Source organism: Legionella bozemanae (assembly GCF_900450575.1).
Classification (GTDB): domain Bacteria; phylum Pseudomonadota; class Gammaproteobacteria; order Legionellales; family Legionellaceae; genus Legionella; species Legionella bozemanae.
Map to the genome: position 1 here is coordinate 2,250,822 of NZ_UGGY01000001.1, position 57,671 is coordinate 2,308,492.

The following is a 57,671-nucleotide window of genomic DNA, read 5'->3' on the forward strand; positions in this document are numbered from 1 at the left end:
TTAGGGAATATCCATGGATGGCCGCGTAATACAGTATTTTGTTTTGCTGCAAGCAAAATAACTTTTGCATTCATTTTCTATTTCCCAAAGAACAAAAATGGGCTAATCTACACAAAGAACGCTAGACCTGCAATAGTTCATAATTTTATAAACCTAAAAGAGCAGTTTCCACCCCAACTGGTGGAAAAGAACAAAAGTTAGGGACAGTATAACAAATATGAAAAAACCCTTTATCCCCCATTTTGCTATTATATTTAGCAATGCATTCTGGTAATAGATATGGAAAATACACACAAGTTTTCTTATGGTCTCACTCTTGGGGCATTAGGCGTTGTATTTGGGGACATTGGTACCAGTCCATTATATGCTTTAAAAGTAACATTAAATAATATCACTATTACTCAAGCACATATTTTGGGGGTACTGTCACTTATTTTTTGGTGCTTGATTCTTGTTATTTCATTCAAATATCTGATTTTAATTTTGCGGGCGGATAATGATGGTGAGGGAGGGATTCTCGCCCTTTTAGCTCTAATGAAGCATAAAAGTACTAAATATACGCCTTTATTTTACATTATCGCAATTTTTGGAGCCGGCTTACTCTTAGGGGATGGAATGCTGACGCCAGCTATCTCTGTAATTAGTGCTGTAGAGGGCCTTGGCACTCTTTCAAATGAGTTTATTCCCTTTATTCTACCCATAGCTATAGTTATTTTGATTCTTCTTTTTACATTACAAGCAAGAGGAACTGGAAGTATAGGGAATTTATTTGGGCCACTTATACTAGTTTGGTTCATCACGATTGCTACTCTTGGTATCAGACAAATTGTTGATGCTCCTATTGTACTTACTGCGATCAATCCTTATTACGCCTTCGATTTAATTCGCGATACGGGACTGAAAGGATATTTGTTATTGGGCGGCATTTTTCTTGTTGTAACGGGTGGTGAAGCACTTTATGCAGATATAGGCCATTTTGGAAAAAAACCTATTCGTGCTGCTTGGTTTGCAGTTGTTCTTCCTTGCTTGTTATTAAATTATTTTGGTCAAGGAGCTAACTTACTCATAAACCCCAATGCAATCAGCAATCCTTTTTATATGATTGCACCTGAATGGTTTTATATTCCCTTGATTATTCTTGCTACTATTGCCACGATAATCGCCTCACAAGCTGTAATTTCAGCTACGTTTTCTTTGACAAAACAGGCGGTATTACTCAGCTTATGTCCCCGTATACCTATAGTCCAGACATCCAAGGAGTTTTCCGGGCAGATTTACGTACCACAAATTAATTTTATTTTGTTTATTGGAACCTTAACTTTCTGTGTTGCCTTCCAAACTTCAGATAGACTCGCACATGCTTATGGAATCGCTGTGAATGCAGACATGCTTCTAATTGATGCGATGGTTGCCTATGCTGCAATATCAATTTGGAAATGGTCAAAATATAAGGTCATGATTATATTTGGCTTTTTTCTTATCGTAGACTTTGCATTCCTTGGTTCAAATTTACATAAATTTTTGACTGGCGGTTGGGTTCCAGTTATTTTTGCTTTACTCATCGCGACCATTATGTACACCTGGAAATTTGGCTTGGAGTATTTACGCGAAAATTATTATATGAATAAAGACGACATTTCCAAGATTCTCAAGCAATTAGAATATAAAAGTTTAAATCAACTCACTGATCTGACAGCGGTTTTTATCACCGATGTTTATGATAAAAGCGGAGGCAGCTTCCTTCATTTTCTTAAATTAAGCCGTGCTGTTCCTGAGCGAGTACTTATTGTTAATTACGTTGTAGATAACATTCCACATATACATTACAGTCAACGTTATGAAATTACATGCTTGCATGAAAAGGTGTTCAATCTCACCTTGCATTATGGTTTTATGGAAACTATTTCGATACCCCGAGCTTTGGAACGCGCTTCCAACAAAAATCTTTTTCCCTTTAAGTTAAATGTGGAACGCGCTACATATATGGTAGAAATTCCTAACATTACCGCGTCAAAATCAAAAAAATCATTAACCTTTTATTGGCAAGAGAAGTTGTTTGCCTTCCTAATACGCAATTATTCAGCCAATTTAAATATCGAATTTTATAAGCTACCGTACAATAGAACGATGGCAATCGGCACCTATTATATTATGTAATAATCTCAGGAGTTTTTTATGTGGTTTAACAATGCACTGATCTATCAATATGAGCTGGATGAAGCGAGTGATTTAGCAGCATCTCTAGCTGAAAATATTCTAAAACCCTGCCCTCCCCATGCTCGCTTTGTTTATGGCTGGCTTCCGGCTTTTGCAGATGAAATGGTTCAGGAGGTTGCTGGAAGTTCTCTGGTTTGTATGGGTAAAGAAGAGCGTTTACTGCCAAGAGGCGTGATCAACAAAATGCTTGCCGAAAAAGTGCAAATGCTCGAGACCCAACACGGTCGCTCAATTAAGCGAGCAGAAAAGGCGCAAATGGCCGAAGATATTGAGTTTGAATTATTACCTAAATCATTTTGCATCCAAAAAAAGATGCTTGCTATTCTTGATAGTGCCAGCAAAAGAATTATAGTTAATGCCTCCAGTAATAATCAGGCATCACAACTCACCTCTCTTTTGCGCAAGTCTGTAGCAGGCATTTCGATTGAACCACTAACACATACAGAAAATCTGGCTTTACGATTCGCGGAATGGATTCATTCGCCCAATACACTCCCCAATCATTTTCAATTAGCATCTGATTGTCTGCTCTTTTCTCTTGATGATGAAAAAAAACGGGTGCATTGTAAAGGTTATGAGCTACCAGCAGAGGAGGTTTTAACTTTATTATCACAAGGTATGGCAACCGCAGAAATTTCTTTAATCTGGAAAGAAAGAATTCAGCTTACTCTAACTCATGACTTTGCATTCAAAAAACTCAAAAGTCTTGATTATCTTCTTGATGATTTCAACGAAATTAAACAACTTGATGAAGAATATCAACAACGCGATGCGGCACTCACTTTATTATCCGGAGAATTACGTGAGTTAACTCATGATCTTTTAGCGGTACTTGCAGTAAAAGAAAAAGAATCTGAGTTAGTAGAGGTTGTATAAAGGGCCATACATAATAAAACCTGGGTATTATAAGATTTACTCAGGTGCGATAAATGAAACAGTCAAGCTTGATTGTAATTGTTTAGAGAGTGTATTTGAGTTTGAATCTTGGTGGACAGCCATATTTGAACTCAGCTCCAAATACGGCTTTCCAGTCACTTCTTACAGTCAATTAATTAGATACTATGTGCTCCATTTTAGACGTATTGTAAGTCGCCTTATAAACCGCTAAAGCTTCCTCAGCAGCCTTGTTGAAACCTAAAGCCATATTCGCATCATACATAACAACTAGAGCTTGTTTTACGCTCGGTGCTTGCGGGTAGTTTTTCACTACATAACTCGCTCTATTAATTGCTGCTACATACATCTTGCGTTTAAAATAGAAGGTGGCAACATTCAATTCATGTTGGGCAAACATATTGCGTAAATAAATCATACGCTGTAGCGCGTTTGCTTTATATTTACTTTCAGGGAATTTTTGAATCAACACACCGAAATCAGAATAAGCCTGGTTTTGTGTACCAGGATCTCTCCAGGATTCGTCTAAAGGTAAAAATTTTGCAAAAACCCCACGACTTTGTTGGAAATTGGCCATACCCCTCATGTAATAGGCATAATCCACATTCTTAGCTCTTGGGTAAAGATGAATAAATCGCTCTGCAGTAGCGGCGGCTGAAGGATAGTCTTCATTTTTATAATAAGCATAAATTAATTGCATCTGTGAATGCTCAGTATAATCACTGAATGGATACATCGTTTCTATCGCTTCAAGATGTTTTATTGCCGTTGCATATTCTTTTTTACGTAAATCTTTCTGAGCCTCCGTATAAAGTTGCTCAGCAGTCATTCCTTTGTAAGGGTTATTATCATCATCTTCTTTACCCCACCACGTCTTGCATGCAGATAAAGATACAATAAGAACGACTAGGAACAACATTTGAATTCGTTTCATAAACTACACCTATCTAATATATATACCTGTTGTATCCGCGACAACAGCCACAAAAATTTGGAACATTATACCTAGGACTATTCATTTTGCGAACATTCTTCTATTTTTTTTGAAAAATGAAAAAAATAGAAACAACATCAAAAAATATTGCTCGTATTTGCGCAGAATATTAAAAAAATATTTGCAAAACCAAGGCCGTTAAGATAGTATTCACGCCTGGAGAGATGGCAGAGCGGTCGAATGCGGCGGTCTTGAAAACCGTTGAAGGGCAACCTTCCCAGGGTTCGAATCCCTGTCTCTCCGCCAAGCTTCATATCCCACCCATTGGCAACTTTAATTCACTATCAAAGTAATCCGCAGCAAATGAGTCAGTGTTGAAATTATTTAAGTCGTTGATATAGTAGCATTATCTAGGAATTAATGGAGAAACCTCTATGATAAGGAATACACTGAAGCGTTTTGGCAGTGTAACGAAATTACTGCACTGGTTAATCTTTATTTTAATTATTGCTCAATTTTATTTTGTCTGGTCGATTAGCCACGATTCACCACTCGCACCGCGATATATAATGCTGCACAAATCAGTAGGATTGACTATTTTATTACTCGGAATTTTATTTTTTATTTGGCATATTATAAATATCAAACCACTACCACCAATAACTCAACCGAGATGGCAATACATTACTTCCAAAGCAGTCCACCACACTCTTTTTATTCTTATCATACTCATGCCGATCGTCGGCTATTTATTAACTTGTGCGGATGGAAAACCCATTGATTTTTTTGGTTGGTTTACAATCCCTTGCCTTATCTCAAAGAACGATTACCTTGGCGGTATTATGTTTTCAACGCATCAAACGATTGCCTATTTAATCCTCATTTTGGTAGGGATTCATTTCCTTGCAGCTTTGTATCATCATTTTATTTGCAAAGATAATGTATTAAAACGCATGCTTCCTTTTATTTCTAGTGAATAATCTTACTATCTAAGACAGTGAAAATGAGTCATTAAACCAATGATTTTGACCGAGTAAAGAATTGCTCTTTACTCGGTTTATAAAGACATCTACGCGTAATATTGGGGAGCTGAAGGCGTATACATTCCAGGATATGGAGGTGGAGTGTCAGAGTAGGTGGGTTGAGTTTGAGTATAGTAAGTTGGAATATATATCCTTTGAGGAAGTCTGCAGTCAAAACTCAACTCCCCTACTTCAACCATATTTATATCCCCTTTACGTAAGTGTCGCAGTTTTTCTAATAGCTCCTGAACCTTTCCATTCTCTTTATTAAAATAACGAGAGAAAAAGGAAGGTATCGGTTTCTCATTCCCTAATAATTTTGCCATTTCCGCACGCAAGGCAACCATTGCACATCTTACAGCTATAGGATCCATACCTTTCTCATCGCGCAAATAAGCTTCTTCTGAGGCAGTTAATCTAAACCGCTCTGGGTCTGATGGGTCCATAGACTCTTTATTAGCTGACTTATTGAGGGAATCATACAGTATATTCATTGCAAAACACCCAATACCTGCACCAATGATAGTAAGGAGTACAGCTCCAGCAATTACTACACCAACAGGATTAACCCCTGCAGCTACAGCAAGAGCAATTAATGGTGCAGCGCCAAAATTAAGTGTTAAAAGTGTCGAACCCGCTCCAAATCCAATAGAAGTAGCGAACATTAATGCGCCCTTCATCCATCCTTCGCCATAGTAAAAACGCTCAACACTGTTTGCAAATTCATTAAGCATGTAATACAAAGCAATAAAAGCTAAAACGACGGCGATCAAAGCTAAAAGGATGAGGAATAAGGCTGCCAACAATTTAGCCAAATCGTCATTTGAAGATGAATCATGGCCATGGTGGTTTGAAGGCCAGCAGCAATCACCACCACCATGATTGTGATGATATGAATGATGATGAGAGTTGATTATAGAGCTCAAAATTAACCAATCAAGAAGCGTTGGATTTTGATAACTATAATAATTATACTGATTAATTACATACTTAGCCTTTGGATTAAACTGAGGCGTAGGCGGATTAAATGCGCTTCGTTGAGAAGACTGCATCCGTTGATACAAAGGTGTTGCGTTAAAAAGTGTATTAAAAGCGGCATATGCTTTTAATTTCTCTGCTGGATCCAGTTGAGCTAGTGGGCTTTGGCTCCATGGCGATTCTATAGAATATTGCACCGCCAGAAACATTTCGTTGTACGCAGCATTCACATCTAAGCCGCGGTCAACACAATTTTGATAATGACTTAATATATGACCATATAATTGCTTTAATTTAAGATCAGTAAACTTCTTGCTTAAATCAGGCATAGCGATACTCCTATATATTGGGTTATATAGGCAAACTCTGCTACCTCAGCGTCTAGTATATTGATTTTTAAAAATATAAATAAAGCAGCCCAAGTTAGCGCATTTGTCTATAAAACCTAGTGCCTCACAATTTGTGCGCGGTTAATTAAACTTTTTACATACAAGTCATAATCCATCATGCCATAGCTTGCTTCTATTTGTTGAATTAAGCTATCTTGCTGCTCCCTGTCTAATGTATTTAATTTCCCATCATGAATTTGCTTCAATCTCACTACGACATAATCACCATTCGGCATAACAAGGCCATCACGGCTTTCTGGTCGTAATAAATTGAATGCCATATCATTAATATCCGTATCTACCTTATCATTGTCACGAGTGGACTTAGCTACTGATTTCCATGATAAATTATTTGAGCGAATCAATTCTTGTTGCTGCTTATCCTCAACTGGACTCAATAAATTCTTTCCAATTTCTTTTGCTTTGGCTTGAGCAATTGTTTTAACCAAAATTTTGTTAATTTGATCACGAACAGCTTCTAAAGGTTGCTCCATTTCATCCCAATGTTGATTCACTCTTACAACTACCAGCGAATCATTATCAATTTGTATTGGCTCACTGTTATTGTTTAAATCAAGAACATCATGACTGAATGCAGCATTTATTACTTGTTTATTTTTTGTAATATTATCTGTACCACCCGATCTTGAAAAAGGTTGAGTTTTTTCAATTTTTAAATTTAAGGCTTCTGCTACTGGTTGGAGAGAGTCTGGAGATTGATAGCTTAAATCAGATAATTGCTCCATGGCTTGGGTATATTTTGTTTGAGCTGCCTCAGCAATCAATTGCTCTTTAATTGATGAAGCTACTTCGGAAAAAGGTTTTGTTGAAACAGGCTTATATGCCATTAATTTAAAAATTTCATATCCATGTTTTGTTCTTTCAGGAGGAGAAATCTGTCCTGGTTTAGTTAAATTAGATAAAATTTGATTATAATTATTTTGTCCTGCAGTAATCCAAGGGAGCACTCCTTTATCTGCTATTGAAAGTTTGTCATCTGACATCACTGAAACAAGATGTTCAAATTGTTCTGGGTTTTTCTGTAATACTTGGTATGCATCGTTTGCTTTTTTCTGAATCTTTTCCAAATCAGATTGACTCGCATTCTCTGGAACAGCAAATAAAATATGTGCTACTTGCCAACTTGCGGGGATTAAATAGCTATTTTGGTTGTCTTCATAATAGCGTTTCACATCATCATCAGAAATTTTTATCTTACTTCTAATGTCACGCATCGATAAAGTAACATAATCTAAACTGACTTTTTCTGGTGCCATGAATTCTTTTTTATGCATTTTATAATAATTAGCAATTTCTTCTGGAGAAACATGAATATCTTTTTCGAAATTCGCTACTGGAATAGTTAAATAATCGTAATCCCTACTTTGCATATACAAGCTCACAAAGCGATCAATTTCATCTGGTAAAGCAAAAGAACTCCCCATAAAAGCAAAACGTTGTTGGTTTAGAAGCATTCCTTGTTTTACTTCATTTTGAAAACTTGATTGAGTGAATAAAGCAGCATTTAGTGCTTGCTGATATTTTTGAGCTGAGAAGTGACCGTCTTCCTGAAATTGAGGGATACTCAAAATTGCTGCATCTGCTTGGTTGGAGCTCACATCAAATCCATTATTAAGAGCAGCTTGCACTAGAACCTCATTAGTAATCATTTGATCTAAGACTTGGTTTTGTAATTTTTTTTCATCAGCAGCAGTCATTTGCTCAATATCTTGCATGGAACGAGCACGTCTGTAATTATTTTCAAATGATTGTATTGTAAGTGGAGTGCCATTGACGACTACCTTGGAGTTTGTCGTTTGATGTGATTGCAGATAATAATCTACACCAAAAAGTGTAAACGTAATACCGATTAAAATAACCACCAACCAAGCTACAACACCCTGTATACGTTCATTTAACTTTTGTAACATGTCCCGAGATCCATATTATTAATAAATAAAGCATTTTTAATTTAGCGAGGGCTGATTATAACCCAGACTGAAAAAAATCAAAACAAAAAACATTCACCTATCCAGCAAAATTTTTCTTTTCTGAATTAGCTAAAAATCAGAGTGAAGTGAGTACGTTACTTCTTTTCATAACTTCATCTAAATCTTTCTCTTAAAGACAAGCAGAAATGAGAAGGAAATAAAATGTTGAAGCAAACATTCATTCCAGATAAAAAAAACGCGCCTTACGGCGCGTTAATCTGGCGGAGTGGACGGGGCTCGAACCCGCGACCCCCGGCGTGACAGGCCGGTATTCTGACCAACTGAACTACCACTCCATTTCTTGGTGGGTGCTGTAGGGATCGAACCTACGACCCTCGCCTTGTAAGGGCGATGCTCTCCCAGCTGAGCTAAGCACCCTGAAAACTTATGCTTCTTGCACCGCTTCTTTCAGGTTTTTACCCGCTTTAAACTTGGCTACTCGTGACGCTTTAATTTGAATAATTTTACCAGTTTGTGGGTTTCTACCTGTTCTTGCTGAACGATTGCCTGTTGAAAAAGAACCGAAACCAGGTATCACTACTTGATCACCACTTCTTAAAGCATCAGTAATAGTACTAGTAAAAGTTTCGAGAACTCTGCTTGCGTCAGCTTTTGTTAAACCCGAACCACTTGCTATAGCATCAACTAATTCGCTCTTATTCATTGCTTCCCCTATACTGTTAATCTTCCATACTTCTAAGTTAATTTAACCAAACTCATCAAATTAACCGGTCGAGTAGTTACTTCCTTGCAATGCCCGCTAGTGGCGGGCTACGAAACGAAATATACCTCTAATTAATGGGTATGTAAATCATTATTTTTAATTTTTTTTGATCTTTTACCCACTAAAGCCTCAGATTGTACATTTGTTGGCTTATCTACCCAAGGACTGCGTTGCAAAGCCAGTTCTAGAACCTGTTCTATGCTCTTAACAGGATGAATTGTTAGCTTACGTAAAACGTTATCTGGAATTTCTTCCAAATCTTTTACATTTTCCTCAGGTATAATGACATGCTTAATTCCACCTCGATGAGCCGCCAATAATTTTTCTTTGAGACCACCTATCGGCAACACCTGCCCTCTTAGCGTTATTTCGCCTGTCATCGCTACATCCGCTTTAACAGGAATCTGGGTCACGACAGAAACCAATACGGTACACATACCTATTCCTGCGCTTGGACCATCTTTTGGTGTAGCACCTTCGGGCACGTGAACGTGAAAATCGTTCTTATCATAAAAATCATCAGGTAAACCAAGTTTTTTAGCACGACTTCGTACAACCGTCATCGCCGCATGAATGGACTCCTGCATGACTTCACCCAATTGACCTGTATGCGTCACTTTACCTTTACCAGGCATCATTGATGCTTCAATCGTTAGCAATTCGCCACCAACGCTTGTCCAAGCCAAACCGGTAACCTGTCCCACTTGGTCAAACTCTTCAGCCAAACCATATCGGAATTTTTTCACACCCAAATATTTTTCAACATTGCTTGTGGTTACAGTCATTTTTTTAACTTTTTTATTCGACAAAATTTCTTTTACGACTTTTCGGCAAATACTAGCAATATCGCGCTCTAAATTACGCACGCCTGCTTCCCGAGTATAGTGACGGATAACATCTCGAATCGCACCCTCACTAATATGTATTTCATCGTTACTCAGACCGTTCAAGACGACTTGTTTAGGAACAAGATATTTCTCAGCAATACTTACCTTTTCATCTTCTGTATACCCTGCAAGTCGAATCACTTCCATTCTATCTAGTAATGGAGCAGGAATTTCCAGAGAATTTGCCGTTGCAATAAACATAACGTCACTCAAATCATAATCCACTTCAAGATAATGATCGTTAAACGTATGGTTCTGCTCAGGATCCAATACCTCGAGTAACGCTGCAGCCGGGTCTCCTCGGAAATCCATAGCCATTTTATCCACCTCATCCAACATAATTAGCGGATTTTTTACACCAGCCTTGCATAGTTTCTGAATAATCTTTCCTGGCATTGACCCGATATATGTTCTTCTATGACCGCGGATTTCCGCTTCATCGCGAACACCACCCAAAGCAATACGGATAAATGTACGGCCTGTAGCATTTGCAATAGATTGTCCTAATGAAGTTTTACCTACTCCTGGAGGTCCAACAAGACAAAGAATAGGTCCTTTTAAGCGTTTTACACGTTGCTGAACAGCCAGATATTCAATAATGCGTTCTTTAACCCGCTCTAGACCATAATGTTCTTTATCCAATAATTTTTCTGCTTTAAGCAAATCAAATTGAATTTTAGTTCTCTTTTTCCAGGGTACTGAAAGCATCCAATCAAGATAATTGCGGATAACGGTCGCTTCAGCAGACATGGGTGACATCATTTTCAACTTATGAAGCTCTGCAAGCGATTTTTCTTTGGCTTCTTTGGGCATACCGGCTTTATTAATCGAGTTTTCCAGTTGCTCAATTTCATTGCCTTCTTCGCCTAACTCGCCCAATTCTTTTTGAATCGCTTTCATTTGTTCATTGAGATAATACTCTCTCTGACTTTTTTCCATTTGCCGCTTAACACGCCCTCTCACACGTTTTTCAACATGTAATAAGTCAATTTCATTCTCGATAGCAGACATTAAACGTTCAAGACGAGTTCCTACATCTTTTGTTTCCAATAACTCTTGCTTATCGTCTACCTTCAGCGTTAAGTGGGCAGCAATGGTATCTGCTAAACGGCCGGGTTCTTCTATACCAGCAAGAGGCGATAAAACCTCAGGTGGAATCTTTTTATTCAGCTTAATGTATTGCTCAAACTGCGACATTAAGGAGCGCATCAAAATGCCAATATCCGGTTCTTGTACCGCAGTATTTTCATCTTCAATTAACTCGAGATCAGCTTCTAGATATCCTTTAGTTTGATTGTATTCTTTTGCTCTAGCACGCTTTTCACCCTCGACTAAAACTTTTACAGTTCCATCAGGTAGTTTCAGTAACTGAAGGACGCTAGATAACGTACCTACTTGGAAAATATCAGCAGCAGTCGGATCATCATTCGATGATTTTTTCTGTGCTACCAAAAAAATTTGTTTACTATCAACCATTGCCGCTTCTAGGGCTTTAATTGATTTTCCTCGTCCAACAAACAAAGGAATAACCATATGAGGGTAGACCACTACGTCTCTTAATGGTAATACAGGTATATTAGACAGATTTTCTGTCTCATTCGAAGTCTCTTTAATTTCAGTGGACATAATGAACCCTTATTTAAACGGAAAACTTATTATTATTCTCGTGACTACTAATTTATAATTTAAAAGGAAGGGAGAGTTATTGCAAGAAATTGAAGCGTTATAATTAAGAAAGTTCCTTAAAGATCTCTCCCGCAATGCAGGAGAGATAAAGAGTAGAAACTCTACTCTTGACCACCTGCTGCACTCTTCATCCCATCCTGTTCATAAATAAGAATGGGTTTAGATGAGCTATTCACGGCATTCTCATCAACCACAACCTTAATTACTCCTTCAAGAGAAGGTAATTCATACATGGTGTCTAAAAGAATATTTTCAAGTATTGCACGTAACCCTCGTGCACCCATTTTTCTTTCTAGAGCTTTTTTGGCAATGGCTGTCAATGCTTCTTCTCTAAATTCAAGTTCCACTTCTTCCATTTTGAATAAAGACTGGAATTGTTTGGTCAAAGCATTTTTAGGATTAGTTAAAATATCAATTAGAGCTGATTCATCCAACTCCTGTAATGTGGCAACTACAGGTAATCGTCCAACAAACTCTGGTATTAATCCGTATTTAATTAGATCGTCAGATTCCAATTGATTCAATACCTTGGATATTTCATCATTGGTTTCTTTTTTATTTTTTAATTGAGCAGAAAAGCCAATACCTGACTTATCACTTCGTTCTCTTATCACTTTTTCTAATCCAGCAAAGGCTCCACCACAAATAAATAAAATATTTGAAGTATCTACTTGCAAAAATTCTTGTTGTGGATGTTTGCGACCACCTTGCGGGGGAACTGATGCGATTGTACCTTCTATCAGTTTTAAAAGTGCTTGTTGAACTCCTTCACCAGAAACATCTCGGGTAATAGAAGGATTATCAGATTTACGTGATATCTTATCAATTTCATCAATGTAAACGATACCATGCTGAGCTTTATCTACATCGTAATCACACTTCTGTAGAAGCTTCTGAATAATATTTTCTACATCTTCACCTACATAACCTGCTTCAGTAAGTGTGGTTGCATCAGCCATAGCAAATGGAACATTGAGGATACGAGCCAACGTCTGAGCTAAAAGTGTTTTGCCGCTTCCAGTTGGACCAATAAGTAAAATATTACTTTTACCAAGCTCAACTCCATCTTCACTTTTATGTTGTAATCGCTTGTAATGATTATATACAGCTACGGACAAGACTTTTTTTGCATGTGATTGTCCAATGACGTACTCATCCAAAAAAGTTGAAATTTCTTTAGGTGATGGTAAGCGTACGTCTGTCTCTTCATGCGATTCATGGGTTTCTTCACGGATAATATCATTACACAGTTCAACACACTCATCACATACAAACACAGAAGGGCCAGCAATCAATTTTTTTACTTCATGTTGGCTCTTGCCGCAAAAAGAACAATACAAAACTTTATCGCCACTTCCGTTACCGGATTTACTCATAACCAAACCCCTTCTTACAACGATTATCGGAAAAATAGATAATATATGTAAAATATTAGTCAATCAGAAAAAGATATGCCACTGTTATTCAGGGCAATTATTTTTTTAAATAAAGCAAAAATACGAAGAAGTAATAATGAATCAATATAAAAGGGACCCCTATCGCATTCCTAGCCTGGGTGCAGTGAAGCGGAACCCGGTAAGCCTGAACCTCAAACCCAGGTTCCGCTTCACTGCACCTAAGCTACGATACATTATAGTTCAGTTCTTTAAATTTAATGAAAAATAATTACTCTGATTTACTTACTGACTCTCGATCATAAAGCACTTTATCAACCAAGCCGTACTCAACAGCTTGTGTGGCGCTCATAAAATTATCACGCTCAGTATCGCGCATAATTTGATCTGGTGTCTTTTTAGTATGCTTTGCCATAATAGTATTTAACCGCTCTCTTACAGCTAATGTCTCGCGAGCATGAATTTCGATGTCAGTTGCTTGACCTCGATACCCTCCTAATGGCTGGTGAATCATCACTCGTGAGTTTGGTAAACAGAATCTCTTACCATCAGCTCCAGCACAAAGTAACAAGGCAGCAGCACTTGCTGCTTGTCCTATACATAAAGTACTTACATCAGGTTTAATAAACTGGATGGTATCGTAAATTGCCAAGCCAGCAGTTACGACCCCTCCTGGTGAATTAATATAGAGAGAAATATCCTTTTCAGGGTTTTCAGACTCAAGAAACAACAATTGAGCAACCACCAAATTAGCCATATGATCTTCAACTTCACCCAAAAGAAAGATAATACGTTCTTTCAATAATCTTGAGTAAATATCATACGAACGCTCACCTCGTGAGGTTTGTTCAATAACCATTGGGACTAATCCACTGGCATTGCGAATTATGTTCTCTGAATAGCCCGACATATAATTACTCTCCTTTTTTCTCTGTCGCTTCAGTTGCTGGTTTAGGATTCATGACTGAATCATAATCTTTATTTTTATATTTAACTTTTGCATCCTCAGCGATTTTATCTGCAACCATTTCTTCCATAACAAGTGCTTCAATTTCAGCCATGTGCTCTTTGCTGTTTTGATACCAAGCACGAAGCTCATCAGGATTTTCATAAGCACTGGCAAACCGTTCAATTAATGCATTCACTTTATCTTTATCAGCGACAATTTGGTGTTTTTTAACATACTCTGAAAAGAGTAAACCAAGATGAACACGTCGTTTTGCTTGATCTTCGAAAAGCTCTCGTGGGAAATCAGGAATCTTTTCATTCTCATGATGTTCATGTCCAAAAAGACGATGATACATATCGTGCTTCAGATGTTCGATTTCTTTGTCAATTAAAGCGATTGGCAATTCAATGGTATTTACTTCCATTAATTTATCAAACAACTTTTCCCTGTTCATCATGCTCACACGACGCTCTAACTCACGAGTCATATTTTCTTTAATGTCTTTTTTCAGCGCGTCGATACCACCTTCCTTGATATTAAACTTCGCAGCAAACTCATCATTAAGTTCAGGAAGCTTTCCTTCCATGACATTATGAATCGTAATTTTGAAAACAGCTTCTTTGCCTGCTAATTCTTTATGACCATAATCTTCAGGAAAAGTTACTTTAATATCAAAAGGCTTCTCTTTTTTATTGCCAATAATTCCATCTTCAAATCCAGGAATCATTGCTCCAGAACCAATAATTAATTCATGCCCTTTAGCGCTGCCACCATCAAAAAGTTTATCATCGAGGTAGCCTTCAAAATCGATAACGACTTTGTCGCCTTTTTTGACAGGTCGAGATACATCATGCCATTCTTTATTTTGTTCACGAAGTTTATCCAACATGCTTTCAACATCTTTATCAGTCACTTCTGAACGAGCTAGTTCAACTGCTGCTTGATTTAATTCAGCAATCTCAAATACAGGCATCACTTCAAATGTTGCGGTATATTTAAAATCCTTACCTTTCTCTATTTGCTCAGGCTCTACAGAGGGATAGCCAGCAGGAATTAATTCATTTTTTTGCAATGCTTCGTATAATGTGGATTGAACCATCTCGCGCGCAACCTCTTCACGAACACTTTGAGAGTAGCGGCTGACGACAACATGCATGGGTACTTTACCGGGACGAAAACCATCAATTTTAACTTTGCGAGCAAGACTCTTGAGACGTAAGCTCACTTCTTCCTCAACTTTCTCTGAAGGTACAGAAACTGTTACCTTACGTTCCAAACCTTTTAAGGTCTCAACAGAAACTTGCATCAATTTCACCTCTTGGAATTATAATATAATGGTGCGAAAGGAGAGACTCGAACTCTCACGGGTCGCCCCGCTGGAACCTAAATCCAGTGCGTCTACCAATTCCGCCACTTTCGCAAATCAGGTTGGATTATCAATCAGTAATTCGGTCTTGTAAAGACTCAGATAAAATCTTTAGCGATAAACCATTTTTTCTCAAATGGGGTGAACGATGGGACTCGAACCCACGACAACCGGGATCACAACCCGGGGCTCTACCAACTGAGCTACGCTCACCATAAAAACTTTTTACCAGAAATTCTTATGAACAAGATCTGGGCTGGCACGCCCGGCAGGATTCGAACCTGCTACCCTCGGCTTAGAAGGCCGATGCTCTATCCAGATGAGCTACGGGCGCATCTTGGTCGGGGTGGAGGGATTCGAACCCCCGACATCCTGCTCCCAAAGCAGGCGCGCTACCAGACTGCGCTACACCCCGTAAAACCCGTCCCAAGGACAGAGCGCAGATAATACTAGGTGCTTTCATCAAGGTCAATATCTTAATTCATTTAATTTTCATTAATTTTACTTTATGTGTGAAGATGCTTATTTAGCTTGAACAAATCGACATTTTTTGAAACATATAGCTGAGTGTACATCCAAATACTTAAGCTCATGCTCCTACTCGTATCTTCATCACTTTTCAGCTAGCATTAGTGATTATAATAAACTCCCAATAAATATTATGAAATTAAAACTGCTTCCTATCTTCGACAATATGAATTACTTACATAAAAATCATGAGCATGTCGTATTGCCCGATCTGCGCTTTCAAAATGATTTTAATTACGCTTTAAGTTTTCTGAAAAGTTATACCGGTAGTCAAGGCACATTTAACAGTTACCGCAGAGAAACTGAGCGTTTATTACAGTGGTCCTGGTTAATTAAAAAAGCAACAATAAACGAATTGAAACGTGATGATATAGAGCAATACATCCATTTTTGTCAAAATCCACCAAAATCCTGGATCGGTTTAAAAAAAGTACCCCGTTTTATTGAAAAAGAAGGAAAGCGCACCCCTAATGAAGAATGGAAGCCTTTTGTAGTTACATTAAGTAAATCTGCAATAAAAAATGGACATAAGCCTGAAATTGAGCAATTCAATTTATCTCAAGGCGCTATTCAAGAGATATTTGCTATTTTAAGCACCTTATTTAATTTTTTAATTGCTGAAGAGTATTTGGTCTCTAATCCGATTGCGCTAATTCGTCAAAAAAGTAAATTTATTCGCAAGAAACAACATAATGCTCCTATACGCAGACTTAGCCTGGTTCAATGGGGCGCGGTATTGGAAGCTGCCGAATCCCTTGCAGCAGAATCCCCTTTGAAGCATGAACGCACCCGGTTCATGCTGAGCATGTTATTTGGTATGTATTTACGTATATCTGAACTGGCAGCAAGCGATCGCTGGATCCCGAGCATGAATGATTTTTCCAAGGACAGTAACGGCCACTGGTGGTTTACCACCGTCGGTAAAGGAAATAAAGAGCGACAGATCGCAGTGAGCGATGCCATGTTAGAGAGTTTAATGCGATGGCGTTGTTTCCTGGGTTTATCTCCTCTTCCCTCTCCGGCGGATAATAGTCCGCTTATTCCCAAGATTCGTGGTAACGGTCCTATAAGTGATACAGCACCAATACGAAGAATCATTCAGCGTTGTTTTGACTTGGCTGGTGAGCAACTGAGAATAAAAGGGCATATTGAGGAAGCCGATAATTTGGCTGCAGCTACTGTCCACTGGCTAAGGCATACTGGAATCTCTGAAGATGTTAAAATTCGCCCTCGTGAACATGTCCGAGATGATGCGGGTCATAGTTCCAGTGCAACAACGGATCGCTACATTGATATTGAGAAACAGGCTCGTTACAAATCAGCCAGGAAAAAAACTATAGAGCCCGAACCAAGCTAGATATTTTTGTGTTAAAATTAATTCATTTGTAGCTAAAGATTTATCATGCTTACTCTTCGTCAAATTACGCTTAGTCGTGGTACTAAAATTTTATTGGATAAAGTTAATGCCACTCTATATGAAAAGCAAAAAATAGGTCTTATCGGTCATAATGGTTGTGGTAAATCAACGTTATTTGATTTTCTATTAGGAAAGTTAATTCCTGATGCAGGTGAATTTTTAATTAATCCTCAACTCACCATCAGTCATTTATCTCAGCAATTACCTGACAGCGATGAAAAAGCATTGGATTTTGTCTTAGGCGGCGATGACGATTATATGAAGTTGCTCCATCGCTTGCACGAAGCAGAAACTATGGGTAATGATGCGGAAGTACTCGCATGTCATGAAGAATTAAGTCATACCGGAGGCTACAGTAAACCAGCTCAAGCAGCTACGATTATGTCCGGACTTGGTTTTAGAGGCGAACAACAACACGCCTCAGTAAATAGTTTTTCGGGAGGCTGGCGCATGCGTTTAAGCCTTGCTCGTTGTTTAATGAAACCGGCTGATTTGCTTTTACTGGATGAGCCTACCAACCATTTGGACATGGAAGCAATTTTTTGGCTGGAACGTTTTTTAAAGCAAAGTCCCAGCACGATTATTCTTATTTCTCATGATCGAGAATTTCTTGATGCTTTTGTGACCCACATTTTACATATCGAGAAACAAAATCTAACTCTTTACAGTGGCAATTACAGTTGTTTTGAAAAAACACATGCACAACAATTGGCATTACAACAAGCCATGTATGAAAAACAACAAACAAAAATCAATCATATGATGTCCTTTGTAAATCGTTTTAGAGCAAAAGCAACTAAGGCAAAGCAAGCGCAAGGACGTCTTAAAGCCATAGAGAGAATGGAAATTATTGCTGCAGCGCAAGTTGATTCACCTTTTTCTTTTGATTTCTTCCCCTGTCCGCGGGCAGGAAATCCATTAATTCAATGCAATATGGTTGATGCAGGCTATCAAACGGAACAACCGATATTAAAAAGAATTAATCTTTCACTCAATCCTGGCGACCGAGTAGCCCTACTCGGGCCCAATGGTGAAGGAAAGTCAACTTTAATTAAAACATTAACCGGGTCTTTGAGTCCTTTAAATGGCACAATTCACCGTTCCGCACATTTAAAAATTGGCTATTATGCGCAACACCAATTAGAACAATTGAACTGTAATTTAAGTCCCGTAGAAACAATTCAAATTTTGTCGCCAGAAGTGCGTGAACAAACGATTCGTGATTTTTTGGGCGGCTTTAATTTTACTGGTGATATGGCAGTACAACCTATAAATCACTTTTCTGGTGGTGAAAAAGCACGCTTGGCTTTAGCAAAACTTGTTTGGCTTAAACCCAATCTACTCCTGCTTGATGAACCAACAAACCATTTGGATCTTGGGATGCGATCTGCCATTGAACTTGCATTACAAAGTTATGAAGGTGCATTAATTCTGATTTCTCATGACCGCCATATGCTCAAAACCAGCGTGGATAATTTCTATCTGGTATACCAACAAAAAGTTCAGGCTTTTGATGGTGACTTGGATGATTATTATTCCTGGTTACAAACTAAAGATGCAATTAAGGAAAATACAATTACTGCACCTGTAAATGATTATAAAGAAAAGAAAACATTACAAAATCGCCTGAAAAAATTGGAACAATTAATTGAACACTATCAAAGTGAAATTTCCAAACTGGATGCCCAACTGGGCGATTCCACTCTTTATGAAGACAATGCGCAACAAAATAAACTCAATCAATTGGTACAAAAGCGCAGCTCCACCCACTCCTCTTTAAATCAGGCCGAAGAAGAATGGCTAGAAATTAGCAGTAGCCTGGAAGATTTAGCGTAATGCTCGAAATAACAAAGTAGAATCGGGAAATTAGTGTAGCAATTCATTCTGAGTTCTATTTCGCTGATATCCAGGCTAACGTAATTTTCAATCAAGAAAAACGCAAATAATAGGTCTGTTGGCAATTCTACTATCTTGGCCAACAGAACCTAATCAAGAGTGATTATAAATTTCAATGGCAACCCTGCTCACGTCTTGTTGGATTTGAAAGGCATCATCAAGCGTTTCTAAAGGCGTATTAGATACTGCAATGATAAATGCAAACAAATGCCCATTTTTCGCGTCAATATATCCTGACAATACTTCCGAAAAGGAATAATAACGTTGGTTAGCGAAGTCATAAGACAGTGATGTGCCTGTTTTTCCATGAACTTTTCCTACTGCAGGAATATTCTGAGCTGCTTTAGCAATACTGCCATCTACACCCAGTATTGGTAATGCATTATAGAAAAGTTTAAATTGATCTTCAGGAAGTTTGTGCATATAGGTTAATAACTGAATAGCAGCGTTGGGAAGAAGCCTGTTTGTATCTCCACCAGCACCATCACCGAATACAAACTCGTTTTTAGTTAATCCTACTGTACCAAGCAAAAATGCCGCAATATGGGACATGCCTTCAGCAAATGATGTTTCCTTATAGTGTTGAGCCAATAAAAGTGGTATTAAATCGGCACCTATATTATGACTTAACTTTAAAATGACTTTAATATATTCAGAAAATGGTGGGGAAATATATTGGGCTATAGGCGTAAGTTGTTTATAGACATCGGCATCAGGTAGCTGACTATTTTTATTGTCAAAGTTTATTACAATACCTTGTTGTTTTAAAGCAGCAATAAAAGCTTGTCTGGCAAAAGGGGCGGGTTTAAGGATAGGAGATACTCTTAATATTTCCCCAGCATTGGCAGCAATTTTTCCTTTTAGAGTCAATGCGGTGTTGTCATTATTTGCTGAGATTTCAATATTGGTTTTTTCACCATTGCCAACGGTCATAACCTGATTCTCAATTGAATAACCAGGAGCTTGCGGGCGCCATTTTATTGAGGCTTTCTGTCCCACAGCAGTAGGTTTAATTTGAAAATCAAACAGGTTTTCATTAATCATGACGGGAGAAATAGTGTAATTACGCAAATATTCCGTTGCAAACAAACGATTATCTACTAACACATCACCGTTAATTTGTTTAATACCTTTTGCTTTGATTTGCTGAGCAAGACTGATAAGTCCATTGAGTGGATTTTCGGGAGTAATGGATGCGCCCGGCAAATCATTAGCATAAATATGATCAATATATCCATAAGTGAGTTTGTCATTATGAACACGGCCGCCTAACTCTAAATCGCCTTTCCCGACGAGAATTAAGTTACCATCTAATGTGCCATTTTCTTGTTGTCCAATAAAATAAACCGGTGTTTTAAAACGATAGTCATTACCTAAAATGTGCAACGCAGTTGCAGAAGAAAATAATTTAGTTACAGAAGCAGGCATTAATAAGTAGTTGTTATTTAATTGATAAATGGTTTCTTGGGTATTCAAATCCTTAACTTCAATCCACCATTGTGCATTTTTATAACGTGGTTGGTGCATCACATTGAGCATATCCTGAGGCAACGATTTAGCTGCGTTGGATGAAGAAGAAAATAAGAAAATAAAAATTGCGGCGAGCTTAAAAACTATTTTTGTTGTTTTTTGTTTCATTTGCACGGTAAGTTCCTATCATCTAATGATTACCTTGAGAATAATAAGTTGTCAGATATAGATAATTATATCAAGTTCACTGAAATTTCTTTTTCATTAGGATAAAACGCTTCAGCCTTCCTGCAACATCAACGGGATAAGCTGCCCATTTGTCCAATCAATTACGTGCCCTTCCACAATTGTTTCGCGTAATTCCCCGCGGCATCCATGAATGACCATCGAACTGGAACCCGCGGACAAGCCGCGGGATGTAGGCAGGAAATCGCAATATCCTACATTCCGCACTTTATATCGGAGAGAGCCTCACAAAATTTAAACAGGAAATACGTATTCTACAGCCTAAATGATTTCTAAAAGACTATTATCCCTGCGAAGGCACTGAGGGAGGCCGCAGCTTATTTGAAATCTCACCATAAGGAGCGGTGAGTTCAGCGCTTTTTTACTGCTTTGGAGAACGTAATAGTTCCAACATCAACTTCGCAGCTAATTGTTCTGCTTTTCTACGGTTAGAGCCTTGGCCAAAAGTTTTTTGTTTTGCTCCTGTCACCGTGCAGGTTATATAAAATATTTGATTATGCTCATCACCTTCAACCTTAGTCAAGGTATACTCTGGAAGAGCCATTTTTTCAGCTTGCAAATATTCCTGCAGCTGAGTTTTTGCGTCTTTTAAACAATCATTTAAATTAGAGTCTTCGAGTCTGGAACGATATAGTCCCAGAATGACTTTTTTTGCAGGCTCTATTCCACCATCAAGAAAAATTGCTGCAAAAACAGCCTCCATAGCATCTGCAAGGATTGAGGCGCGACGAAAACCACCACTTTTTAGTTCTCCTTGCCCTAAAAAAAGAAAATCACCTAAATCAATTTCTTTAGCCAATTCAACCAACATCTCACCTCGAACCAAAAAAGAACGCAAGCGACTTAATTGGCCTTCACTTTGCATAGGAAATCGATGAAACAGTTCATTGGCAATTACAAAACTTAAAATTGAATCTCCAAGAAACTCGAAACGCTCATAGTTTTCACTACCTACACTACAATGCGTTAAAGCTTGCTTGAGATAAGCAATGTGATTAAATTGATAATTTAACCGTCTGCATAACCTTTCTAAATCAACTTTCACTGCCTGTTACAACCTCTTCAGTATGATCAAATAATCCTTTTATCGACTTGATAACAGAGTAATACTGCAAGTAAACTGAAATAAGACGCATTACTATCGTTACCGCCATAGACAACCACAACTACTGTAAATAACATTCCCTATAAAAGTCATTCCCTTTTGCTTGTGCATTCGTCATTCCTTTTTTCTGGGGCCTATTACCATTTTGAGGCATCAAATTGCGAGGAGCCCCTAATCGAAGTATTTTGCTTGAAAATCAATACTCCAAATTTATGGGATTAATTTTCCTATTCTTGACCAACGCACGTTATCAGTCTTGCCATTCCAACTCATCCAAACTAAAAATGCTTTACCTCGTAAATAAGATTCAGGTACATAACCCCAGAATCTACTGTCTGCACTATCATCTCGATTATCACCCATCATGAAATAATTCCCCTCGGGTACTACAATATCAAAGTCCACAGCAGGAACATCCGTTCGAACGAAAATATTATGCACTGTACCATTTAAATCTTCTTTATATTTAGCTACAGCCTTTCCAGAACTTTCATCAATAGTGTACCCAAGAAAAGTCTGCTTTGCTTCCTTTCCATTAATTGTCAATACCTTATTGTGATAACTAATTTTATCTCCAGGGACTCCTATTACCCTTTTAATATAATCGAAGGAAGGGTCAGGCGGCCATCGAAATACAGCAACCTCTCCTGTTTTAGGATCAGAAATTGAAACAACTTTTTTTTCCCAAACAGGAAGTCTTAACCCATAAATAAATTTGTTTACCGCTACGAAATCACCAACAAGCAATGTAGGCTCCAATGAGCCAGAAGGAATGCGGAAGGGTTCGATAAGGAATGAACGTAAAATTAAGACAATGAAAAACACAGGAAAAAAAGATCGTGAATATTCGATAATACGATTGGGCTTTTGATTCTCAGTGCGTTTTTTTGACCAGAATATGATGTCTAAAAGATAAATAAACCCACTGACAAAAGATAGGACAACCAATATTAAAGCAAAATTCATAAATTTATATCCTAATCAAACTTAATTTTATAATGAGACATCACTGGCATGGGTATGCCGCCCTTATATTAGACCTCTTTTTTCAAACTCTATTGAGGGATGAATTGCTTCGTCGGTGCAGTGCTCGAATCCTGCGCACCTCACTCCCTCAACGAGCTTCAAAGAGTCTATTTCTTTTTATCTGTTTGAAAAACAGCCATAAAAGCCTCTTGAGGTATCTCCACATGCCCCACTTGTTTCATGCGTTTCTTCCCTGCCTTCTGCTTTTCTAATAATTTTCGTTTTCGGGTCACATCACCACCATAACATTTTGCAGTAACGTTTTTACGTAAAGCCTTTACTGTTTGTCTGGCAATGATATGACTGCCCAATGCCGCTTGAATTGCTACATCAAACATCTGCCGTGGAATCAAATCTCGCATTTTTTCAGCAATTAGTTTTCCACGACTTTGTGCCGAAGAGCGATGAACAATAACTGAAAGCGCATCCACTCGTTCGCTATTAATCAAAATATCCATTTTCACCAAATCGGCTTCTTGAAAGCGTAAAAAATTATAATCCAAGGAAGCATAACCACGACTTACAGATTTTAAGCGGTCAAAAAAGTCAGAAACCACTTCACTCATTGGAATATCATAGGTCACAGAAACCTGGCGACCACTGTAAGTCATATTAACCTGAACACCACGACGTTCAATACACAAACTAATAATTGAGCCAAGGAAATCTTGAGGCACCAGTATATTTGCCCTCACAATCGGTTCGTACATTTCTTTAATTTGTGGGAGCGGTGGCAGAAGTGATGGATTATCAATCAACAGCGTCTCGCCTTTTTGAGTCAAAATTTGATAAACTACAGTAGGAGCAGTAGATATTAAATCAAGATTGTATTCCCTCTCCAGACGCTCCTGTACAATTTCCATATGCAGCATACCTAAAAAGCCGCATCGGAAACCAAAACCTAACGCCTCAGAAGATTCAGGTTCATAAAATAATGAAGCATCATTGAGACTTAATTTAGCTAAAGCTTCGCGAAATGCCTCAAAATCATCCGAACTTATAGGAAATAAACCAGCATACACTTGTGGTTTTACACGCTGAAACCCAGGAAGTGGTTTATCTGCAGAATTTTTTTCCAGAGTGAGTGTATCACCTACTGGAGCCCCCTGAATTTCTTTAATTCCTGCTACCAAATAACCTACTTCGCCAGCATTTAACACATCCAGCTTGGTACGTTTGGGAGTAAATATGCCTACTTGATCGACTTCATAAGATCGGCCGGTAGACATCACCCTCATTTTGTCACCTTTACGTATTGAGCCATTTACAATACGCACTAATGAAACCACACCGAGGTAACTATCAAACCATGAATCAATAATCAATGCTTGCAAAGGTCCATTGATATCACCTTCTGGCGGTGGAATATGAGTCACTAAAGCTTCAAGTACATCTTCTACACCCAAGCCGCTTTTGGCACTAACTCTTATTGCATCATGGGCATCAAGACCAATAATGTCTTCAATTTCTGAAATGACACGCTCTGGCTCAGCTTGTGGTAAATCAATCTTGTTGAGTACCGGCAAAACAGATAATGATTGATCTATGGCAGTATAACAAACCGCTACCGTTTGTGCTTCCACACCTTGAGCTGCATCAACAACAAGAATCGCCCCTTCACAAGCCGCAAGTGAGCGGGATACCTCATAGCTGAAATCTACATGTCCTGGCGTATCAATAAAATTCAAGAGATAGGTTTTACCATCTTTTGCTGTGTAATTTAATGAAACACACTGGGCCTTAATCGTGATGCCTCGCTCTCGTTCTATATCCATAGAATCAAGTACTTGAGCACTCATTTCACGCTCAGTTAAACCACCACAAATTTGGATAAATCGATCTGCCAAGGTTGATTTACCATGATCGATGTGGGCAATAATTGAAAAATTGCGAATTCGCTTTAAATCACTCAACTGAAATAACCTTTTTGCAAATAGCGCATTCTAGCTTAAATATGCGTAGCCTTAAAGTATTTGCTAATACACTGCATTTTTTATAAAATTTATCGTTTCGATTTATATTATTAGGAGGGGCTATGCGACGAATACCATGTTTTGGGTTTATTGCAATAATACTGCTGCTTCTTTCATTCTCAACTTATTCAGATACCGCATTTACTCAAAGAAAAGAGGTACAACTTTTTATCAAAAATATGGTCAAAGAGCATCATTTTAATGCTAAAGAGCTTACAGCAATAATGAATCAAGTTGTTATTCAACCCGATATCATCGAATCAATGGAAAAGCCTTATGAAAAGAAAAATTGGGATGTTTACAGAGATTTGTTTCTGACTCCTTCGCGCGTAAAAGGCGGATTGGATTATTGGGTTGCTAACAGAAAAGCATTAGAAAAAGCACAAAAAAAATATGGTGTTCCTCCAGAAATTATTATTGCGATTCTTGGTGTAGAAACATTATATGGAGAACGACAAGGAGAGCATCGAGTTCTTGATGCCTTGGCGACATTGGCTTTCAACTATCCCAAGCGTGCACCTTATTTCACTAAAGAATTAAAAGAATACTTGCTTCTTTGCCGTGAACATGGAGTACCAGCAACCCAATACAAGGGCTCTTACGCTGGCGCCATTGGCCAACCACAATTTATGCCAAGCAGTTACCGTAATTTTGCGGTGGACTTTAATAATACAGGCAAACGCGATCTCGTATCTAACAACGCTGACTCCATAGGAAGTATTGCTAATTATTTCTACCATCATGGTTGGAAGCCCAATGATGGAGTTGCCCAACATGCTAAACTCATAGGGAAACACTACAAACGCATTCAAGTCAATCCTAAAAGAGCAAATTATTACTATTCACAATTAATTGCACATGGAGTTAAACCTGTAACTGCAGCACATAATCATCCTTCACGTGCCGCATTGATTGAGTTGGTAACCGCTAAAGGAAATGAATATTGGATAGCTTATCCTAATTTTTTTGTAATAACCCGTTACAATTCCAGCCCCCAATATGCGCTTGTAGTTTATCTGCTGGCACAACAATTAAAACAACAATGGACGGCAATGAATATAAAAAAACATAGAGCCTATGCTTAGGAATGGATACCCTTTTTCTTTTTGCAAAACATCTTGATGAAGCAGGATGTTTCTGCCTCAAAATGAATGCGGATGGAGTATTAATTGCTCCACCTGCACAACGTAGTTTTGACGAAATCAAATCATTACAAACTGAGTGTAAAACCTTAGTTATTGAAACATGTGAACATGTTAGTCTTCTTAATCTGGAGCTTTCATGGCTTCCAGAAAGAAAAGCAAGAGCTGCAATTCCTTATGCTTTAGAAGAGAAAGTAGCACAACCTGTAGATGAACTTCATTTCGCTTTTGATAAAGTACACTATCAAAACAATCAATACCTGGTAACTGTTGTAAGCAAACAGCGAATTCGATATCTGATGCAACTACTCAATGAACAAAATATCGAATTTTCAGCAGTTACTGTAGATTGGTTTGCTTTAGAACCACAAGAGTTATGTATTAGTGAAAAAACATTAATCATCAATTCAGATGATTTCAAAGGAGCGCTTTCTGGAGAATTAGCAGACATCTATCTAAAAAACCATCCACAATATCAGCCCCTACTTTTTGCAGACAGCGCAATCCCAATTGATCCATCATTACCTAAAAGCCAGGAAACATCACATACCTGGATTGCTCAAAGAATACTTAAATCTAAGTTAATGAACCTCTGCCAAGGAGAAATGCAACATGGAAATAAAGGAGATTTAATTAAAAAAGGATATCAGCTCGTCGGGGTCCTTTTTTGCTTTTGGCTCATTTCTCTACTCGTAGTGAATGGTATCAAATTGCATTTATTAAATAAGCAAACTCAAAAAATTGATGAACAAATTGCAGTGATTTATCATGAGTTTTTTCCTGGTGCAAAACAAATTATTAGTCCTAAATTTCGCATTACACAACTTTTAAAAAGTAATAATACAGAAGAGCAAAATCGCTTTTGGTTTTTACTAAATCAATTTGCTAAAGTAATGAAAAATGATCACAATGCTCTTGAGCAATTACGCTACCAAAACAAAACGTTATCTGTGACAATAATCAGCACAGATTTTGCCAGCTTAGAAGAGTTAGAAAATGAATTAAAAAAACTGCAACTCAAGGTAAAACAAACTCAAGCATCGACTCGTGAACAACAAGTTGTGGCAACTTTGGAGTTAATGTGAAAGCCTATTTAAGCACACTAAATGAAAGAGAAAAGTGGATGTTGATTGGCACTGCACTGTGTCTTTTCCTTTATGTTTATTATTTATTTTTGTATAGCCCATTGAGCCAACGAGTCACCCAAAAATCAACTCAGTTAGCAGAGAAAACGGCTACGCTGAATTGGATGCAAAAAATAAGACAACAAAATCATGTGAAGCAAACAAAAAAGAAAGCTGTTGATAATAGCCAACTTTTAACAACGCTGGCAACGCAGCTAAAAGATGATCCAACTCTAAAATTTCCCTATCAGTTACAACAAACTGGCTCAGGGGATATTCAGCTTACTTTTGATGCTGTTGCTTTTAACCTATTTATTGCTTGGCTGGAAAGGATAAATCAACACTATGCGATTACGGTAAAACAATTTGAGGCGGATCGCTCGAAAACTCCAGGTATAACTCGATTAATGATTCTAATTAGCTCAGCCTCTAAAACAACGTAGTCTCGCAATTAAGGATTTCATAAAAAATAAGGAAGTTTCATGTCACATTCATCGGTTAAAATCGTTCGTTTTCATTAAACTGGAAGTCCAGAAGTATTAAGGAGTCAATGAAATAACCAAGGGAGTAAATATTGTTTTCGATCCAATTGCCAGTAAGGGCATTGAGGCTCTTGCAGAAACGCTTACTCCAGGCGGGATACTTTTTGTTTACGGGAATTTATCTATGGAACCAATCACACCGCTCCCTCTTTTTACTGCTTTAAAAAAAGGAATTTCAGTACGTGGCTATACGCTTTTTGAAATTTCTACTCAGCCTGATGTTCGCGCAAAAGCTGAAAAATATATTGTTGAGCATTTGCAGAATGATTTATTTGAACCTCAAATTGCTAGAACTTTCTCCTTGGGGCAAATAGTAGAGGCCTATAAATATATGGAATCAAATGAGCAAATCGGCAAGATTGTAGTAACACCTTAATGCCATAAGTTCCCGGGGTTCGGTTTTGTCTAAACGCGGGAACTCATTGCGCTCTATTGTTGCACACTGCTCCAGTTAATCACTGAAGCACTGCTTTTAATTTCGGGCGGTAATGCGTTTAATGCCTTTTGTGCTTCTTCTGCTGTGCTGTAGGTTCCATATACCCCCTTATAACGCGTTTTACCATCCCGATCATATTTTACCTGCGCTATTCGATCATTTTTTGGCGCTTTATAAAGAACTTGCGCTACTCGAGATGCCTTATCCCCTTCTACCAATTCAATAGTATAACCTTGTGGATTTTGACTATTTACCCAATTCTGATCTCTATCCTTAAAAGTAGTTGGAGAATGCAATTCGCCAACATAGTATGAATTAGGAACCTTAACTTCCTGTTTTTGTTGGTATCTATAGTCGTAATTAACCATATTGTAACTATTAATAGCATAAGGTTCTGTGATATCAGTATATGAATACGCTGGATACGTCATATAGTTACTTTCTTTAGTACAAGAAGACATTGTGAAAGCACAAATTGCTATGAGTGCCAAATTTATGTTCTTATTCATTGTCATTCCTCTATTTATAATTCTTCTTGTTTATTCCTATATCTACAAATTTAAGAAAAACTTTAGGAAATTGTGTTGTTAACGAACAAATTATGCCTTACAGTAATTGTTTTTTATTTTATATTGCAAAACTTATGTGGACACATCGACGCTCTGGACAAACAAATCAAAGAGGAAATCAGGATCATCGAGACCCTTATGAACGAGACCGAACACGAGTAATTCACTGTCCAGCATTCAGGCGACTACAAAGAAAAACACAAATTTTAGGGACTGATGAAGGAGATTTTCATCGCACTCGCCTCACACACTCCCTGGAAGTTGACTCAATAGGCCGCAGCATCGTACACAATCTTCTAATGAGCCAAGAAAAACATATTGGACTTGCTGGTCTATTACCTAATGATGATCTAATTTCTGTTATTTGTTTACTGCACGATATTGGCCATCCCCCTTTTGGCCACGGTGGCGAGGTCGCTCTAAATTATATGATGCGCGATTATGGAGGGTTTGAAGCCAATGGACAAACTCTGCGATTGCTGACCAAAGTAGAAAGCAGTTATGGAACCTACGGTCTTGATTTAACTCGGCGTGCGTTACTCGGTATTTTAAAATATCCGGTGAAACGTTCTGCTGTTGTGGCACCCCAAAAACCTCCAGTTCATGAGTCCATTCATAAAACCATCAAAATTAATGACTGGTTACCACCTAAAGCTTATTTTGATTGCGAACAGCCCGAGATTGATTGGTTGCTATCGCCCTTTTCCAATAGTGACAAAGAATTATTTCAATCGCTGTCACAAATGCCGCATAATACTAAATCAGGAAAATCAGCCTATCATAGTTTTGATTGCTCCATTATGGATATTGCGGATGATATTGCTTATGGTGTTCATGATCTTGAAGACGCTATTCATTTACGTCTTATCAATCCCTCTCATCTAGATACATCTAAGTTTAGAGAATTATTAAACAACACCTTATTGGCTGATCGACAAAATCAGTTAATAGATTCGTTATTTTCTCCAGATCTTTATTCAAGAAAACAAACTATAGGGGAAATGGTTAATTATTTTATTACTTCGACACAAATCATAATAACCAACGAAAAATTTGAAAATAATTTGCTTAAATACAATCTGGCACTCACTCCTGAGGCAGATGCCCTTCTGAACTATTTAAAGCAATGCATCTATGATAACGTTATTGATTCCCAGGAAGCACGTACTTTTGAATATGGAGGTCAAACGGTTGTACTAAGACTCTTCGATGCTATTAGTTCAAATCCAGGTAGTTTATTAGATAACAAAAATAGAGTTTTGTTTAAACAAGCTGATGATGAAACCTCAGCCTATCGAATTGTATGTGATTATTTGGCCAATATGACGGATGAATATGCCTATAGAATGCATGAGCGACTGTTTGGATTTAATACAAGAACAATTTTTGAAAGACTTTAAGGATTCATCAGACAATCAAAAAAGAGGATACAAGGTAACTTATATAGTGTAAGTTACTTTTTTTACAAATGGATAATGAGAAATCGAATAACCCGAAATATGCAGAATGCATTCGAATTCAAATCATTTGAGCTATAACAGAAATTTAGTGATTATGCTGAACGTCTTAGGTATTGGTTTAAATGTTGCTATCGATAAAAACAATCAAATCTGAAGTGGCGTCCCCAAGGGGGTTCGAACCCCTGTTACCGCCGTGAAAGGGCAGTGTCCTAGGCCGCTAGACGATGGGGACCTGGATCTTTAACAACTTACAACATTATACTACAAACTACAAACACCAACAATGGCGTCCCCAAGGGGGTTCGAACCCCTGTTACCGCCGTGAAAGGGCAGTGTCCTAGGCCGCTAGACGATGGGGACCTTGAACGTTTTCCCATCAACATCAAAGATGTTGATGGTGGAGCTAGGCGGGATCGAACCGCCGACCTCTTGCATGCCATGCAAGCGCTCTCCCAGCTGAGCTATAACCCCAAAATTAGGTTCGCAGTTTAATGAGCCACCCAGGATCTGTCAAGTAAATTTTACACTTTTCCTAAAGAAGTTTATCTCATAATGAAAAAATACTGAGAAATAAGTTTTTAAACCATCTCTTTTATAAAAAATCAATGCCGGTGCTATTTCAAAGAAAAAATAAAAAAGAAATTACTGAGGCAATAAAGTCTTTAAAAAATGCTCATTATATGAATAATTTATTTACATATCGCATTGTATATATTCTTTTTTTTTCATTATAATACGGTTCACCATTAGCGAAATTAAGAATACATTCATTGCATTTTTGACGCTTAATCTCCTGTTAAGAATTACGATGTATTATCTTGATTTCTTTTGATTCTAGGAGTTTTGCTGTGCCCCAATACTCACAAAATAAATACCTTCAATCCTTACTAGAAAATCTAATTACTACATACGAAACTGAAATAAACTACACGCCCTTAGAAATTGAACTTGATCCACAACAGTTCTCTGAAAAAGATATTGATAGCCTATTACACTTTATTAACGACAATCGTAAACGTCTCTTTATTTTTAAAATTCCAGAAAGCCAGCAGACATCAAATCGACTCGCGTTACTTGCACGTCGGACCGTATTAGATAAGACAGCAGAAACCCTACTTAAAAGTACTTCCAACACACCGAAAATTAACCCATTAAAGTATGTGCTGAATTCTAAGTCACCTGCTGTTCGTGCACGCATTCAAATTCAAAGAAGTATTCTTTTACCTAAACCACCAAGCGTTCAAAAAAGCATTCATCTTGAACAGAGTGAACTTATAGGAAGCCCTGATCTCAATCTGGTTCCTATTGAATTACCTGATCTTCCTGAATTGCTCAAACAACTCAGGGCATTAGGCATTGAAAATCTACAAAAATCAGCCATCCCCATCATAAAAGAACATGGTTATGCCTTTAATGATGGTATTATCCCCAGTAATCTTCCTAAAGGATTCTATATTAACAAAGATAAAAAAGCGCTTTGTTATACTGATGCACCTAAAAGGCTCCCTTCTGCGTTGGCCCCAATACTCAAAAAATTAGAATCCTTAACATTACCTTCGCTTGAAGAAGCAACAACGATACTTCCTAATCTCTCTCGACAAACGCTTTCCCTCCTATTGGAAACTAAGTACTCATCCGATCAAAAAAATATATTGTTCAGCTTGTTACGCGCACATGAAAACGATGTTAAAACGTTCTTACTTCAATTGTACCGAGCAACAGAACCGGCTTTCTCGACACAACAGCATGACGAATTCATTATTCCATTGCTTTGCAAACAATATCTACTTGGAGGTGAATCACATACTGTTTTATTAGTGAGGCTGTTTCATGCCTGTTTGAATAAAAAAATTAATCTTGAGTTTCTCAAAAACCCTGAAGTACAAAATTCATTATTGAGCACTCGCGGAATTAAAAATCTTCAAAAATTAATCCAACTTCCAGCAGAACAAAGAGAATGGTGGAACAAACTGGTTGCTAACCATCTTAAATATGACAAAAACAGCTTTGATTTTAATACTTTTTTTGATGCCTATACGCAAGTTTTTCTTCCTCGAATTGCAGAAAAAAATCTGACTTTACCCAATCCGTGTCCGATTAACCATCAAGGACATTTGCTTATTACCTTAAATCGGGTGGTGGATGTTATAGAGCATGCTAAAAACCCACAAGAACAGTGCCTTTCTTTGACGGAACTCAATTGGGGGGCAACCGGCGTTCATTATGCCATGGTGCAAAAACCTGCTTCAGAGCAATTTAAGCAAGTTGCTTCATGTATGAAAATTGAAAATCCTGAAGACACCATTACCGATCCGGAGCTCATTTATCCACAAATCAACGACGAACACCTTGAGCTTAAGCCCTGGTTATTTCGATACATGGGACGGCATTGGAAGGCTGAGATCAGATTGCCCGACATCCAGGAGCAGCTTCTTGAAATAGAGAAACTCGTTTCTTGGTCCACAGTTCAAAAAAATCAACTCACGTTTATTTTAACGTGTGCTTTTACAGATAAGGCTGTTCTAAGTTCCGCACAATGGAAAGAAACTTTAAAAAGCTGCATTCATTCACTGCAAAAGTTGGATCCCAATGATCGAAGTGATTTACTGCAAGCATTTTCACGAGGCTTTAAATTCAAGCCCAACCCTTCATTTGCACAACTCAATGCATTAATGAATCAATGTATTGAGTTCAAAACTGCATTTCCCGATAAAAAATTTAAAGAAGATTTCATTGCTCCACTTGTTTCATGTATGGAAAATGAAGGATTTGAACTACTCAATACACTGCAAGAACGTATTCAAAAAACAGATCCTGCTCCTGAAGTAAACCAGTTTTCTCTGTCGGTTATTGCATCTTTTGCAGCGATACTAGAAAAAAATCGCCGAGCCTTAACTCCAGAAGTTATCAAATTACTCGCAAAACTTAATGAACCCAATGTAACTCAAGAGAATATTGATAATTTATTATTAGCAATTCAAAACGTACAAAATAAAAAAGGCGAAGTTTTTCTGCACGTCGTATTAAGTACTTTAAGCCAAATCAATCTCTCAAAATCACAAACATTACCTAAAATAGAACAAATCCAAGGGCTATTGGATAGGCTCGCAAATGGAGTAGAAATTATTCCTGATGAATGTAAAACTTTAGAAAAACAGGAAGCCTGGTTAAAGGCACTCATCATTGAAATGAACCCTTTCCCGGGCTGTGTACTTGGAAATGGTGATATTTCCAAGCTTGATGATTTAATAGTTGATGCTCTAGTTGATGCGATTAAAAAAAGAAGCGCGATCTTTGACATAAAAACATTAAAAAAAACACTGCAAAGACATCTGCAAAGTATCATTGTCCCAAAAGCATTGCGCGATCAACTGGATCAAGAATTGATGCCGCTTTTTGATGCAGTAGATGAATTAGTTACTCTATTACAGAAGCCTCATCCCCAATTTCCACAAGTCATTGAAAAACTTCGTTTTTTTGAGGAAAAAAAGCCTATATTGCTCAATGGAATGTATCGCCTCGTCGGGGAAACGAAAGGAGAATATATTTTAAGCTTTTTGCTCACTGGGAAAAGAAAAGAAACCGATCAAACTACAGGAAAAACTTTAGCTGCCCTTTTAGCTCCTGTCCATAACTTAATTGCCTCTCCAATGAAGGCTTTCTTTGAGAATCCTCAGAATAAACTCATTGTTAAAGACCTGGATTATAATACCTGTCTTTCCTGGATGGCAGCTTTTAATGAGACGCATTCTTTAACATTCTTTTTCAAAGAAGAACTGGTCCAGAAAAAAGTATTGCCTGCTTTGAGAAAGACATTATTACAGCTAAATACACAGGATCCTGAGTTTGACAAAAGCGTCCTTGACGATGCTGCAGTACTGGATGAAAACGCCCCTTCTGATCTAACGCTCCAAAACTATAAAGACAAAATTGAATCGATTGCAAATTATCTCAACTTGCTCATTGATCTTCATGACCGGCTTCCTCAGCAATTCAATAAAATCTACAAACAACTTAACACTGGAAATTTAGCTCGTCTAAGTTACAAACAAAAACAAATTTTAGTTAATCAGCTCATCAAAGAAAGCCCAGACAGACTGGATCTCTATTTAAAGCTGACAACCCAAGCTTTAGAGGAGCAACCCCATGCAGATAATGCTGCGATTGAACGAGCAGTCAAGGGTATAACTGAACTCTTTAAATTATCAGATCTTGAGTTAGATACGCAAATTATGTTTTTCAAAATGAGTATGGCTCATAATTTGAAAAGTACTACTTCTTTCCCGCTTGCTGCATTAAATGAATTCAAAAAATCGGAACTACTGCAACAGACCAAGTCATTAATTATTAAACAAATTATTCAAATTTTAGGATTACCAGATACAAATTCAGAGCACATTCAAGAAGTCATCCAAAATATTCAATCATTCTTAACTCACAATCCAGAACAAACTGAACTTTGCATTGCCTTACTCAATAAAGCCGTTCAGGATCATTCAAATCTGAATACCTATCCTCAAATTCTTCAGCAATTAGAGCAAATCAAACCTGAAAGCAGGATAAAAATTGCCGCAATTCTAACTGGATTAGCTAAAAATAAAAAAGACTCCACGGTAAATTTACGCGCTTTGCTGGAAGTCACTAAAGGTTTAGGAAGACGCTCTGCGGATGATGTCGCTCGGGTCTTTAAGTTATTTGCCACCTCACCCTACCCCAACGCACAAAGTCTTAACACTGCATTACGCGCGCATGACTCTGAAAAACTTCATGCTTATTGTTTAAGCTTTGACACAAATCCTTTTGCTAAAAATGGTGAAGAAAGGGACTTAGCTCAGCAATTTGCAACAGATCGGATAAAATATGCTTTAGAAAATTTGCGAGATTTATTGCATGAAACAGATTTCCCTCATGCGTTGCAAATGAAACTAGCACGCCAATTAACTTTTATTGAAACATTGGGTTACACTGACCCATTAAAACCTGGAGATTTTACAGGTTTAAAAAATCTAACTACCTCCTCACGTCAGGATTTAAAAGAAAATGCGAGCATATTGCTGCAACAACTGCGCTCAAAATCTAGTCCTGAACAAAGAGAAGTAACCCATCTGAAGCTTTTAGCTTATTTAAGAGAAATCTACTTTCGAACTACAGGTTTATTTCCGAATACCACACAAATGCTCATCCTGTTGCTTGCATTAGAAGATCCGTCATCTAATTTATTAATGCGTATCAAAACTGGGGAAGGAAAAAGTCTTAATACGCCAATGCTTTCTGTTCTGCAGTGGGCGCAAGGCGGCACTGTTGTTCAATGGACCGCCAATTCAACTTTGTTGACTCGGGATTATGAGAACAATTGTGAACCTTTTTTTAATTTTTTGGGAATTCCATCTGCACTCATTCAAGGTAATACCCCTACTGAAGCATTTCAACCTAATGGAATCAACTGCTCCACCGTTGAAGATATGGCCAGTTTCCATTTAGCTGCTAAAATAGCCAAAAAAGAAAAATTACTTGCAACGAATGGTCCTGTGCATATTGTTTTAGATGAATCTGATGATGCACTTTTAGATCAATTAACACTTTATAAATTAGTTGCAGAAGCCGAATCCACTCATGCTGACAACCCTGCTCAATGGATTTATCCTCTAGCCTACCAATTCATCAATTTACCAGCATTCCGTAATAATGACCCAGCACGCGGGAAGGTGTGGGATGAAGATGAGGATCTGGAGGAATTCCGATTGTTTCTCAACAAACAAATTAACGAGCAATTTAACGGCGATATTGAAAAACTAAATCATTTAATGGCTTCAAGTAACACACAATTGAAACAATGGATACATGCCAGCTGTATTGCCGCAACTCTTTCTGAAAATAAGCATTTCATAATGCAACCTATCAAGGAAAAGGATGAAGCAGGTCAAGAAATTACTAAAAAAATTGCCTGCGTCCCTCTAATTCGCAGTACTCCTAAAGCAGGTTCAATTTTCACTGAAGAAGTACAACAAGCGTTACAGGCCCGGCTAAAAGCTGAATCTAAAGATCAAGCCCAGTATATTGTTATTGATCCTGTTCCTTCAGTACTTGCCAGCCAATCTGCGCAAGGACTAATTAAATTTTTCCAAAAGACCTTAGGGCGTTTGCTTGGAATTTCAGCAACCCCGGGAGATAAACAGGAGCTGGAAAGTTTAGATACATCACTGGGAACTCAAGCGCTCAGTATAGCGCCTCATGCTGGAGACAAACGCATCGATCATGATCCGATTTTTACTTTAAATCGCGAACAAACCATCAAAGCAATACATGAGACATTTGCCAAAATCAAATGTCCTGTAACACCAACCATGATGAAGATTGATCCTACTGAAGATATCCAAACCAACGATGAATATGAACGTTTAATTACTGAAAGAAAAAATGCCATTGAAGAATGGAGTCGTACTCAAACTCAACCTATCCTTATTATTAATGAAGATTTTGATGAAGCACAAGCAATCGGAAAAAGTTTAGAAATCTATAAAAAACAAGGACTTATAATTCAGACTATTACCGGAAAGGAAACCCCTGGGGAACTGGATAAGATCATTAAGCAAGCAGGTCAAGTCAATACCATAACTGTAGGTACAGCAATGCTTGCAAAAGGAATAGACATCAAGACAGATCATCCTAAAGGTTTATTTGTAATACAAACTTATCTTGATACAGTGAGAATGACCACCCAGATTCCCGGTCGTACTGCTCGTAATGGAAAACCCGGTGAATGGTTACCAATTTATCAAGTAAAACCACCTGAAGATTTACTCAATAAGTTTTTTTATTATGTTTTTCCTTGGACTCGGCAACGTATTAATGAACATACAGTCGAAGTATTAAGAGAGAAAATCCAATTACAGGAAACAGTTGATAGAATATATACTCAGAGCATCGATGAAGTACAGCAAGTCTTGATGCAACAAATTGAAGCATGGGAAAGCTTACTCCTTGAACTCTATCCTGATGATCCTCAAATACAATTCGAGTTCTATCAATGGCGTGAAATGCTTTTGAGTGAACTGACTCGCTCACAAGATCCAAATGTATCGCAAACTTCTCTTAATGAAAGTATCGCCCAGTTTAAAAAATCTACCTGCAAACTTTGGGAGTCTGCTCGAGAGGAAAAATGGGCTACTAAGGCAGAAAAAGCAACTCATATAAGCCATGAGCAATCCCTAAGGCTTAAGTACTTAAAACAATTGGACTTCGTTCAAGAATTAAATATTCAAGTAAAGCTGCAACAAAAAAGCAAACCATTTACCGCTGGAATAAAAGCATTAATGCACCAAAATCTTGAAACAGTGATTGCTGATAAAGCAGGTGCAGTTCTAGAATATGCCAAGCCCACAGGCCAAGAAAAAAGTGATTTAGAATTAGCGCAAAGCAAACAAATTTTACCTCATTTGATTGGAGATTTTTGCGTTGTTTATCCAGATGCTATAAACATATTTTTTCCTAAAAATACATCACAAAATCCCTCCTTTATCCCTGAAATAGTTAGAACAGTAATTAATAAGTTAATCGAACAAAAAAACAAGGTATTGCACCGCAAAGAAAAACAAGAAGTTACTGAAAGTATCATTCAATTTTATCAAAAAAAATTAATGAAAGCCGATGGTAAAGAAATTGAGGAATTATTAGCCCAGATCAGTCCCTTGCTTATAGAGTACTGTGCTGATTTAACGAAATTTCCGCTCGTTGAACAATTTAAAATTCAAGGCTTAGTTCTTACTTTTTCAACCCTTTATCGAAATTTAAGCTTACCCGAAAATCCAAGCTTAAGTAGCTTGCAAAAGACATATAACGAAGAAATTATGAAGAAACTGGCCCAACATTTACTTAATGAATTTGCTTGGGTACATGAAAATCCAGTTCCCTTTCATGCTCTCGTTGAACGAACTGTAGCCAAAAAAGCTGCTTTGAATATTTATACCTTGGCTGAGGATTTAATTAACTCACCTCAGGACAAAGACAAAATTCAGAAACTCTATGCTGCCCTTCAACAACACAGAGTCATTTTAAAAGATAAATATCTGTTTTCAATAAGGCACTTATCCCCTCGAAATGTGATTAATGATGCGTTAGATGCCATTGATTCATTAAATAATGCGCCCTATTGTGATCTTGACTTTAGGCAAAAATGTCATGATAAGGCAGTTTCAGAACACCAAATTGCTGCATGCCGTAGATTGGTGACAAATACCTCGCCTTATTTTTTCAATACTTATGATCCGACTTGGGAGCATATGAAAAAAACACTACTTGAAATAAGCCATCAAAGCGAAAACAATCCATGCCATATTGTGCAGGAGTTATATGAAGCAACCGTACGTTTTAGCTCGTATAAAGCATATCATCCCTATTTAAGCCAACTTAATGCTTTAAAAAAACAACTTTTACACTCTCTCGAGGAATTGGATAAAGCCGATGGACTTACTCAAGACATTCAAGAAAGTCTATTTGCGCAAAAACAGACCCAATTGGCTACCTTATTAAAAATAAATCCAAAGCAGGTACGTATTCAAAGTGGTAGTGATGGCATGCAATCCTATATAGAACTACAAGTTGAGGATGCACCGTTGCAAGAAGGATTTACTGGATATCAATCCTCTTTCCTAACCCGAGTAGAAGCAGAACGAAGTGATCTCAGAAAAATTCGAGCAGCTCTTGAGGAAAATAAAGATGCTCTTCTTAAGTTAGCTAATGCTGAAGTAATTGAAATACTGCCCGCGCGAAAACGCCCCGCATTTGAGAAATTATTTAGATTAAAAGAACTTTTAACTCTTGATTGGAGTAGTTTAGATATTGATCGCAGTGAGTTACCTGATTTAATGAGACAAAAATTGGAATATGTGGACGAACTGAAGCGTTGGAATTGGAAACTAAACCCTGTAGATCAAAGTCGACTCAACACAATTTTAGGTAAAGAAGCTGATATAGGTATTATCGTTTCTATTAATGAACAATCAAAAATCCAAAGCGATCTTGATAAAATTAAAGCAAGGATACAGGATGCTAATGAACAAATTCGTCTCAAACAAGAAGAAATATTAGACACTGAAAAAATCATTACTGCAGCAGACAAACGTATGAAAGAAAATGATTGTAGCTATATGGAGGGCATTAAGTTAAGAGGTATAACTTATCTCCGACAAAGAGAAATCCATTCCTTTCAAAATCAACTTGCAGAACTTAGAGAAAATTTATCTTTTATTCAAGAAGAAGAAAGTGAGTGTATGGATGCATTAAATGACCATAATGCCGGGTTAGATAGAAAAAGAACTGAACTTATAGCAAAACTTCTAATCCAAATCAAACAAGATCTTGCATCTTATCTTGATGAAGCATCCAAACAATGCGTTGCAGGAATAGAGAAAGAACTTTTGGAAACGGCTCCGATTATTGAGAAAATTGAAAAAGAAGAGCGCCAAAAAACACGTTATCAAACACGACGATTCTTCAAAACAAGCGAACTGTTATGTTATGAAGCGAGCTTAATTGGTGAAGAAGCAGCGATCTCAGAAAAAAGAGATGTGGCTGCGCCCTCTGTCGTGCATGATGAACATGAAGTTCAAGGCACAGGAATTTTAGTCTATTAGGATCAAAGCTCAATAAGAACTGTGACATGTTGTGCGTACGAATAATGACTTTCCCGGGTGCAGCAAAGCGAAACCCGGGATACATTGTTAAAAAGTCCCCATGTAATCGGCTTTGCCAATATCCACTCCTAAACTTCTTAAGATGTCATAGGCAGTAGTAATATGAAAGAAAAATTGCGGTAACCCGTAATGTAAGAGATAAGTTTGTCCAATAAGTTTTCGCTCATTTGGAGTACCTGGACGAAGAATAATCTCATTTTCTTCACTACCGTTAACATCTTCTGGAAGAATCTTAGAAAGAAAGAATAGCGTTTTTTCAATACGGCCACGCAGTTCAAAAAAAGTTTTTTCATTATCTTCATAAACTGGGACTTCCATACCTGCCAAACGAGCAGACACACTTTTAGCAAAATCAGTTGCAATCTGTACCTGGCGTGTGAAATGAAACATATTCGGAAAAAGGCTTGCTTGCAGGAACGTATCGGGATTCATTTTATTATGATCAATATGAGCCTGCGTTTTTTCTAAAATTGCATTAAGTGAGGTAAGCATTTGTTTAAAAACTGGTATTGAAGCCGCATACATTGAAATTTTTTGTTTCATTCTTTTTTCCTTGTTAATATTAAACAATCTATTTCGAATCATGAATAAAAAAATATGATCCAAAAAACTCTAATTATTACAGGCATTATTTTACTAATAATTGGTATATTTTGGCCGTTTATAAAAAAAATCGGCTTGGGTAAATTGCCGGGTGATATCATAATCCAGAAAAACAACTTTACTTTTTATTTCCCTATCACTACATGCATCCTAATTAGCCTCATCATTATGCTCATTTTTTGGTTTTTCAATAAGTAACTGTTTGTTTAAAACCATTGACAACAATTTAATAATGATGATAAAAAAATCTCACCCAAACTGATTAGGCATAATAATGATTAAATTTTACACTTTTCTTTTGATGGGTTTAATTGCTGGAGCGAGTTTTGCAAAACCGTGCACCAGTATACATAGAAGTTGTTTAAAACTCAAAAATCAACACTCTCTATCTGCTAAAATTGAGTGTAATTGGCTGAATGAAGTCACTTCTTCAGGTCACTCACAGGGCTCTACCCAATTGGATTTAGGTTATGGTGACGGCCTTGGAGCTCCAGAACCGCGACAAGTTTCTTGCAAGTTAACGACGGGACAGACTAAACAAGTTTTTGAATTCCATAATCCTTATTGGGGCTCATTAATCGAATTTAATCTAGTCTCTGAAAAACAGCTTGAAGTACATATCACGGATGGGTGGAGTCCCAGGGAAACACGATATACTTTTAGCTGGTAATTGTAATAGTAACGTAGCTTGGGTGCAGCGCAGCGTAACCCGGGGCCTGGGATATAAGTAAACATCTCAACCCGGGTTACGCTGCGCTGCACCCAGACTACAAACCCCCAGTGGATCCTGACGATAAAATGTAACGAGTAAATCATAAATTTCAGAATAATAATTTCTGATTATTTCAGGTTTTTCAAAAAATAATTCAGAAAATACAGCAAAAAATTCAGCTGGAGATGTAATCGCATAAGGATCGATTGGAATAGAATCATCTCGTTGAATACGGCTTACCAAATCATTATAGCCCCTATTAAAAACCTCAGTCCAATGCTGCGCAGACATTCCTTTATGAAGAGGAGGAAACCCATTCGCCCCGCCGTTTTGCATATCCAATTTATGAGCAAACTCATGAATTACCACATTTCGCCCATTCATTCCACCATGATGTAATGCATCGTCCCAAGAGATAATAACTGGCCCGCGTTGCCATGATTCTCCGCTTAAATGCGATCTTTCCAAATGTTCTATCCCAAATTCGTCGATTACCTTGTTCTCATGGGAGTATGCTCCCGGATATACTACGACTGACACCCAACCGTCATACCAATCCAATCCAAGATTCAGAATAGGAAGACATGCCTGCAAAGCGATATTTAATTGCATAGCCACTGTTATTTGCAGCCCGCCAACTCCTTCCAACGATTTGTAATAAAGAAATAAAATAGCTAATCGCTTAAGCCTTATTTTTTCTTGCTCATTCAAGCGGTGCAGCAAAGGTAAACTTTGAAATGCGTCAATCCATTCTTCATCCGTTACAAGGGAATGGCGTACAATGCGTTCATACCGCCACTCCTTTAACCAGTAAAACATGACTATGACCTTAGACTAAAAGAATAAAACTAAATTAACATCCTGTATCCATCTTCTCCAACTTCATGTTCCGCTACGTGGTCAAGATTTAATTCTTTAGCTTGACTATTAAAATGAGCCGAATCATTTCTACCCAAAACATAAGCGGTTAAATCAGAGTATTCAATGAATTTGCCCTTAAATTGTATTAACTCTTGAATTGCACAAAACTCAGGTTGATTTAATGCCTTAACTAAAGCTAAACCAGAAGTTGTCGTACCATAAAAACTATAGCTGTATCGGTCACGTTGTAACACGATTGTCAAAATATCCCTGAGTATAAAACTCAATTGTTCTTCACTAAAAGATACATCTTTGTCCAAACCTTTTTTAATATTAGTCAATAATATTCCCTTTCTGCCCCGCTTGCTTGTATCCGTCATTTTATCTTCGATAACGTTAACCAAATTCAATAAAACTTCTTTTGTTAAGGGAATTTTTTTCTTTTCAAAATAAGTTCGTTCTGGTTCTACTTTTAAGCATAGTTCTTCGGGATCCTGAGACTCCATGTCAATAAGTTCACGATGCGTTTTATTAAGATATTTTGCTGAATTCTTAACTGTAATCTTAGAATTATCTTGAGAATGTAATTTTCTATTTTTTGGAATAATATTCCTAATAATTCCAGCGAGAATACTTGTCCATTTCTCTCGTTCTCGCTCAAACTCTCTGATAATCTCAGTTTGCGCAATGTTCTCTCCCACCTCTGTCAAACTTCCTACTCGACTCAAGAACTGATACATAATTGCTCTGCTCAGCTTTCTGATCACGGGGATTACATCAACGCCATAGTAGTTTATTTGGGCTGTATCCTGCTCTTTATCAAGATCTTGAAAAGCTTTTAAATGCGCTCCTAAAATAACCTCTTCTCTAACTTGACAATGTTTTGGATAAGTCGGCCTTATGGGGATGTGGAAATTAGCAAGAATCTGATCCAACCGTTCTCCTGTGTCATCACCGACTTCGAGATAAGGATAGAGCGTCTCAACGTAATTTAAATTTTTAGAGTGCGACAAATCAAGAGTGCGATTAGTCAATGTATATTTGAAAAAATCCAATAAGGGAACATAAAATAAATTACCAGGTACAGGATCCAAAAGAAGTAAATTCGTTTCCAAATGAAATCGGTCAATATGAGCTAATTTAATCGCCGCTAAAATTGCAGCAATTCCACCCCGGCTTAAACCAATCCCATTTAACTTTACTTTATACCCGTCTTGAATTAGCTTTTTGACTACTGCTACAACTTGATCACTTTGTTCTTCTACGCCCGCCCCGAATAAAAGTCCTTTTACACCATAGTCAACACCACATCCATTAAAACCCATTTTAAAATGGGTGGCATCTGGATGTTGGCTAATCTCCTTAGCAGAACTAATGCGTATCCCATCACAATCTTCCTGCAATACTCGATGCAAATGGGTTTGGCGCTCTTCAATACTGTAGATTGTTCCTTCAAATATAGCGGTTAGAGTGATCTCTTTCATTGAGTAAACCTTTTTATAAAACAGCAGTGACGCAGGGTTTGGGTATTCTAACAACATCACCTGGGATGAGCAATTAACAAACAAATTAATATCTTTTTTTAACTCAAACAGGATCTGTTTAGCCTTTTTTTATCGCCCGGTTGTTTTAATTTTATAAGTTTGTTTTAATTGGACTTGTATTTTAAATGACAACTATGACAAAAATACAACCTCTTACTTAATCCAAGCGAAATTCATAAACGTTAAAACCAAATGGAAACCAAAATTTTTTTACAATGAATAAATCACTAACTACTCTGATGAGCAAATTAAACAAACAGCTTAACGAGCTTAATTTGAATTTAGATGCAACGCTGCATAAAAAGCAAGAATTCGCACAGCAAATTCAACAGATAGAAGAACTAATCAATCAAACCAGCTCGAGCTCCCTTACCATCAATCCAACAATTGAGATTAATAGACTTAACGTCATGACACAGCAACAAGAAAGAAAAGATGCAATCACTTTGGATCTTAAAAATTACCAAGAAATAGAAAATAAATTAAAAGAAAAAATCAAGCGCGTAACAATGGAATTGAACATGTTAATGCATTATTTAGAACGAGAAGAAACCAATCAGAAAAAAGATCTCTGGATTTCACCTTAATTTAATTCAAGAAAATAAACGCCAATGTTCGATGAATAATGGAATAGTAAACGTTTTATTTAACTAAATGCATCGAACAACACACTCTTCCTCATTCATCTCAATATCTATTTCCCCGTCCAATGTCTCAGCATCCTTAGAAACAGCTGTACCTGCAGCAACTAAAGTGGCGCCAGAACGAGTAACCACAGAGAGCACGCTGTGAGGGAAACTAATAATCGCCAATAAAGCACTAATTGCAGCGGTTAAAAGAACTATACCGGAATAATACAATGCAGAACCAGCAAATTGTAACGCATCATCTCGAAGTTCTGGGGCACTAAATAATGCACTCCCAGCAGCAACAAGCAAAGCTCCAATACAAAAAACACCCGAAACAACTACAGCAAATGCAGAAAATCCCGAGGTAACAATGCCCGCTAAAGGATATACACCTGGAGCAATTAACTCGCCTATAAATTCATAGCCATCTTGATATGGAGTGAAAAAACCTGGACGTTTCTTGTAAGTTTGGATTGCTCTACGGGTGATTTCTTCGAAAGTTCGTCCATCAAAAATGTAATTTAATTCTTTTTCGCCAATCAAATAAAGCATACACTTACTCCATCAATTTTGCATATAAAAGCGGGCCATCACGTTTTATTTTTACTCATATTAAAGAGAGGAGTAATTGGTGTCAATTAATTTGAACGAATAGACCAACCGAATCTTTAACGCTCCTTGAGCGCTGAAAAACTCTGCTTTTTCTCATGAAATATTAAAAATAAATACTCCAAATACACATCGAATATTCACAACGGTAACTTCACTTATAAAAAGTCCTGAGTGTTTCATAGCAGTGTTATATATTAAATTTGAAAACCATCTAATTGAAGGTTTCTTGTTCCAATATATTAAGCTTTAGGTAATTTAGGTGGTATTACAGCAACCCAGCCACCACCTAATGCTTTGACCAAACCCACAGCAGAAGTCATTTGTAATCCATCTATCTGCGTTGCCGCTTGTTCAGCCGCAAGAGCACTGATTTGAGCTGTAAGCACATTCATGTAAGGTACTGTTCCCGCTTTATATTGGTTCTTAACAATTTTAAGTGCATAAAGTGCATCGGTTGCTTGTTTATCTTGGGTTATACCTTGTTTTTCCAAAAGACGTAATGAAATCAGATTATCTTCAACATCTTGAAATGCAGTCAGTACTACTTGACGATAATTGGCGACCTGAGCGATATATTGTTCTTTTGCTGCCCTTACCCCTGCTGCACGATACCCTCCATCAAAAAAAGTCTCTGCCAATTGCATACCAGCAGACCAGCTGATTGCCGGTTTATGAATCAGTTGATGAAAACTACGACCTGCTGCACTTACAGTTCCATTTAAAGTCAAATTAGGAAAATAAGCAGCAACAGCCACTCCAATCAAGGCACTTGCCTGTTGCACTAACCGCTCCGCTTGCGCAATATCCGGTCTGCGTTCTAACCAGGCGGTAGGTACCTCCAAGGGAATCGCCGGTGGTTTCAATTTTATAATGGCAGGTTTTAACGAAAAGTAAGCTGGAGGGCGCCCCATTAATACAGCAATGGCATGTTCATATTGGCCACGTAAAATACCATTATTAATTGCTGATGCCTGCGCTGATTCAAGTTGGATTTGTGCCTGGACCACTTCAGCACGTGATACAACACCTGATTTATATTGATTCCGGGTGAATATTAAGATTTTTCTGTAAGCAATGACTGTTTCATCCAAATATTTTTGAGCTTTATCCAGTGTACGTAATTCAAAATAATATTGCGCCAAAGCGCCTTGCGCAGATAAACGAGTCACACCAATCAATGCTTCATTGGATTGTGCTAAAGAAAGATCAGCCTCAATAGTTCGGCGAACAAGCCCCCAAATATCAGGTTCCCAGCTTGCATTCAAAAATGCTGAATAAATTGTTGTCGTTGTTGCGGCTGGGGCAATGTTTGTCGTTGCAGTTCCTGAAGTACCCGAAGTACTGATAATGGATGTAGCCCCTCCTGCCTGGCGTTGTCGGAACAAACTGAATGCACCTACTACTGTTGGATATAAGTTAGCACGTGCCTGATCGACAATTGCAAGTGACTGCCTGAAATTTGCCTCTGCATTGACAATACTTTGGTTAAAGTGATTCAACTGATTTTCCAAGTCATTCAATACCGGCTCATTGAAAATCTTCCACCATTCACCACGATCTATATCATCTTGAGGTTGGATGGGCTTCCAATTTTTACGCACAGTCCCCATTATTTTTTTGCCTTTAGCTTCTTTGAATTGTGGCGGTACCACAAGTTTTGGAGGTACGTAATTAGGGCCAACCATACATGAAGAAAGTGATAAAGAAGCCAGTGCTAGAAATGAAAAAATTTTGCGTTTCTTAATAGATGATAGCCTGGGTGCAGCGAAGCGGAACCCGGGAGTGAAGCGGTATAATATTCCAGGGTTCCACTTCGCTGCACCCAGGCTACATCGAGATCTTAATCGATTATGAGTGGCCATAGACACCTCGTAACTTAAACTGTTTCATAAAATTGCGGAAACGTATCCCGGCAGTATCCATTGCCAAATAAATAACTGGCGTCGTGTACAATGTTAATAATTGGCTCATAAGCAAACCACCCACAATTGTAATGCCCAATGGGCGGCGTAGTTCTGAACCCACTCCAAAACCAATAACCAAAGGCATGGCCCCTAATATAGCCGCCATTGTAGTCATGATAATTGGACGAAAACGCAATAAAGCAGCTTCATAAATCGCCTCACGCGGCGATTTATTGTCCAGCCGTTCAGCTTCCAAAGCAAAATCAATCATCATAATGGCATTTTTTTTCACAATACCAATGAGAAGAATCATTCCGATTAAAGCAATAATGCTCAAATCAGACTTAAATAACAATAAAGCCAATAATGCTCCGACACCCGCTGATGGCAAAGTAGACAAAATAGTTATTGGATGAATCAGGCTTTCATAGAGCATTCCCAGTACGATATAAACTGCCAAAATAGCGGTCATTATCAGATATTTTTCGTTTGCAAAGGACTCCTGAAACGCTTGTGCTGTTCCCTGAAAAACACCACGCATGGTCGGCGGTAAATTCATTTTATTGACTGCAGTAGAAATCTTTTTAACCACAGCACCCAACGAGGTACCAGGAATTAAATTAAATGAAAAGGTTGCTGCAGGAGCCTGGCCTAGATGGTTTACTGACAATAAGGTAGAACCGGGTTTAAAACTGGCAAATGCAGATAAAGGTACTTTGTCGCCTGCTGAAGATTTAACGTAAATCTCGTCCAATACAGCAGGAGATTGCCAATATTTCTGTGCCACATTCATAACCACAAAATATTGGTTCATTGGCATATACATAACCGAGATCTGACTTTGACCAAAAGCATGATATAACACTTGATCAATCTGTTCTGGAGTAATTCCAAAGCGCGATGCAGTATCATGATCCACATCCACATAGATTTGCAAACCATGATTGAGCTGATCATTATTCAGATCGGCAATACCCTGAATCTTAGCCAGTTCTTCCATAATTCTCGGTGTCCAAGTAGTAAGATCCTTTAAATTATCCGCAGTCACTGTATACTGGAATTGAGCAGCAGATTGCCGGCCACCTACAGTTAAATCCTGTGCTGACTGCATGTATAAAGTTGCCCCGGTAATTAAAGACAATTTACTGCGTAATCTTGCTATCACCTGATCGGTAGTTGTATTATTTTCCTGGGATGGCTTGAGAATAATAAATACAGAACCTGTATTGGCTGTATTATTGCCTGGACCACTGCCAATAAAGGCTGCAACATTGGCAACAGCTGGATCTTTATAAATTTCCGCAACATATTGAATCAATTTTTTTTTCATCGCTTGAAATGAAATATTTTGATCTGCTTGGAGAGAGCCTGCTATCCTGTCCGTATTTTGTTGTGGGAAAAATCCTTTCGGTATTACAACAAACAAATATGCGGTCAATAAAACTGTCGCAACAGTGAGAATCAACATCAATCCTGGATGAAGCAATGCCCAATGCAAACCATTTGCATAACGCAAACGCACCCGCTCTGTAAAGCGCATAAAAAAATTGCTTTTTTCTCCTTCATTCTCATGCAACATCCGAGAACACATCATTGGTGTCAGTGTCAATGAAACAACGAGTGAAATCAGAATTGCGATAGAAAGTGTCACCACAAATTCACGAAATAGACGGCCTACAATGCCGCTCATAAATAAAACTGGAATAAATACTGCAATTAAGGAAATACTGATCGATAACACGGTAAAACCAATTTCTTTTGACCCATCAAAAGCAGCCTGCATTGGTTTTTTGCCCATGGCGATATGGCGCGAAATATTTTCCAATACAACAACGGCATCATCAACCACAAAACCTGTGGAAATAGTCAAAGCCATAAGCGATAAATTATCCAAGCTGTAATTTAATAATTTCATTACCGCAAAAGTACCAAGCAAAGACAGCGGAACTGCAATACCTGGAATCATCATCGCTCTAAGACTTCCAAGAAAAAGATAGGTAACAAAAATTACTAGACACATCGCAATGAGCAGTGTAAGTTCCACATCATGTAACGAAGTGCGAATCGTAGTTGTTCTATCCATCAAAATATTTAATTTAATATCTTTGGATATAGAAGCTTCAAGTTGCGGCAAGATTTGTTTTACATGATCCACTGTTTTAATTACATTGGCACCTGGCTGTTTAAATAAAACCAGAAGCACCGCTGGTTTCCCATTGGCCAAACCTGCAGCATGAACATCAGCAACTGAATCGAACACATGAGCAACATCAGAAAGACGTATAGGCTGGTTATTGAAATAATTAATAATCAGCGGCGCATATTCACTTGCCTTATGCATCTGATCATTATTATTGATGATTGAAACAGTATCATTATGAATCAATTGTCCTTTTGCCAAATTCACATTGGCATTGGCAATTGTTGTGGCGAGTTGATTCAATCCAATTCCATACTGATTTAATGCTGTGGGATTAATTTCAATACGCACAGCAGGCAATGAACTTCCTCCAACATTCACCTGCCCTATTCCTTCAAGACGCAAAATTTTTTGCTGTAATATAGTTGATGCAACATCATACATCTGTCCTGGAGTATATTTGTCCGAGGTCAATGCAATAATCATAATTGGTGCATCAGCAGGATTTACCTTGCGATAAGTAGGATTGTTAGTCAAATTAGTAGGCAATTGGCTTAATGAAGCATTAATCGCTGCTTGGATATCTCGTGCAGCCCCATCAATATCACGCGATAAGTTAAATTGCACGATAATATTAGTTTGTCCTAACGTACTTGATGACGTCAGTTGAGTGACCCCCGCAATTCGACCTATCTGTCGCTCTAAGGGTGCTGCAACTGAAGTTGCCATAATTTCAGGGCTACCTCCTGGTAATTGCGCCTGTACTGTAATTGTCGGGAAATCAATCTGTGGCAATGGAGCAACAGGTAATAAATTAAATGCAAGAATTCCCGCGCAACTTAATCCAAACGCTAATAGAATAGTGGCAATAGGTTTTTTAATGAATAAAGAGGATAGATTCACAATCCCACCTCCCTGGCACTGGGATTGCGTTTGCCATAACTCATTACTTTACGCGATATACGATCAAACGTCAGATAAATAATAGGCGTTGTATATAAAGTCACTAACTGACTTACTATTAACCCGCCAATAATCGTGATACCCAAAGGCCGTCGCAATTCCCCGCCAATCCCGCCACTGAATGCTAAAGGAATAGCACCAAGCATAGAGGCCATAGTAGTCATCAATATGGGTCTAAAACGTAATAAGGCCGCTTCAAATATTGCGTTTTCAGGTTTGAGTTTGTATTCACGCTCTTGTTCAAGCGCAAAATCGATCATTATAATGGCATTTTTTAATACAATACCAATCAACAGAATAATTGCAATCAAAGCAATGATACTCAGTTCATTTCTTGTTATATATAATGCAAGCAACGCCCCCATTGAGGCAGATGGCAAGGTAGATAAAATAGTTAATGGATGAATATAACTTTCATAAAGTACGCCCAATATAATATATACTACGACCACAGCGGCGACTACCAACCATCCCTCATTGGCAAGCGATTTTTGAAAATTTTTTGTTGTTCCCTGAAAATCAGCTTCTACATTGAGCGGCATATTGAGACTTTTTTTAGCAGCCTCAATTTGGGTCACCGCATCACCTAAGGACACATTATTGCCGAGATTAAATGAAAGGGTTGCCGATGGAAATTGATCTTTATGAGTAATGACTAACGGTCCAACTGCTCGCTTCCAACGAGCAAAAGTCTTGATTGGTACAGAGCCGCTTAAAGTCACAGCTTCAAAAGAACCCAAACGCGGTGAATTGGCTGAGGACGAATTATTCATGAGATAATTTGTTCCGTTATTATTTAACACTGAAGAATTCATCGAGGAGCTTGTTGAAGAATTAGTCACTGAGGAATTAATATAAATATTATCAAAAGCAACCGCCTCTCTTTGTAAAAAAGGCAATACTTCCAATACAACGCGATATTGGTTTCGTTGGGTAAACATAATGGATATTTGCCGCTGCCCAAACGAATCATATAAAGTATCGTCTATCATTTGCATACTAATGCCCAGTCGGTATGCAGTATCACGATCAACATCAATCGAAGTGACCAAACCCATATTTTGTTGATCTGTATTGACGTCTTTTAAAATGGAGAGCTGGCGCATTTTTTCCAACATCAAATTGGACCACTTCGTCACATCTTCTCTATCAGGAGCGCTAATGCTGTACTGATATTGTGTGCGGCTGGCTAATGTATCAATAGTTAAATCTTGGACAGGTTGCATATATAAAGAAGCACCAACAACCTTATCAATTTTTGATTGCAATCGACTCATCACCTCTATGACACCTGGGCGTTGTTCTACAGATTTTAAGTTGATCAAAATGCGCCCGCTATTTAATGTGATATTCGTGCCATCAATACCTATAAAGGATGATACATTTTCAACTGCGGGATCAGAAAGCACTGCACGCACCAACTCTTGCTGTCGCCTGGTCATTTCTTTAAATGAAACCGATTCGGAAGCTACAGATATTCCTTGAATGAGCCCAGTATCCTGAATGGGAAAAAAACCTTTAGGAATGAGATACAATAAAATGCCAGTGATTAACACGGTAATAAAGAAAATCAGTAATACTAAAGAGTGTCGTGAAAGAACCCAATGCAAAGAAGCTTTATATCGACCAATGAGATAATCTAATTGACGTTCCAAAAATCGCTCTAAATCACTCACTTTGCTTTCACTCTGTGGCTTTAGGATCCGAGAACAGAGCATAGGGGTTAATGTTAAAGACACAAAAGCTGAAATGGCAATGGTTATGGTTAAAGTCAGTGCAAACTCACGGAATAATCTACCAACAATATCTCCCATAAAAAGCAAAGGAATCAATACCGCAATAAGTGAAATCGACAAAGAAACAATAGTAAAACCAATCTGAGCTGCTCCTTTATGTGCAGCATCCAAAGGTTTTTCACCCATTTCGATATAGCGTATGATGTTTTCAATCATCACAATCGCATCATCAACCACAAAGCCCGCAGCAATTGTTAATCCCATCAAAGTAAGGTTATTAAGACTAAACCCAAGCAAGTACATGAGGCCCAAAGTACCTACAAGTGCCAATGGCACGGAAATACTGGGAATTATTGTCGCTGATAATTTACGTAAAAATAGAAAAATTACCATAACAACCAATGCTACCGACAAGAGCAATTCAAATTGCACATTTTCTACAGAGGCGCGAATACTTGCCGTACGATCTGTAAGTATTTTTATATGAATCCCCGCAGGAACTGCCGCTTGCATTTGCTTTAACAAACTTTTGACTCGCTCTGCTACCTCGATTACATTCGCTCCGGGCTGACGTTGCACATTAAGAATAATTGCCGGCTCTTTATTCATCCATGCAGCCTGCATGGTATTTTCTTCACCATCAATCACATGGGCTACATCCGATAAACGAACTGGAGCACCGTTCTGGTAGGAAACAATTAATGGGCGATAATCCTCAGCGGACAACAACTGATCATTTGAATTAATCGTATAGGCCAGACGCGGGCCATCAAAGTTTCCTTTAGCAGCATTCACATTTGAAGCCATCACTATAGAACGTATATTTTCCATAGTGAGTCCGTATGCGGATAATGCATTAGGATTAGCCTGAATACGTACTGCAGGCCTATGTCCGCCACCAATGCTGACCAAACCCACCCCGGATAATTGGGACATTTTAGGAACAATGCGGGTTTCTGCGTAATCTTCTACTTGAGTTAAAGGTAGTGTATTTGTAGTTAATGCTAAAGTTAGAATCGGCGTATCTGCCGGGTTTACTTTATTGTAAATTGGAGGATTAGGAAGATCAGCCGGCAAGTAACTGCTTGCAGCATTAATCGCTTGTTGTACCTCTTGCTCGGCAACATCCAGGCTCATATCCAAATTAAATTGCAAAGTAATTATGGATGAGCCATTCGAGCTGTTTGAAGTCATTTGCTCCAAGCCCGGCATTTGCCCGAATTGCCGCTCAAGCGGAGCAGTCACTGTGGTTCCCATGACATTTGGACTTGCTCCAGGATAAAAAGTTGATACTTGAATTGTGGGGTATTCCACATCAGGCAAAGCAGAAACAGGCAGCAGCTTGTATGAGAGAGCTCCGCTTAGAAAAATAGCAAACATCAATAATGAAGTGGCTATGGCTCTTGCGATAAATGGACCCGAGATACTCATGTGACACTGTATACTTTGTGATTATTACCTTTTTTTGAACTGGAGCACTGGATGAATGCTCATTTTTGACCACTATCTTAGATCCATTCATTAATTTATCAGCGCCATTTATTACTACATTTTGACCAGCTAATAAACCACTTTTGATTACTGTATCATCCTCGCTGGCAGGTCCTGCAATAACTTTTTGAGCTGTTACTGTGTGATTAGGATTAATAATATAAACAAAGTCTTCTGTTGTTGAATGTTGAACAGCAGCTGTCGGCACAACGATTGCTCGATGCAATGTTTCAACCAAAATTTTTATATTAACAAACTGATTGGGAAACAATTTATTTTTTTCGTTATTAAAGATCGCTCTAAGTCTTACGGTTCCAGTTGTAGTACTAATTTGGTTATCCAAAGCTAAAACTTTTCCAGTTGCAAGTAAATGTTCTTGCTGCCGATCATAAGCTTGCACTTGCATTTCTTTGCCAGCATAAACTTGTGGTGCAATTTGCGGTACATAATCTTCTGCAACAGGGAAAATAACGGTAATTGGATCATGAGTAGTTATCACTGCAATACCTTGGGTATTTGAGGTTTGAACAAAATTACCAGGATCAACCAACCGCAAACCGATCCGTCCATTAATTGGTGAAATAATATCGCAATAAATAAGATTGACTTTAGTGCTCTCAATCATACCCAGATCTGTTTTAACATTACCTTCATATTGCTCCACAACTGATTGCTGTGTTGCTAAAGTTTGTTGCGAAACCGAATCTTCTTTCCATAATTTTTGATAACGTTTTAAATCAATTTTTGCATTCGCCAATAGCGCTAAATCCCGCTTTAGATCGCCTTCATATTGAGTCAATAATGCTTCATAAGGGCGTTTATCTATTTGAGCAAGTAATTGGCCTTTTTTAACCAGTTGGCCTTCTTTAAACAGCACCTTCATCAATAAACCATTGATTTGGGTTTGCAAAGTCACAGTATAAACCGGTGTTACTGTACCTAGTGCTGAAACATAAATAGGCACATCATGAATTGTAGAAATCCCGGCAACAACAGGAATAGGTTTAGGGCCAGCATTTTTTGATTTTTTAGTGAAAATATAGAACCACACTACAACAACTAGAATAATTAAAATGATGAGCAGGATTAACAAATTTTGTGTAGGGAAGCGTTCTCGCCATAATTCAGTAATCACCGTTTTTTTACTCTTTGGTGATTTTTCCACTTCCATAAAAACTACGTTCCTTGAGAAAAATGGTGAAGTTCATGATAACGAATTTTCGTGTGGGTAGCAAAAAAATCAGAGTAAAAATAATTTTAGCCCACAAAAATACGCAATTAAATAACAATCTGATTAATAAAAAATCTGAAAAATCATACTATAAAACGCTTTTTCATTTTTTCATTGTACTATTCAATAAGTTTCATCCAGGAAAGATATATAGAAATCAAGAGCACACAATTTCCTCTATTAACCAGATAAGTAATTGGCCATACGCTAAATGACCGAATTGCTAAATTAGAAAAATGCACATTACAACGTTATATAACTAACAAAAATTTAACTCAGGTCTAATTTTCTTCCATTGATTTAATGGTGAATAATCCGGAGTTGTCATTTTATTAACCGGCAGATAGAACGTTTGTTCTAACAAATGCTGGCCGCTCAATGCTGCATGCGACACATGATCGGTAAAAACTATCCAAGTGCTCTTGGCAGGAAAATCAATTTGTACCTTTTCAACACTTGCCTGATAAGCATCATCCAACTTCATCGTGTCATGTAAATGCAACATATAATGATCATAAGGAGAACGCAAAGTTTTTGTTGCTTTAACGAGATTCAGCATTTTTGCTTTCATTTTACTGTATGGAGCAATTTTAGGTGCAAAACGATTAAGAACATCGGTAAATGGTTCACCAAGATTCCAAACTCGTGGTTCATTATGAGGATTAATATTACAAAAAACGCGTAAAATCCTTAATCCATGTACCGGGCTTGCCGAAAATGAATCGACATGCAACCGAGTATCATCTTTACGTTTCGAGGAAATACGTCCATTAATTTGCGCAGGCCTGAAACTCGTTCTACCCCATTGTAAATGGGCCACATAAGAAGGGAGAACTGTTTGAATTAATTGATGTGCAAACTCTGCATAACCATGCATCATATGACTAAGCTTGGAATCCAAACTGTTAATATCCTTTTTAAAGGCACTTAACTTTTTAGTACGAATATCGTAACTTACATTTTTACGACTGCCATCCAACACGTTTTCAGACAGCAAAAGCGGGTCCACATCAGCGAAAAAATATTCCGGAAAAAACAGGACCTTGCCCATCTCTAATAGATTCACACTTTTTTGTTGATCGATTTGCTCTATGTTTTGTGTCAATAAATAAGAATTCATTATTTTTACCCTAAATAATGTGTAATTCAGTAAAAATTTAATGCTATATCGCATATAATCCAAAATCCAATTTTTACTTTTAGCTGGATCATATCATGTCATCTTGTCCTTGTGGATCACAAAATACATATGAACTGTGTTGCGGTTTATACATCGACAACAAGCAACTTCCAGAAACTCCTGAGCAATTGATGCGCTCAAGATATACTGCTTACAGTATGGGCAAAATGGATTACATCAAAAATACAATGAAAGGCAAGGCGTTAACAGGCTTTAATGAAATAGAAGCAGAGCAATGGGCTAAAAGTGTGACCTGGATTGATTTAGAAGTAATGCATCAAAGTATGTCTGGTCCCGATAAAGGCTTTGTTGAATTTACAGCACGTTTTTCCGAGCATAACCAAATAAAATTTATTCATGAGTTAAGTGAATTCCATAAAGAAAATGGTCGTTGGTTCTATATCGATGGCGTGCATAAAGAAAAATTAAATAAAATCAGCAAATCCAAAGTTGCACGTAATGCACCCTGCCCTTGTGGAAGCGGCAAAAAATTTAAAAATTGTCATGCAAAATAACAATTAGAGTTAAATTATGAATGGTCACTTATTACTTAATGTTTTCATCTTTCTTGCTTCAGCTTGCATTATGGTTCCTATTGCCAGCCGTTTCAAACTAGGATCGGTCCTGGGCTATCTTATAGTTGGTATTCTTATTGGTCCATTTGGATTAAAACTCATAGGAAACACTCAACAAATTATGAATTTTGGTGAGTTTGGCGTAGTTATGATGTTATTTCTCATTGGTTTGGAATTGGAACCGGCCATGTTATGGAAGCTTCGCAAACTCATTGTAGGCTTAGGTGGTTTACAAGTCCTCTTAACTACAAGTATCTTAACAGCAATTGGACTTATGCTCGGTTTTGATTGGCGAGCAACTTTGACAGTAAGTATGGCGTTGTCCCTTTCGTCAACAGCTCTTGTATTGCAAATGCTCCAAGAAAAAAACCTGCTCAAAACAGCAGAAGGTGAGACTTCATTTGCTGTATTGTTATTTCAAGATATTGCTGTAATTCCTATATTAATTATTATCCCATTACTCGCACAACACGGAAACATCCAAGTTAATATCCATGAGTCTGCATTCATTATGCATCTACCAAGATGGTTATATGCTATTTTTGTTGCTGGCGTTATTGGATCCGTTATTTTAATTGGTCATTATTTATCTAGACATTTATTTTTAATTATTGCCAAAACCAATTTACGTGAAGTATTTACCGCTTTTTCGCTTGCTTTAGTAGTTGGCGTTACTTTATTAATGGAATCTATAGGCGTATCTCCTGCTTTAGGGGCATTTATTGCGGGGGTTGTATTAGCTAACTCTCAGTACAAACATGCAGTTGATGCAGACATTCAACCTTTTAAAGGAATTTTGCTTGGATTATTTTTTATTTCTGTAGGAATGGCAATGAATTTCTCTCTTTTTTCACAGAAAGCAATGCTGATCCTCATCACGGTGTTTGCTTTAATTACGCTTAAGGCTGCTATTTTGTATTTTCTAGGATTTTTGTTTGATTTAAGCAAGCTGCAAGCTGTAGGTTTTGCTTTTGCTTTATCTCAAGGAAGTGAATTTGCCTTTGTACTCTTTGAATATGCCGGCATAATTAAAGTAATCAGCCCGGAATATGAAGCTTTTTTTACTCTTGTTGTTGCATTATCCATGCTTGCCACTCCCTTTTTAATCCTTCTCTATAAGCGCTTCATCATCCCCAAGTTTATGAGTTTCTTACCTGAACGTGAATATGACTCCATCAATGAAAGAAATGGAATTATTCTTGCAGGTTATGGACGTTTTGGACAAATTATTGGACGTTTGCTTAATGGTGAAAATATAAAAATTACGGTATTAGAAAAAAATGCAGAACAAATTGAGTTACTCAGAAAATTTGGTTATGTAGGATATTTTGGGGATGCCAGCCGATTGGATTTGTTAAAAAGCGCTGGTGCGGAACATGCCAAACTTCTCATAGTTGCTGTTGGAAATCCAGATGCAAATTTAAAGATTGTCA

Annotated in this window: 39 protein-coding genes and 10 tRNA genes (2 of these 49 cut by a window edge); 17 read left to right on the forward strand and 32 right to left on the reverse strand. The window is 37.8% G+C overall.

What is annotated here, in order from left to right; all coding sequences use genetic code 11:
• A protein-coding gene (locus DY223_RS09855; protein WP_058458844.1) for a class I SAM-dependent rRNA methyltransferase crosses the window boundary here: on the reverse strand, positions 1-74 show its 5' portion. 1,099 nt of this gene lie to the left of the window's left edge; the window shows 74 of its 1,173 coding nt (coding positions 1-74); the start codon lies at positions 72-74; its stop codon lies off the left edge, out of view.
• Between the two features lie 205 nt (positions 75-279).
• Here DY223_RS09855 and DY223_RS09860 point away from each other — a divergent pair, with 205 nt between their 5' ends.
• Together DY223_RS09860 and DY223_RS09865 are read left to right on the forward strand one after the other, a co-directional pair.
• On the forward strand, positions 280-2,157 hold the full coding sequence (locus DY223_RS09860; RefSeq protein ID WP_058458845.1) for a potassium transporter Kup: 1,878 nt from the start codon (positions 280-282) through the stop codon (positions 2,155-2,157).
• 18 nt (positions 2,158-2,175) lie between these two features.
• Positions 2,176-3,093, forward strand: coding sequence for a recombination-associated protein RdgC (locus tag DY223_RS09865; protein ID WP_058458846.1), 918 nt, complete (start codon positions 2,176-2,178; stop codon positions 3,091-3,093).
• Positions 3,094-3,265: 172 nt separating this feature from the next.
• On the opposite strand, the gene DY223_RS09870 is transcribed toward DY223_RS09865, so the two are convergent.
• Positions 3,266-4,045, reverse strand: coding sequence for an outer membrane protein assembly factor BamD (locus DY223_RS09870; RefSeq protein ID WP_058458847.1), 780 nt, complete (start codon positions 4,043-4,045; stop codon positions 3,266-3,268).
• Positions 4,046-4,263: 218 nt separating this feature from the next.
• Between DY223_RS09870 and DY223_RS09875 the strand changes: the two genes are divergently transcribed.
• Together DY223_RS09875 and DY223_RS09880 are read left to right on the forward strand one after the other, a co-directional pair.
• Positions 4,264-4,351, forward strand: a tRNA-Ser gene (locus DY223_RS09875).
• Positions 4,352-4,479: 128 nt separating this feature from the next.
• Positions 4,480-5,025, forward strand: a complete 546-nt coding sequence (locus DY223_RS09880; RefSeq protein ID WP_174223906.1) for a cytochrome b — start codon at positions 4,480-4,482, stop codon at positions 5,023-5,025.
• An 89-nt stretch (positions 5,026-5,114) separates the two neighbouring features.
• Here DY223_RS09880 and DY223_RS09885 read toward each other — a convergent pair whose 3' ends face one another.
• The 13 genes from DY223_RS09885 to DY223_RS09945 all read right to left on the reverse strand — a co-directional run bounded on the left by DY223_RS09885 (position 5,115) and on the right by DY223_RS09945 (position 15,846).
• The gene (locus DY223_RS09885) at positions 5,115-6,374 is read right to left on the reverse strand and encodes a hypothetical protein (protein ID WP_058458848.1); all 1,260 of its coding nucleotides are present in this window, start codon (positions 6,372-6,374) and stop codon (positions 5,115-5,117) included.
• 116 nt (positions 6,375-6,490) lie between these two features.
• Positions 6,491-8,365 carry a SurA N-terminal domain-containing protein gene (locus DY223_RS09890; protein ID WP_058458849.1) on the reverse strand — a complete coding sequence of 625 codons (1,875 nt, stop codon included), beginning with the start codon at positions 8,363-8,365 and terminating at the stop codon, positions 6,491-6,493.
• Positions 8,366-8,644: 279 nt separating this feature from the next.
• A tRNA-Asp gene (locus DY223_RS09895) sits at positions 8,645-8,721 on the reverse strand.
• A 6-nt stretch (positions 8,722-8,727) separates the two neighbouring features.
• Positions 8,728-8,803 (reverse strand) — tRNA-Val (locus DY223_RS09900).
• 7 nt (positions 8,804-8,810) lie between these two features.
• Entirely contained in the window at positions 8,811-9,089 is a 279-nt protein-coding gene (locus DY223_RS09905; RefSeq protein WP_010653977.1) for an HU family DNA-binding protein, read from the reverse strand.
• A gap of 131 nt (positions 9,090-9,220) precedes the next feature.
• On the reverse strand, positions 9,221-11,662 hold the full coding sequence (gene lon / locus DY223_RS09910) for an endopeptidase La (RefSeq protein WP_058458850.1): 2,442 nt from the start codon (positions 11,660-11,662) through the stop codon (positions 9,221-9,223).
• 161 nt (positions 11,663-11,823) lie between these two features.
• Entirely contained in the window at positions 11,824-13,098 is a 1,275-nt protein-coding gene (gene clpX / locus DY223_RS09915) for an ATP-dependent Clp protease ATP-binding subunit ClpX (protein ID WP_058458851.1), read from the reverse strand.
• 289 nt (positions 13,099-13,387) lie between these two features.
• The gene (gene clpP / locus DY223_RS09920) at positions 13,388-14,026 is read right to left on the reverse strand and encodes an ATP-dependent Clp endopeptidase proteolytic subunit ClpP (RefSeq protein WP_058458852.1); all 639 of its coding nucleotides are present in this window, start codon (positions 14,024-14,026) and stop codon (positions 13,388-13,390) included.
• Positions 14,027-14,030: 4 nt separating this feature from the next.
• Entirely contained in the window at positions 14,031-15,371 is a 1,341-nt protein-coding gene (gene tig, locus DY223_RS09925) for a trigger factor (protein WP_058458853.1), read from the reverse strand.
• 29 nt (positions 15,372-15,400) lie between these two features.
• Positions 15,401-15,485: transfer RNA gene (locus DY223_RS09930), tRNA-Leu, on the reverse strand.
• An 83-nt stretch (positions 15,486-15,568) separates the two neighbouring features.
• Positions 15,569-15,644 (reverse strand) — tRNA-His (locus DY223_RS09935).
• A 44-nt stretch (positions 15,645-15,688) separates the two neighbouring features.
• Positions 15,689-15,765 (reverse strand) — tRNA-Arg (locus DY223_RS09940).
• 4 nt (positions 15,766-15,769) lie between these two features.
• A tRNA-Pro gene (locus tag DY223_RS09945) sits at positions 15,770-15,846 on the reverse strand.
• A 246-nt stretch (positions 15,847-16,092) separates the two neighbouring features.
• Between DY223_RS09945 and DY223_RS09950 the strand changes: the two genes are divergently transcribed.
• Both DY223_RS09950 and DY223_RS09955 read left to right on the forward strand, forming a co-directional pair.
• Positions 16,093-17,316 carry a tyrosine-type recombinase/integrase gene (locus DY223_RS09950; RefSeq protein ID WP_058458854.1) on the forward strand — a complete coding sequence of 408 codons (1,224 nt, stop codon included), beginning with the start codon at positions 16,093-16,095 and terminating at the stop codon, positions 17,314-17,316.
• 45 nt (positions 17,317-17,361) lie between these two features.
• Positions 17,362-19,212 carry an ABC-F family ATP-binding cassette domain-containing protein gene (locus DY223_RS09955; RefSeq protein WP_058458855.1) on the forward strand — a complete coding sequence of 617 codons (1,851 nt, stop codon included), beginning with the start codon at positions 17,362-17,364 and terminating at the stop codon, positions 19,210-19,212.
• Between the two features lie 153 nt (positions 19,213-19,365).
• On the opposite strand, the gene dacB is transcribed toward DY223_RS09955, so the two are convergent.
• From dacB to lepA, 4 genes are all read right to left on the reverse strand, one after another.
• Positions 19,366-20,910 (reverse strand): D-alanyl-D-alanine carboxypeptidase/D-alanyl-D-alanine endopeptidase, encoded by a 1,545-nt coding sequence (gene dacB, locus DY223_RS09960; RefSeq protein ID WP_147293817.1) that lies wholly within the window; start codon positions 20,908-20,910, stop codon positions 19,366-19,368.
• A gap of 439 nt (positions 20,911-21,349) precedes the next feature.
• Positions 21,350-22,033, reverse strand: coding sequence for a ribonuclease III (rnc, locus tag DY223_RS09965; protein WP_058458857.1), 684 nt, complete (start codon positions 22,031-22,033; stop codon positions 21,350-21,352).
• 270 nt (positions 22,034-22,303) lie between these two features.
• Complete coding sequence (lepB, locus tag DY223_RS09975; protein ID WP_058458858.1) at positions 22,304-23,059, reverse strand: signal peptidase I; 756 nt, start codon at positions 23,057-23,059, stop codon at positions 22,304-22,306.
• Positions 23,060-23,226: 167 nt separating this feature from the next.
• Positions 23,227-25,032: a translation elongation factor 4 gene (gene lepA / locus DY223_RS09980; RefSeq protein ID WP_058458859.1), complete on the reverse strand. Its 1,806-nt coding sequence runs from the start codon at positions 25,030-25,032 to the stop codon at positions 23,227-23,229.
• Between the two features lie 122 nt (positions 25,033-25,154).
• Between lepA and mltB the strand changes: the two genes are divergently transcribed.
• The 4 genes from mltB to DY223_RS10000 all read left to right on the forward strand — a co-directional run bounded on the left by mltB (position 25,155) and on the right by DY223_RS10000 (position 28,276).
• Positions 25,155-26,177, forward strand: a complete 1,023-nt coding sequence (mltB, locus tag DY223_RS09985) for a lytic murein transglycosylase B (RefSeq protein ID WP_058458860.1) — start codon at positions 25,155-25,157, stop codon at positions 26,175-26,177.
• Positions 26,178-26,179: 2 nt separating this feature from the next.
• A complete protein-coding gene (gene gspL / locus DY223_RS09990; RefSeq protein ID WP_058458861.1) occupies positions 26,180-27,319 on the forward strand; it encodes a type II secretion system protein GspL in 1,140 nt (379 codons plus the stop codon).
• Positions 27,316-27,801, forward strand: coding sequence for a GspM family type II secretion system protein LspM (gene lspM, locus DY223_RS09995; protein ID WP_058458862.1), 486 nt, complete (start codon positions 27,316-27,318; stop codon positions 27,799-27,801). The genes gspL and lspM overlap by 4 nt, the downstream gene beginning before the upstream one ends.
• A 130-nt stretch (positions 27,802-27,931) precedes the next feature.
• Entirely contained in the window at positions 27,932-28,276 is a 345-nt protein-coding gene (locus tag DY223_RS10000) for a zinc-binding dehydrogenase (RefSeq protein WP_259293090.1), read from the forward strand.
• A 53-nt stretch (positions 28,277-28,329) separates the two neighbouring features.
• On the opposite strand, the gene DY223_RS10005 is transcribed toward DY223_RS10000, so the two are convergent.
• Complete coding sequence (locus DY223_RS10005; RefSeq protein WP_058458863.1) at positions 28,330-28,845, reverse strand: SPOR domain-containing protein; 516 nt, start codon at positions 28,843-28,845, stop codon at positions 28,330-28,332.
• A gap of 134 nt (positions 28,846-28,979) precedes the next feature.
• Between DY223_RS10005 and DY223_RS10010 the strand changes: the two genes are divergently transcribed.
• Positions 28,980-30,305 (forward strand): anti-phage deoxyguanosine triphosphatase, encoded by a 1,326-nt coding sequence (locus DY223_RS10010; protein ID WP_058458903.1) that lies wholly within the window; start codon positions 28,980-28,982, stop codon positions 30,303-30,305.
• A gap of 216 nt (positions 30,306-30,521) precedes the next feature.
• On the opposite strand, the gene DY223_RS10015 is transcribed toward DY223_RS10010, so the two are convergent.
• The 3 genes from DY223_RS10015 to DY223_RS10025 form a co-directional block, all read right to left on the reverse strand.
• Positions 30,522-30,597 (reverse strand) — tRNA-Glu (locus DY223_RS10015).
• Between the two features lie 52 nt (positions 30,598-30,649).
• Positions 30,650-30,725, reverse strand: a tRNA-Glu gene (locus DY223_RS10020).
• A 35-nt stretch (positions 30,726-30,760) separates the two neighbouring features.
• Positions 30,761-30,836 (reverse strand) — tRNA-Ala (locus tag DY223_RS10025).
• A 377-nt stretch (positions 30,837-31,213) separates the two neighbouring features.
• On the opposite strand from DY223_RS10025, the gene DY223_RS10030 reads away from it, so the two are divergent.
• Positions 31,214-39,997 carry a hypothetical protein gene (locus tag DY223_RS10030; protein WP_082642418.1) on the forward strand — a complete coding sequence of 2,928 codons (8,784 nt, stop codon included), beginning with the start codon at positions 31,214-31,216 and terminating at the stop codon, positions 39,995-39,997.
• A gap of 87 nt (positions 39,998-40,084) precedes the next feature.
• On the opposite strand, the gene DY223_RS10035 is transcribed toward DY223_RS10030, so the two are convergent.
• Positions 40,085-40,600, reverse strand: coding sequence for a DUF1993 domain-containing protein (locus tag DY223_RS10035; protein ID WP_058458864.1), 516 nt, complete (start codon positions 40,598-40,600; stop codon positions 40,085-40,087).
• Between the two features lie 54 nt (positions 40,601-40,654).
• Between DY223_RS10035 and DY223_RS10040 the strand changes: the two genes are divergently transcribed.
• Together DY223_RS10040 and DY223_RS10045 are read left to right on the forward strand one after the other, a co-directional pair.
• Entirely contained in the window at positions 40,655-40,858 is a 204-nt protein-coding gene (locus tag DY223_RS10040) for a DUF2905 domain-containing protein (RefSeq protein WP_174223907.1), read from the forward strand.
• Positions 40,859-40,934: 76 nt separating this feature from the next.
• Entirely contained in the window at positions 40,935-41,330 is a 396-nt protein-coding gene (locus DY223_RS10045; RefSeq protein WP_058458865.1) for a hypothetical protein, read from the forward strand.
• A 66-nt stretch (positions 41,331-41,396) separates the two neighbouring features.
• On the opposite strand, the gene DY223_RS10050 is transcribed toward DY223_RS10045, so the two are convergent.
• Both DY223_RS10050 and DY223_RS10055 read right to left on the reverse strand, forming a co-directional pair.
• Complete coding sequence (locus tag DY223_RS10050) at positions 41,397-42,191, reverse strand: M90 family metallopeptidase (protein WP_058458866.1); 795 nt, start codon at positions 42,189-42,191, stop codon at positions 41,397-41,399.
• A 29-nt stretch (positions 42,192-42,220) separates the two neighbouring features.
• Positions 42,221-43,717 (reverse strand): hypothetical protein, encoded by a 1,497-nt coding sequence (locus DY223_RS10055; RefSeq protein ID WP_058458867.1) that lies wholly within the window; start codon positions 43,715-43,717, stop codon positions 42,221-42,223.
• Positions 43,718-43,992: 275 nt separating this feature from the next.
• Between DY223_RS10055 and DY223_RS10060 the strand changes: the two genes are divergently transcribed.
• On the forward strand, positions 43,993-44,364 hold the full coding sequence (locus tag DY223_RS10060) for a hypothetical protein (protein ID WP_058458868.1): 372 nt from the start codon (positions 43,993-43,995) through the stop codon (positions 44,362-44,364).
• 63 nt (positions 44,365-44,427) lie between these two features.
• Here DY223_RS10060 and DY223_RS10065 read toward each other — a convergent pair whose 3' ends face one another.
• The 6 genes from DY223_RS10065 to DY223_RS10095 all read right to left on the reverse strand — a co-directional run bounded on the left by DY223_RS10065 (position 44,428) and on the right by DY223_RS10095 (position 55,603).
• Complete coding sequence (locus tag DY223_RS10065) at positions 44,428-44,958, reverse strand: hypothetical protein (protein ID WP_058458869.1); 531 nt, start codon at positions 44,956-44,958, stop codon at positions 44,428-44,430.
• Positions 44,959-45,257: 299 nt separating this feature from the next.
• Positions 45,258-46,880, reverse strand: a complete 1,623-nt coding sequence (locus tag DY223_RS10070) for an efflux transporter outer membrane subunit (protein WP_082642419.1) — start codon at positions 46,878-46,880, stop codon at positions 45,258-45,260.
• The gene (locus tag DY223_RS10075; protein WP_058458870.1) at positions 46,867-49,965 is read right to left on the reverse strand and encodes an efflux RND transporter permease subunit; all 3,099 of its coding nucleotides are present in this window, start codon (positions 49,963-49,965) and stop codon (positions 46,867-46,869) included. Before DY223_RS10075 ends, DY223_RS10070 begins: the two co-directional genes overlap by 14 nt.
• Entirely contained in the window at positions 49,962-53,192 is a 3,231-nt protein-coding gene (locus DY223_RS10080; RefSeq protein WP_064115093.1) for an efflux RND transporter permease subunit, read from the reverse strand. The genes DY223_RS10075 and DY223_RS10080 overlap by 4 nt, the downstream gene beginning before the upstream one ends.
• Entirely contained in the window at positions 53,077-54,423 is a 1,347-nt protein-coding gene (locus DY223_RS10085) for an efflux RND transporter periplasmic adaptor subunit (protein WP_115684310.1), read from the reverse strand. The genes DY223_RS10080 and DY223_RS10085 overlap by 116 nt, the downstream gene beginning before the upstream one ends.
• A gap of 319 nt (positions 54,424-54,742) precedes the next feature.
• Positions 54,743-55,603, reverse strand: coding sequence for a Kdo hydroxylase KdoO (locus DY223_RS10095; RefSeq protein ID WP_058458873.1), 861 nt, complete (start codon positions 55,601-55,603; stop codon positions 54,743-54,745).
• 95 nt (positions 55,604-55,698) lie between these two features.
• Here DY223_RS10095 and DY223_RS10100 point away from each other — a divergent pair, with 95 nt between their 5' ends.
• Both DY223_RS10100 and DY223_RS10105 read left to right on the forward strand, forming a co-directional pair.
• Positions 55,699-56,178, forward strand: a complete 480-nt coding sequence (locus tag DY223_RS10100) for a YchJ family protein (RefSeq protein WP_058458874.1) — start codon at positions 55,699-55,701, stop codon at positions 56,176-56,178.
• Between the two features lie 16 nt (positions 56,179-56,194).
• A protein-coding gene (locus DY223_RS10105; RefSeq protein ID WP_058458875.1) for a monovalent cation:proton antiporter-2 (CPA2) family protein crosses the window boundary here: on the forward strand, positions 56,195-57,671 show its 5' portion. The gene runs 317 nt beyond the window's last position; the window shows 1,477 of its 1,794 coding nt (coding positions 1-1,477); the start codon lies at positions 56,195-56,197; its stop codon lies off the right edge, out of view.

Excerpts from the sequence above, each read along its gene's own strand:
- DY223_RS09860 (WP_058458845.1), top strand. The coding sequence starts at position 280 with ATGGAAAATACACACAAGTTTTCTTATGGTCTCACTCTTGGGGCATTA.
- DY223_RS09865 (WP_058458846.1), top strand. The coding sequence starts at position 2,176 with ATGTGGTTTAACAATGCACTGATCTATCAATATGAGCTGGATGAAGCG.
- DY223_RS09870 (WP_058458847.1), bottom strand. The coding sequence starts at position 4,045 with ATGAAACGAATTCAAATGTTGTTCCTAGTCGTTCTTATTGTATCTTTA.
- DY223_RS09880 (WP_174223906.1), top strand. The coding sequence starts at position 4,480 with ATGATAAGGAATACACTGAAGCGTTTTGGCAGTGTAACGAAATTACTG.
- DY223_RS09885 (WP_058458848.1), bottom strand. The coding sequence starts at position 6,374 with ATGCCTGATTTAAGCAAGAAGTTTACTGATCTTAAATTAAAGCAATTA.
- DY223_RS09890 (WP_058458849.1), bottom strand. The coding sequence starts at position 8,365 with ATGTTACAAAAGTTAAATGAACGTATACAGGGTGTTGTAGCTTGGTTG.
- DY223_RS09905 (WP_010653977.1), bottom strand. The coding sequence starts at position 9,089 with ATGAATAAGAGCGAATTAGTTGATGCTATAGCAAGTGGTTCGGGTTTA.
- lon (WP_058458850.1), bottom strand. The coding sequence starts at position 11,662 with ATGTCCACTGAAATTAAAGAGACTTCGAATGAGACAGAAAATCTGTCT.
- clpX (WP_058458851.1), bottom strand. The coding sequence starts at position 13,098 with ATGAGTAAATCCGGTAACGGAAGTGGCGATAAAGTTTTGTATTGTTCT.
- clpP (WP_058458852.1), bottom strand. The coding sequence starts at position 14,026 with ATGTCGGGCTATTCAGAGAACATAATTCGCAATGCCAGTGGATTAGTC.
- tig (WP_058458853.1), bottom strand. The coding sequence starts at position 15,371 with ATGCAAGTTTCTGTTGAGACCTTAAAAGGTTTGGAACGTAAGGTAACA.
- DY223_RS09950 (WP_058458854.1), top strand. The coding sequence starts at position 16,093 with ATGAAATTAAAACTGCTTCCTATCTTCGACAATATGAATTACTTACAT.
- DY223_RS09955 (WP_058458855.1), top strand. The coding sequence starts at position 17,362 with ATGCTTACTCTTCGTCAAATTACGCTTAGTCGTGGTACTAAAATTTTA.
- dacB (WP_147293817.1), bottom strand. The coding sequence starts at position 20,910 with ATGAAACAAAAAACAACAAAAATAGTTTTTAAGCTCGCCGCAATTTTT.
- lepB (WP_058458858.1), bottom strand. The coding sequence starts at position 23,059 with ATGAATTTTGCTTTAATATTGGTTGTCCTATCTTTTGTCAGTGGGTTT.
- mltB (WP_058458860.1), top strand. The coding sequence starts at position 25,155 with ATGCGACGAATACCATGTTTTGGGTTTATTGCAATAATACTGCTGCTT.
- gspL (WP_058458861.1), top strand. The coding sequence starts at position 26,180 with ATGGATACCCTTTTTCTTTTTGCAAAACATCTTGATGAAGCAGGATGT.
- DY223_RS10005 (WP_058458863.1), bottom strand. The coding sequence starts at position 28,845 with ATGAATAAGAACATAAATTTGGCACTCATAGCAATTTGTGCTTTCACA.
- DY223_RS10010 (WP_058458903.1), top strand. The coding sequence starts at position 28,980 with ATGTGGACACATCGACGCTCTGGACAAACAAATCAAAGAGGAAATCAG.
- DY223_RS10035 (WP_058458864.1), bottom strand. The coding sequence starts at position 40,600 with ATGAAACAAAAAATTTCAATGTATGCGGCTTCAATACCAGTTTTTAAA.
- DY223_RS10040 (WP_174223907.1), top strand. The coding sequence starts at position 40,655 with ATGATCCAAAAAACTCTAATTATTACAGGCATTATTTTACTAATAATT.
- DY223_RS10045 (WP_058458865.1), top strand. The coding sequence starts at position 40,935 with ATGATTAAATTTTACACTTTTCTTTTGATGGGTTTAATTGCTGGAGCG.
- DY223_RS10050 (WP_058458866.1), bottom strand. The coding sequence starts at position 42,191 with ATGTTTTACTGGTTAAAGGAGTGGCGGTATGAACGCATTGTACGCCAT.
- DY223_RS10055 (WP_058458867.1), bottom strand. The coding sequence starts at position 43,717 with ATGAAAGAGATCACTCTAACCGCTATATTTGAAGGAACAATCTACAGT.
- DY223_RS10060 (WP_058458868.1), top strand. The coding sequence starts at position 43,993 with ATGAATAAATCACTAACTACTCTGATGAGCAAATTAAACAAACAGCTT.
- DY223_RS10065 (WP_058458869.1), bottom strand. The coding sequence starts at position 44,958 with ATGCTTTATTTGATTGGCGAAAAAGAATTAAATTACATTTTTGATGGA.
- DY223_RS10070 (WP_082642419.1), bottom strand. The coding sequence starts at position 46,880 with ATGGCCACTCATAATCGATTAAGATCTCGATGTAGCCTGGGTGCAGCG.
- DY223_RS10080 (WP_064115093.1), bottom strand. The coding sequence starts at position 53,192 with ATGAGTATCTCGGGTCCATTTATCGCAAGAGCCATAGCCACTTCATTA.
- DY223_RS10085 (WP_115684310.1), bottom strand. The coding sequence starts at position 54,423 with ATGGAAGTGGAAAAATCACCAAAGAGTAAAAAAACGGTGATTACTGAA.
- DY223_RS10095 (WP_058458873.1), bottom strand. The coding sequence starts at position 55,603 with ATGAATTCTTATTTATTGACACAAAACATAGAGCAAATCGATCAACAA.
- DY223_RS10100 (WP_058458874.1), top strand. The coding sequence starts at position 55,699 with ATGTCATCTTGTCCTTGTGGATCACAAAATACATATGAACTGTGTTGC.